This window comes from Kitasatospora sp. NPDC001683 (genome assembly GCF_053596495.1).
The window spans coordinates 57,468-99,137 of record NZ_JBSFGK010000026.1 but is presented as its reverse complement, the minus strand read 5'-3'; the positions used below and the strand labels follow the sequence as shown (position 1 = coordinate 99,137).

General features: G+C 71.2%; 34 protein-coding genes and 1 pseudogene (1 of these 35 cut by a window edge). 15 read left to right on the top strand and 20 right to left on the bottom strand.

Features of this window, described 5'->3' with window-relative positions:
• The 5 genes from ACWCYO_RS16720 to ACWCYO_RS16700 all read right to left on the bottom strand — a co-directional run.
• A partial coding sequence (locus ACWCYO_RS16720) for an FAD-dependent oxidoreductase (protein ID WP_449784628.1) occupies positions 1-622 on the bottom strand: 622 nt, incomplete at its 3' end.
• A 197-nt stretch (positions 623-819) separates the two neighbouring features.
• Positions 820-2,604, bottom strand: coding sequence for a phosphatidylglycerol lysyltransferase domain-containing protein (locus ACWCYO_RS16715; RefSeq protein ID WP_449784627.1), 1,785 nt, complete (start codon positions 2,602-2,604; stop codon positions 820-822).
• Positions 2,605-2,839: 235 nt separating this feature from the next.
• Positions 2,840-3,169, bottom strand: coding sequence for a hypothetical protein (locus ACWCYO_RS16710; protein ID WP_449784626.1), 330 nt, complete (start codon positions 3,167-3,169; stop codon positions 2,840-2,842).
• A gap of 349 nt (positions 3,170-3,518) precedes the next feature.
• The gene (locus ACWCYO_RS16705; protein WP_449784625.1) at positions 3,519-3,890 is read right to left on the bottom strand and encodes a peptidoglycan-binding domain-containing protein; all 372 of its coding nucleotides are present in this window, start codon (positions 3,888-3,890) and stop codon (positions 3,519-3,521) included.
• Positions 3,891-4,358: 468 nt separating this feature from the next.
• Positions 4,359-4,730 carry a peptidoglycan-binding domain-containing protein gene (locus tag ACWCYO_RS16700; protein WP_449784624.1) on the bottom strand — a complete coding sequence of 124 codons (372 nt, stop codon included), beginning with the start codon at positions 4,728-4,730 and terminating at the stop codon, positions 4,359-4,361.
• Positions 4,731-5,025: 295 nt separating this feature from the next.
• On the opposite strand from ACWCYO_RS16700, the gene ACWCYO_RS16695 reads away from it, so the two are divergent.
• From ACWCYO_RS16695 to ACWCYO_RS16680, 4 genes are all read left to right on the top strand, one after another.
• Entirely contained in the window at positions 5,026-7,923 is a 2,898-nt protein-coding gene (locus tag ACWCYO_RS16695; RefSeq protein WP_449784623.1) for an AfsR/SARP family transcriptional regulator, read from the top strand.
• A 300-nt stretch (positions 7,924-8,223) separates the two neighbouring features.
• Positions 8,224-8,775: a MarR family transcriptional regulator gene (locus ACWCYO_RS16690; protein WP_449784622.1), complete on the top strand. Its 552-nt coding sequence runs from the start codon at positions 8,224-8,226 to the stop codon at positions 8,773-8,775.
• A 154-nt stretch (positions 8,776-8,929) separates the two neighbouring features.
• The gene (locus ACWCYO_RS16685; protein WP_449784621.1) at positions 8,930-9,352 is read left to right on the top strand and encodes a peptidoglycan-binding domain-containing protein; all 423 of its coding nucleotides are present in this window, start codon (positions 8,930-8,932) and stop codon (positions 9,350-9,352) included.
• Positions 9,353-9,915: 563 nt separating this feature from the next.
• Positions 9,916-11,016, top strand: coding sequence for an NlpC/P60 family protein (locus ACWCYO_RS16680; protein WP_449784620.1), 1,101 nt, complete (start codon positions 9,916-9,918; stop codon positions 11,014-11,016).
• Between the two features lie 598 nt (positions 11,017-11,614).
• On the opposite strand, the gene ACWCYO_RS16675 is transcribed toward ACWCYO_RS16680, so the two are convergent.
• The 7 genes from ACWCYO_RS16675 to ACWCYO_RS16645 all read right to left on the bottom strand — a co-directional run bounded on the left by ACWCYO_RS16675 (position 11,615) and on the right by ACWCYO_RS16645 (position 20,214).
• A complete protein-coding gene (locus tag ACWCYO_RS16675; protein ID WP_449784619.1) occupies positions 11,615-11,821 on the bottom strand; it encodes a hypothetical protein in 207 nt (68 codons plus the stop codon).
• Positions 11,818-11,946, bottom strand: a complete 129-nt coding sequence (locus ACWCYO_RS16670; RefSeq protein WP_449784618.1) for a hypothetical protein — start codon at positions 11,944-11,946, stop codon at positions 11,818-11,820. The genes ACWCYO_RS16675 and ACWCYO_RS16670 overlap by 4 nt, the downstream gene beginning before the upstream one ends.
• Positions 11,943-12,278 carry a hypothetical protein gene (locus ACWCYO_RS16665; RefSeq protein ID WP_449784617.1) on the bottom strand — a complete coding sequence of 112 codons (336 nt, stop codon included), beginning with the start codon at positions 12,276-12,278 and terminating at the stop codon, positions 11,943-11,945. Before ACWCYO_RS16665 ends, ACWCYO_RS16670 begins: the two co-directional genes overlap by 4 nt.
• A gap of 104 nt (positions 12,279-12,382) precedes the next feature.
• Positions 12,383-12,634 (bottom strand): winged helix-turn-helix transcriptional regulator, encoded by a 252-nt coding sequence (locus tag ACWCYO_RS16660; RefSeq protein ID WP_449784616.1) that lies wholly within the window; start codon positions 12,632-12,634, stop codon positions 12,383-12,385.
• 311 nt (positions 12,635-12,945) lie between these two features.
• Complete coding sequence (locus ACWCYO_RS16655; RefSeq protein WP_449784615.1) at positions 12,946-15,777, bottom strand: RICIN domain-containing protein; 2,832 nt, start codon at positions 15,775-15,777, stop codon at positions 12,946-12,948.
• Positions 15,778-16,160: 383 nt separating this feature from the next.
• On the bottom strand, positions 16,161-18,779 hold the full coding sequence (locus ACWCYO_RS16650) for an RICIN domain-containing protein (protein ID WP_449784614.1): 2,619 nt from the start codon (positions 18,777-18,779) through the stop codon (positions 16,161-16,163).
• Positions 18,780-18,975: 196 nt separating this feature from the next.
• Positions 18,976-20,214 carry an ROK family transcriptional regulator gene (locus ACWCYO_RS16645; RefSeq protein ID WP_270142848.1) on the bottom strand — a complete coding sequence of 413 codons (1,239 nt, stop codon included), beginning with the start codon at positions 20,212-20,214 and terminating at the stop codon, positions 18,976-18,978.
• A gap of 214 nt (positions 20,215-20,428) precedes the next feature.
• Here ACWCYO_RS16645 and ACWCYO_RS16640 point away from each other — a divergent pair, with 214 nt between their 5' ends.
• The 5 genes from ACWCYO_RS16640 (at position 20,429) to ACWCYO_RS16620 (ending at position 26,302) form a co-directional block, all read left to right on the top strand.
• On the top strand, positions 20,429-21,736 hold the full coding sequence (locus tag ACWCYO_RS16640; protein WP_449784613.1) for an extracellular solute-binding protein: 1,308 nt from the start codon (positions 20,429-20,431) through the stop codon (positions 21,734-21,736).
• A gap of 183 nt (positions 21,737-21,919) precedes the next feature.
• Positions 21,920-22,873 (top strand): carbohydrate ABC transporter permease, encoded by a 954-nt coding sequence (locus ACWCYO_RS16635; RefSeq protein WP_449784612.1) that lies wholly within the window; start codon positions 21,920-21,922, stop codon positions 22,871-22,873.
• Positions 22,870-23,784: a carbohydrate ABC transporter permease gene (locus ACWCYO_RS16630; protein WP_449784611.1), complete on the top strand. Its 915-nt coding sequence runs from the start codon at positions 22,870-22,872 to the stop codon at positions 23,782-23,784. The genes ACWCYO_RS16635 and ACWCYO_RS16630 overlap by 4 nt, the downstream gene beginning before the upstream one ends.
• A gap of 11 nt (positions 23,785-23,795) precedes the next feature.
• A complete protein-coding gene (locus tag ACWCYO_RS16625; protein ID WP_449784610.1) occupies positions 23,796-25,856 on the top strand; it encodes a hypothetical protein in 2,061 nt (686 codons plus the stop codon).
• A 44-nt stretch (positions 25,857-25,900) separates the two neighbouring features.
• Positions 25,901-26,302 carry a hypothetical protein gene (locus ACWCYO_RS16620; RefSeq protein ID WP_449784609.1) on the top strand — a complete coding sequence of 134 codons (402 nt, stop codon included), beginning with the start codon at positions 25,901-25,903 and terminating at the stop codon, positions 26,300-26,302.
• A gap of 198 nt (positions 26,303-26,500) precedes the next feature.
• Here the strand turns inward: ACWCYO_RS16620 and ACWCYO_RS16615 are convergent, their stop codons facing one another.
• The 3 genes from ACWCYO_RS16615 to ACWCYO_RS16605 form a co-directional block, all read right to left on the bottom strand.
• The gene (locus ACWCYO_RS16615; RefSeq protein ID WP_449784608.1) at positions 26,501-27,340 is read right to left on the bottom strand and encodes an oxidoreductase; all 840 of its coding nucleotides are present in this window, start codon (positions 27,338-27,340) and stop codon (positions 26,501-26,503) included.
• 45 nt (positions 27,341-27,385) lie between these two features.
• The gene (locus ACWCYO_RS16610) at positions 27,386-27,643 is read right to left on the bottom strand and encodes a hypothetical protein (RefSeq protein WP_449784607.1); all 258 of its coding nucleotides are present in this window, start codon (positions 27,641-27,643) and stop codon (positions 27,386-27,388) included.
• Between the two features lie 383 nt (positions 27,644-28,026).
• Positions 28,027-29,070: a hypothetical protein gene (locus tag ACWCYO_RS16605; RefSeq protein ID WP_270142837.1), complete on the bottom strand. Its 1,044-nt coding sequence runs from the start codon at positions 29,068-29,070 to the stop codon at positions 28,027-28,029.
• 501 nt (positions 29,071-29,571) lie between these two features.
• Here ACWCYO_RS16605 and ACWCYO_RS16600 point away from each other — a divergent pair.
• The 4 genes from ACWCYO_RS16600 to ACWCYO_RS16585 all read left to right on the top strand — a co-directional run bounded on the left by ACWCYO_RS16600 (position 29,572) and on the right by ACWCYO_RS16585 (position 35,137).
• Positions 29,572-30,054, top strand: coding sequence for a Dps family protein (locus tag ACWCYO_RS16600; RefSeq protein WP_449784606.1), 483 nt, complete (start codon positions 29,572-29,574; stop codon positions 30,052-30,054).
• A gap of 55 nt (positions 30,055-30,109) precedes the next feature.
• Positions 30,110-30,469 carry a hypothetical protein gene (locus ACWCYO_RS16595; RefSeq protein ID WP_449784605.1) on the top strand — a complete coding sequence of 120 codons (360 nt, stop codon included), beginning with the start codon at positions 30,110-30,112 and terminating at the stop codon, positions 30,467-30,469.
• A 434-nt stretch (positions 30,470-30,903) separates the two neighbouring features.
• A complete protein-coding gene (locus tag ACWCYO_RS16590) occupies positions 30,904-32,259 on the top strand; it encodes an alpha/beta fold hydrolase (RefSeq protein WP_270142832.1) in 1,356 nt (451 codons plus the stop codon).
• Between the two features lie 157 nt (positions 32,260-32,416).
• Positions 32,417-35,137 carry an ATP-binding protein gene (locus ACWCYO_RS16585; protein WP_449784604.1) on the top strand — a complete coding sequence of 907 codons (2,721 nt, stop codon included), beginning with the start codon at positions 32,417-32,419 and terminating at the stop codon, positions 35,135-35,137.
• A 45-nt stretch (positions 35,138-35,182) separates the two neighbouring features.
• Here ACWCYO_RS16585 and ACWCYO_RS16580 read toward each other — a convergent pair.
• Positions 35,183-35,317 (bottom strand): annotated as a pseudogene (locus ACWCYO_RS16580) (helix-turn-helix domain-containing protein); the annotation flags it as partial.
• 134 nt (positions 35,318-35,451) lie between these two features.
• Between ACWCYO_RS16580 and ACWCYO_RS16575 the strand changes: the two are divergent.
• Complete coding sequence (locus ACWCYO_RS16575) at positions 35,452-35,784, top strand: tannase/feruloyl esterase family alpha/beta hydrolase (RefSeq protein WP_449784603.1); 333 nt, start codon at positions 35,452-35,454, stop codon at positions 35,782-35,784.
• Positions 35,785-36,049: 265 nt separating this feature from the next.
• Here the strand turns inward: ACWCYO_RS16575 and ACWCYO_RS16570 are convergent, their stop codons facing one another.
• Both ACWCYO_RS16570 and ACWCYO_RS16565 read right to left on the bottom strand, forming a co-directional pair.
• Positions 36,050-36,250 carry a hypothetical protein gene (locus tag ACWCYO_RS16570; RefSeq protein WP_270142828.1) on the bottom strand — a complete coding sequence of 67 codons (201 nt, stop codon included), beginning with the start codon at positions 36,248-36,250 and terminating at the stop codon, positions 36,050-36,052.
• 34 nt (positions 36,251-36,284) lie between these two features.
• Positions 36,285-37,352 (bottom strand): alpha/beta fold hydrolase, encoded by a 1,068-nt coding sequence (locus ACWCYO_RS16565; protein ID WP_270142826.1) that lies wholly within the window; start codon positions 37,350-37,352, stop codon positions 36,285-36,287.
• Positions 37,353-37,583: 231 nt separating this feature from the next.
• Between ACWCYO_RS16565 and ACWCYO_RS16560 the strand changes: the two genes are divergently transcribed.
• Positions 37,584-38,399, top strand: a complete 816-nt coding sequence (locus ACWCYO_RS16560) for an alpha/beta hydrolase (protein WP_449784602.1) — start codon at positions 37,584-37,586, stop codon at positions 38,397-38,399.
• Positions 38,400-38,408: 9 nt separating this feature from the next.
• Here ACWCYO_RS16560 and ACWCYO_RS16555 read toward each other — a convergent pair whose 3' ends face one another.
• Both ACWCYO_RS16555 and ACWCYO_RS16550 read right to left on the bottom strand, forming a co-directional pair.
• Positions 38,409-41,228: a helix-turn-helix transcriptional regulator gene (locus ACWCYO_RS16555; protein WP_449784601.1), complete on the bottom strand. Its 2,820-nt coding sequence runs from the start codon at positions 41,226-41,228 to the stop codon at positions 38,409-38,411.
• A gap of 6 nt (positions 41,229-41,234) precedes the next feature.
• A protein-coding gene (locus ACWCYO_RS16550; protein WP_449784600.1) for an AAA family ATPase crosses the window boundary here: on the bottom strand, positions 41,235-41,670 show its 3' portion. 356 nt of this gene lie beyond the right edge of the window; the window shows 436 of its 792 coding nt (coding positions 357-792); its start codon lies beyond the right edge, outside the window — the gene reads right to left on this strand; it ends in the stop codon at positions 41,235-41,237.

Sequence of the window (41,670 nt, the reverse complement as noted above, 5' to 3'; positions counted from 1 at the left end):
GGCCGAGCAGCATGATGATGCCGGGGCCGTGGACGATCGTGCCGAAGCCCGGTACGAGGGCGGCGAACCGCTCGGTGAGGGGGGTGCGTCCGAGGACGGCGTTGCCGGGGAGGGTGACCACCTCGGCCTCGGGTAGCAGTTGGCGGCGTATCATCGATCCGATGCCGTCCGCGCCCACGAGCAGGTCGCCGGTCGCGGTGGTGCCGTCGCCGAAGCGGGCCTCGACCGTGCCGTCCGCGCGTTCGACGTAGCTGGTCACGGCCTTGCCGAACTCGACGCGGCCGCTCAGCCCGGTCAGCAGCAGTTGGCGCAGCACGTGCCGGTCGGTGGCCGTCCCGCCGTCCACCGGGCCGAGCCGGCGGATCTCGTGGAGTTGCCGGTCGAGGACCCGCCGCTCGCCTGCCATCGGTCCGGTGACGGCCGCCAGCAGGTTGTGCAGCCGCTGTGGCAGGCACTCGTGCAGGGCGGCGAGACCGTGCTCGTTCAGACCGACCCTGAAGCCCTGGTAGCGGCTGTGCGCCGACCTCTCCCGCTCGTAGACCCGCACGTCCACTCCGGCTCGGAGCAGCCCGTGGGCGAGGCAGAGGCCGCCGATTCCGGCTCCGGCCACCATGACCTTCATGTCTGTTGTCCTTGTCCGTCCGGTCCGGTGAGGGGCGTCAGTGACGCGGGGTGAGGAGGACGACCACGGCCGAGTACGGGGCGAGCGAGGTCGGCGTCGGCTCGCGGTGGATGGTGGGGGCCGTGTCGCCCTGGGCCCAGGCGAGGGTGCGCTGCACGCGATAGGGACCGGGCAGGTCGAGGTGGAACTGCTGGGTTTCAGCGGTTGCCGCGCAGCCGGGCCAGGGGCGCCGGTGTGGTGACGAACCCCTCGGCGCGGGCGCTGGCCAGGCCGATGCGCACCAGGTGGGCGCTCTTCTCGAACATCAGGAAGCGGGGTTCCCAGATCGGGCGGTACTTGGCGTTGGCTCGGTAGAGCGACTCCAGCTGCCACCAGCGGGAGAAGAACAGCAGCGCCGAGCGCCACATCCGCAGAACCGGTCCCGCGCCCAGCCGTGCGCCCTCCTCGAAGACCGACCGGAACACCGCGAAGTTCAGCGAGAGCCGCTCCACTCCCATGGTCTTCGCGCGCTCGATCAGATCGAGGACCATGAATTCCATCAGGCCGTTGTCCGATGCCTGGTCCCGACGCATCAGGTCCAGCGAGAGTCCTTTCGGCCCCCACGGGACGAAGCTCAGCAGGGCGCGTCGTCGGCCCTCTGCGTCGAAGCACTCCAGCATCACGCACTGTCCGTCGGCCGGGTCGCCGAGGCGGCCCAGCGCAGTGGAGAAGCCGCGCTCGGTCTGCCCGTCGCGCCAGCGGTCCGCCGCCTCGATCAGTTCGGTCATCTCCTGCGGCGGGATGTCCGCGTGCTGCCGGATCCGGGTGGTGTAGCCGGCCCGTTTGACGCGGTTGTACGCCTGGCGCACGCCGCGCATCGCGCGGCCTTCCAGGGTGAATTCGGCGGGCTCCACGATGGCCTCGTCGCCCAGTTCCAGGGCGTCCAGGCCGTGCCGGGCGTAGACGTTGCCGGCCTCCTCGCCGGCGCCCAGCACGGCGGGGATCCAGGCGTGTCCGCGGGCTTCGGCCAGCCAGGCGTCGATCGCGCCGGGCCATGCCTCGACGTCGCCGAGCGGGTCCCCGGAGGCCAGTGACACCCCGCCGACGACCCGGTAGGTGACGGCCGCCTTGCCGGACGGCGAGAAGATCACCGACTTGTCGCGGCGCAGGGCGAAGTAGGCCAGCGAGTCCCGCGCGCCGTGCCTGTCCACCAGCGCCCGCAGTCGCTCCTCGTCCTCCTGGCCCAGCAGTTCGCGGCCGCGCGGCGAGCGGAAGAGTGCGTAGAGCACGGTCAGGAAGAGCACCAGACCGGTGAGGTTGATGCCCACGCTTGCCCAGCGGGAGACGTGCAGCGTGCTGAAGTCCGCGTCCCGGCTGAGGGTGGCCAGCCGCATCACCACGTACCACACCCGGTCCCCGACGCCGGCCCCGTCGGGCCCGGCGGCGGTCACCAGCGTGGTACCCACCAGCACCGAGATCAGCGCGCCTGCGCCCAGCACCGCGAGCGCCAGCTGAAGGTTGGTCGGGTCGCCCTTGGCGTAGAACTCCCGGCGTCCCAGCACCGCGCAGGCCATCACCACCAGCGTGACCGCCAGCGACACCCAGTTGAACGGGTGCCGCCCGTACACGCTCAAGGCGAGCCCCGACACCGACAGCGCGGCGTACCCGCCGCACAGCAGCACGAAGACAGTCCACGCGACCCGCTTGCGGCGGCTCAGCATCATCGCCATGAACAGCGCCGCGGCCGCCGAACTGAAGCCCGCGAAGAGCATAAACGGGGTGAACAGCTCACCGCTGTTGTGCTCCTGCACCTTCTCCCGCAAGGCCAGCGATACCGCGGACAGCAGGTTCACCGCCCCGACCAACCGCAGGTACCAGACCAGTACGGCCGCGCTGCGTCGGGACAGCGGTGTCCCCTGGCCCGGCCGCCGTGGCTGCCGCCTGCCGGTTCCCGCGGCGGTGCCGCTGTCGACACGTAACGGGGTCTTGACGGCATTGCTCATTGACGATGCCTCTCGGAGTTCTGTTCCGGTCTGGTGGAGATGGATGCGGACCCGGTCGATCCGGGCGCCACCACGCTCGGCGCAGCTGCCTGGCGCCGGTAGGGCCCTGCTGCCCGGAGGCGGGGTGCCGGTCCTGATGGCCGAGGTGGACCGCTCCACGCTGGACCCGGCCGGGTCGCCGCGAAGTTCACCGCCTTCCTTGATCCGCGGTGATGCCCGGTTGTCCGGTGACGGGTCAGCAGCCGTTGAGGATGTCGATCGCGACGATCGGCGCGTGCAGGGTCCATCCCTGTCCGGGGTAGATCTTGTCGATGTAGCCGTCGGAGTACTTCAGCTGGGCGCAGTCGTCGTTGCGGGCATCGGTGACGTAGGAGGCGGACTGGCTCAGTGAACTGGTGTTCTGCCAACCCTGGTCCTTGTACATGGTGAGGATGTTGCCGTTCCCGTCCTCGAAGCACACGTACGGCCAGGGACACGAGTCCGCAGCGGATGCCGTCGGCGCGAGCGCGATCGTGGACGCAACGAGCGTTCCGGCGAGGCCGAGAGCGGCCGTGATCTTCTTCATCGGTTCTTCCTCATGGATTGATACGGCTGGCCGCCGACGCTGATGGCGCCGACTGCCGGGGCGAGTAAGGCGACTGCCGGGGTGTCGCCAATCGGGGCTGTGCGCCGGAAGACGTTGGTGGGGGACCAGATGTTTTCCCCTGCGTAACCGCCGCAGTCGTACAGAGGCGCCTCCGTCCCCTGATACAGGCCGCCCCAGGAGTCCAGGCAGTTGTTGAGCGCCACCTTCGGCTGGAGGTGGACTTGATCAGATCGGTTGGCCGAGGCCGGACTGCGAGCGCGGGTCGTCCGAGGACGGCGGAGCACCCGCAGCAGGCCTGGGTGCTGATCGTCGGCCTCCCGGCCTGGTGTCAGGACCAGGTGGGCATGTCGCCCCAGCAGTTGCCGAAGTAGTTGCTGAAGCCCGGCTGGTTGTACATGCTCGTGCCGGTGTCCTTGCCCACGATGCCGTCGGCGGAAAGGTTGTTGGCGGACTGGTAGTTCTGCACCGCCTGGAACGTCAGCTGCCCGAAGCTGCCATCGACGTTCAGCGAAGTGCCGGATCCGGCGGCCCAGTAGTTCAGCGCCCGCTGCACGCACTTGACGCCGGCGGTGTTGTCGGAGCCGGGTCCGATGCTGGCAACGCCAGGGTCGGCGAACGCCGTTCCGGTGGCCGCGCCAATGGAGAGTGCAACAGAAGCACCCACAACGGCGACCTTGGCGCCGATACTCTTGAACGACACGTCAATTCCTCTCTAATTCTCAAGCATGGGCGACCGACCTCGGGCAACCGTCCGACCGATGGCGGTGTACGCGTCCGGCCGGTCGCAGCCGCCGGAGGGAGGGATTGGCCCGAACCAGCGGGTCGAGTGCAGTGATCCGGCGAACCACAGGTGCCGCAGTGAGACGAGCTCGGGTCGCGCAACGACGAGGACTATTCCGCCACAGAACGTTCGCGGGTCACGGCGGCCGCGGCGCCTCTCCGTCCCCGTCCCCGCGCTGTTTCTGGCGCCTGTCGACCGTCGCTGATTCCCCCAGCTGATCAGCGACATCGCCTCATCCCGACGGGTACCCGTCTTCGGGAACCGTGTCCCCTGAGCTCACCCGACGCGCCAGCCGGGCCCTCACCATGTCCATAGGAGAGCAACATCGGCCCGGACGAGCAAAACGGTCCGCCGGCCAAGCGCCGAAGCCGGTATGCAAGATCGAGGCTAACAGGGCCAGCTGGTCCGCGTGCTCCAGTTGTCCAGCTGCGACCAGGTGTTCGGGCCGACGATGCCGTCCGGGCGAAGGCCTACGCAGCGCTGAAAGTCGATCACTGCATTCTGGGTCTGCGGGCCGAAGTCGCCGTCAACGCCCAGGCTGCCCGCATAGTTGGGGTCGGCGCGGTTCAGCTCGCACTGGAGGGCCTTTACGGCATCACCCGAGCTGCCGTAGCTCAGCTCCGGCTCGGAGGTGCTGTACTGGGAACAGGGGTATCCGGCAGTCGCGGCAGAGGCGGTAGTCGCGGTTGCGATGCCGGATGCCAGGACCACACCGGCGACAGCGACGCCGGTGATGAATCGCCTACGGATGTCGGCCATGGTCAGATGCCTTTCGGGATAAAGCTGTTGGGTGGGTAGATCGCGCTATCGCGATTCTCTTCAGGGGCGTTGCAGTCCCGGGCTGGGCAGTTGGAACCCAGCCTCGCCCTTGCGCAGCCGCCAGTTCGGCCGTGACCAGTCACGTGACCTGCGCCGTCTACCTCGTCAGATCGATCTTGTCTGCCGCCGACAATCAACCGATAACGTGTAGGTAATCGATCTTTGTTGGCGGCCCGGCGAGATCCCGGAGAGATCCGCATGAAGCCGCCCGGGAGCACGCGGGGGCGGTTCGTACATGCGGTTCGGTCTGTTGGGAAACCTCACGATTCAGGATGACTCGGGCGCCGCCCTGACGCTGCGCCCACCCAAATGTCGAGCCCTGCTCGCCGCACTGCTGCTCTCGCCGAACCGACCAGTGGCCCGTGACCGCCTGATAGGCGCCCTGTGGGGCGAGAGGCCGCCAGCGACCGCCACGAACGCGTTGAACAACCAGGTAGCCCGACTGCGTCGCTTCCTCGGACCGGACGGTGATGACCGCGTTCGCACCGTGCCACCGGGATATCTACTACGGGTCGACGAGAGCGAGCTGGACACAGCCGTCTTCAGCAACCGGCTTGCTGCTGCCGCCACCTCACGCGGACAGGGCGACTGGCTTAAGGTCAGTGAGCACACCGCGGCTGCCCTTGCCACCTGGCGCGGCTCCCCGCTCGGTGACCTGCCGACGCTCGCCGAGCAGGAGCTCCCCTACATCCATTCCCTGCAGGAGGACCAGCTCCAAGCTGCTGAGTGGTACTTCGAGGCGGCGCTTCACCTCGGGCGGCACCAGAGCGCGATATCCGAGCTCACCCGCTGGGTGGCCGAGTATCCGCTGCACGAGGAGTTCCACGTCCGGTTGATCACCGCGTTCTACCGGAGCGGACGCCAGGCGGACGCCCTGGCCGTCTTCGAGGACGTCCGCGCCCGGCTGAGGGAAGAACTCGGAGTCGACCCCGGGCCAGCTCTACGCGCCGTGCACCACCAGGTGCTGGTCTGCGACCCCGCGCTGCTCTGGCAACCCGAACCCGTCGCTGCTGTTGTCGCTGAGACGGTGAACAGCACCGTTGACAACCGCGCCGAGTCACCGATCCTGTCGGCACCGCCGACCACGACGGAAGTCGCTCCCGCGCAGCTTCCCGCCGACACGAGCGACTTCACCGGCCGCGAAAACGAGCTGAAAGACCTGACCGACCAACTGGCGGCAGCCACGAGCCACGGCCATCCCTCCGTCGTGGTCGTCTCGGGCATGGGCGGCATCGGCAAGACCACCCTCGCCGTCCACGCCGCTCAGCAGGTGCGGCACCTGTTCCCCGACGGACAGCTGTATGTGGATCTGCGCGGCTTCGGACCCGGCGAGCCCCGCGAGCCGCGCGACATATTGGCCGGCTTCCTCACAGACCTCAGCCGTACCGACGACACCGAGGCCGGGCGGCGACCGATTCCCGAACACACCGACGATCGCGCCGCCCTGCTGCGCACCGTCCTGGCCGACCGCCGGGTACTGCTGTTCCTCGACAACGCACGTGACGCCGCGCAGGTGCTTCCGCTGCTGCCTGGCAGCGGACCGTGTGCGGTGGTCGTCACCAGCCGCACGATGCTCGCCGATCTGCCCGGCGCGGTCCAGACCACCCTGGAGCCCCTGGACGTCGAGGAGCAGCGCGCACTGCTGTCCGTGCTGTGCGGGTCCGGCCGGGTGCGGGAGGATCCGGACGGCGCGCTGCGGGTGCTGGCCGCCTGTGCGGGGCTGCCGCTGGCACTGCGGATCACCGGTGCCCGTCTCGCGGCGAGGCCGGCCTGGTCCCTGAGCACACTTGCGCAGCGGCTGGATGCGGGTGACGGGCGGCTGCGGGCGCTGTCGGCGGGGCATCTGCGCGTGCGGGCGACGTTCGCCTCCAGCTATCTCGCCCTCGGGGACGAGCCGTTGGAGCGCGAGGCAGTCCGGGCGTTCCGGCTGTTGGGGTTGTGGCCGGGTTTCGTCTTCAGCGTCGAGTCGGCCGCCGCCCTCATCGGTCGTTCCGCCGACACCACCGCCGACCTGCTCGAATTGCTGGTCGACGTCCACCTGCTGCAGAGCCCCGGCCCGTTGCTGTACCGGTTCCACGACCTGCTGGGCGAGTTCGCCGCCGAACGCGCCGACGAGGAGGAGACCTCCGAGGACCGCGACACGGCCAGGGTCCGTCTGATGATCTGGTACGCGGCGGCGCTGCACAGCGCCTGCATCAAAATCGACTCCGGTATCCATTACCTTTCATTCGCAGACGAGACTCCGCTGGCCCCGCTGCCCGTTTTCACGAGCGGAGAGCATGCTCTTCGATGGTGCGTCCAGGAGCTGGCGCACATCAAAGAGGCAATCAGGCAGGCCGCGCACTGCAGCCGCCCGGACCTCGCCTGGCGGATCGCCTACGGGTTGCTGGGATACGCGAAACGGTACTGGTGGACCGGCGAAACAGAGGACTGCCTGCACCTGGCCCTGCAGATCGCCGAGGAGAACGGCGACCTGCTCGGTCAGGCCTGGATGCTCCGACGGATCGCCATCCACCACGGCATGGCCTTCCGCACCGAGCAGGCAATCGAAGCTCTGCACGCCTCGTTGGCCCTGTTTGAAGAGCTCGGGCATGAAAGCGCCATCGCGTTCCTATTGACCGACCTCGCCGTCGGCTACAACCAGCTGGGGCAAGGCGAGCAAGCCCTCGGCTACGCCCGGCAGGCCCTGGAGCAGCAGCGCGCGAACGGACACAATCGCGGTGAGGGCCTCATTCTGAGTGTCATGGGCAACGCACTCCTCACGGTCGGCGACTTCCCGGCTGCCGAGACCCACCTGCGTGAGTCGCTCGAGTTGTGGCGCAAGCACGAGAACCTCCCGAACACCGCCATCACCCTGGCCAACCTCGGCGACACCCTTCGCGGCCTCAACCGCCGCAAGGAGGCCTTCGCCGCACTCGACGAAGCCCTCGAAATCCAGCAACGACTCGGACACATCGGTTATATCGCGGACTGCCTGGTCATCACCGGCCGCACACACCTCCACTTCGCCCAGTGGAACGACGCGAGGACCTGTTTCGAGCGCGCCCTGGAACTCGCCCACCAACACGACCTACCGGCCTGGATCGAGATGGCCACCAAGGGGCTCGACGACCTGGAACACGCAATGCCGTGAGCACGGGAAGTCGCGTGGCGCCCAGACGGGACAGCCTGCCAATGAGCGCCCCTGTTCCCACGAAGGGCCTGAACTCGTCACACGGATCGACCCAAAACGTCACTCCGGAGACGACCAACCGGCCAAACTGGCCGGACGGGCGGGAGGCGGCGTCGGCCGCTGGCTGAGCGGCGGGCACGGAAAGCCGGACCATGCTCCACCAGACCGGCCAGGGCGCCGACCGCGCCCTGGCCGCAGCGTAGGAAGCGGCACCGACACGCTCGGCCGCCTCAACCGCCACAAAGGGGGTGCCGACAAGGAGTGCTTCTGCTCAACCACCTCACCGAAAGCGCCGCAGCCGCGCCTTCTTCCGCCAACGCCCTGCCCGGCTTCGAGCTCACCCTCCACCTACCGCTCGCCTTTCGGTCGATCATCGACGAGCTGCACGACCGCATCGCTCGCGAAGGCCACCACCCCGGCCTGCGCCCCGTGCACGGCTTCGTCTTTCAGGCGATTTGGCCCGCCGAGCACCACCGCCATCGAACTCCGCTGCGGCTCGGCGTCTCCAAGCAAGCGACGGGCAAGACCATCGAGAACCTGGAACAGCTCGGCTACGTCGAACACGGCAGCGACCCCGCCAACGCCCGCCGCGAGGTCATCCGGCTCACCGACCGCGCGGTGGACTGCCTGGCCCACTCGGCCCGGATCTTCGACGAGCCGCGCGCCCCCTGGTCGGCCGCTCCCCAGCCGCCGTCAACTGGAAGACAGCCTGCGGCAACTGGCCGCCCCACGTCTTCCGAGGCGGGCTTCATACGGCTCCCTCAGGGATCCCGCCAGGCCGACCAACCAAGATCCATTATCCACACGTTATAGGTCGGTTGAACCTGGCAGACACCATAGATCTGACGAGGTCGGTGCCAGCTCGGAGGCCTGTCCATGGCGCGCACGGCATGGACATCCCGACGAGAACCGCCGCTGCTGTCTGAATCCCGCTCATCCAACACCAGACCAAAGGAACCCATACACGATGGTCAACCGTAAGCGCATAGCCAGGATCGCCGCCGTCGCCGCAGCGCCGCTGCTTGCCGCCACCCTCGGCACTGGCACCGCCAACGCCAGCCCGAGCGCCGGATACATCGGCGCCGGCTACACCAACAACACCCACGGCGTCTGGTGTGCCCAGCACAACATCTCCTACTGGTTCCGCACCTCTGGCTCCGACCACCGCGAGCCCGCCGAGGACGGCACCTTCGGTCCCGAGACCGAGCAGGCCATCAAGGACTTCCAGGAGGAGATGGGTCTCCCGCAGGACGGCGTCCTCGGCCCCCAGACCGGCAACGCCCTCATGGCCCACGGCGACCCGGCCTACACCGGCTCGGACATGCCCTACCGCGCGGGCGGCGGCACCAGCACCTCCTACTGCTACACGTACCTGCCCACCACCTGGTAACCACCCGGCACGGCACGGACACCGCCGCCCCCGCCCTCCACACACACGGGGGCGGCGGACCGCCGACCCGACCCGCCCCATGGGCTGGACAACGCCGAGCCGGTCGCACAGCTCGTTGTAGGCCGTTGGTGTATTCCCCAGGTTCAACCGGTCGTTGCAACAACGCCGTCCTGTCAGAACCGCCCCTGCTGCTTTCCCTGGACAGCATCGTCGGCCCGACGTCGTGATCGCAGCTGGACAACTGGAGCTCGCCGAGCAGCCGGCACTCCTGTGCGGCGCGTCGTGAACCGGCCTGCCGGGGCCGCCTCGTGGTATGCGAGTGGACCGAAAACGGCAAGATTTTGATGCAGAATCAGCCGATGGTCCGACGACAGCTCATCGGTTGACAGCGGCCCGTCGGCTGCTCGCCGACCGGAATCCTCTCGCTCCCGACCCCATTGCCGTCCCACCCGTCCACCCGTCCCACAGTGCGGGGAGACGGTGTTGATCGATCGTCGGTTCTGCCCAGATGGGCTGATCCATAGTCCATCCGCCGTCCGTCGGCGGATCTCCCTGGAGGCACCTTGCGTTCTCCCGTCATCTCACGTACCCGGCACCGGGCACCGGCGCGGTTCCGCCGCGCGGTCGCGCTGCTCCTCGTCTCCGCCGCCCTCGGCCTCGGCTCGGCGACCGGAGCCGCCGCGGACACCACCCCGCCGCCCGCACTCAACCTCAACTACCCCTCGTGCCCCTCGGTCCTGTCCGCCGGCGAGTCCGACGGCTGCGTCACCGAGCTGCAGCACCAGCTCAACCTGCGCGGTGCGAACCTGACCGTCGACGGCTCCTTCGGCCCGGCCACCACCACCGCGGTGCAGAACTTCCAGACCTCCGCCCGGCTGACCGTAGACGGCCAGGTCGGGCCGGCCACCAAGAGCGCGCTGTATGCGGTCTCGCTGACGCCGGTCGCGCTGACCTCGCTCCGGTGCCCGGTGACCATCCACGCGGGCCAGCAGGACGGCTGCGTGACCGAACTGCAGAACCTGCTCAACGCGCACGGCGCGAACCTGACCGTCGACGGCTCCTTCGGCCCGGCCACCACCACGGCCGTGCAGAACTACCAGGCCTCCGCCGGACTCACCGCCGACGGCTACGCCGGCCCCGCGACCAAGGCCTCGCTGTACAACCTCCCCGCCCCGGTGACCCCGCCCTCCCAGGGCACGGGCCTGTACGCGGCGGCCGTCAGCCTCGCCCAGGACGCCACCCGGCAGTACATCCCCTACGCCTGGGACGGCGGCAAGGACTCGATTCCCGGGCCCACGTACGGCAGCTGCGCCCTCTACCGCGGCGCGATCAACCCGTGCCCGGCCGGCAACACCGTAGGCCTGGACTGCTCGGGATTCACCCGCTGGATCTACTGGCAGGCCGGCGCCGGCGACATCGGCCTGGCGACGGAGAACCAGATCGCCAACCCCCGGTTCCACGCGGTCGACCAGTCCCAGGCCATCCCCGGTGACCTGGTGTTCTTCGGCGCCAACGCGAGCTCCCCGGAGCACGTCGGCATCTACACCGGGAGTGTCAACGGGGTACCGATGATGATCAACGCGCCCTTCACCGGTGCCTACACCCGCTCGGATCCGGTCAGCATGGCGTCCAACCTGATCGGCTACTACCACTACGCGCTCTGACGGTGGGACAGGAGTGGCCAGCGCATAACGGCCCCCACGCCGCCGAGTACCGAAGCAACTTTCTTGCGCTATTCCAACAGTGCGCCTACCTCGTCGCGATGGGGAACGCGCTCTGACCCGAATCCGCGGGTGGTGGCGGAGGCTGTCAGCTGATACGACGACAGGTGCGCTTTCGGTTTGAGATGATCGGGGTTCCTGCACCGTGACCAGCTCAAACGTGAAAGTGCACCTGTCGAGTGAAGACGATATCGCGTCGCCGTGCCGCCTCCCGCATGCCCGGAGGCCGGTGGAGCCGGTTGCGTGCGCGGGTGGGCAAGGCGGACGGGTCGCTGACGGAGAACGACGGCCTGTTGCTGGTGGCCGAGCTGGACCGGGCGCTGGGTGTCACGGCCGCGCTGGACGCGGCGGTCGGTCCGGTCAAGGAGCGTGACCCGGGCCTGTCCGGGGGTGGGTTCGCGCTGGCCATGGCGGCGGTGCAGCTGACCGGTGAGGACCACCTGGTCGGTTGCTCTCCGGCCGACTCGGGGCGGCCTCCGAAGTCGTTTCGGAGCCCGCCCCACGTCTACTGGATCAGCTCATCCTCTCGCTCTGGCCCGCACTACGGGGTGCGTTCGGGCTGTAGGGTCCAGCGGACGTTGTCCTGGAGGTCGGGGCAGTCCCAGATGTCGAGGCGGGTGCCTTGTGCCGCGGCCCAGCCGTGGAGTTCGATGCAGCGGCCGGTGTTGGGGTCGCCGGTGGTGATGGTGGCGTTGTTGACGATGCGGCCGTCCGGGCAGACGGCCGGTCCCGTCGTTGCCGTAGTCACGGGCGCCGGGCGCGGCCCGCGGCCGGGGCGGCCAGCGAGGTTGACGGGTCGGCGTCGCCGCCGATGACCCGCAGGTCGCCGGTCTTGTCGGTGAGGACGATGTCCGGCTTCTGGTCGTTGTTCACGTCGCCGAACACCGGCTGGGTGCCGGGCTTCCAGGGCGCGCGTAGAAGTTGTAGACCGCGGCCTGGCTGTAGTTGCCCGCGACGTCCATCGCCCAGGCGTACAGGGTGTTGGTGCCCCAGTTGCGCGGCGTGTAGGTGTGCGGCTGGCCGGGCTTGATGGTGTCGGAGCGGTTGCAGCCCCAGCCGACGACCGGCGTCGGGTCGGTGGTGACGCGGATGCAGGCGACGCCTGAGGCCCACAGGTTCGGGCCGGGGGCCGGGTCGTCGGCGTTGATGGTGAAGGTCGCCGAGTCGCCGACGTACTTGGCCGGGATCGGTGTGGTCGGAGACATGCCGTTGACTGTCGGCTGCCCCATGAACCGTGGGCGTCTGATTCACCGGTACAGCCGGGAGGCCTTCGGGCCAAAGCAGCCGGTGCCCAGCACGCGACTCTGGTTTACCGCTCCGGGTTCTCCTGGGCCTGAGTCTGCTTCTCGTCGTAACGCCGCCGTGCGGCTGCGACCCGTGGCGAGAACTCGGTGATCGTGGACAGCAGCTCACCGAGCGAGTCGACGACCACCTCGCCCGTCGGGGTGAGGCTGTACTCGACGTGAGACGGAATGGAACGCACCAGCTTCCGATCCACCACCCCGTCACGCTCGAGCGTCTTCAGTGTCTGCGACAGCCTGCGCTCGCTGACTCCACCCACAGTGGTTCGCCCAGGGCCATGGCGGCACCCTGTCCGCTCAAGAGGAGCGGGACGGTGCAGGCCACGATGTGGTGCGGACGGACCCGGCCTCGTGGCAGCGGCGCAGGCCGGTGGGTCGGCCTGCGCCGCGGCGGGTCAGCGGGCTCGTCGGCCGGCGAGGTGGTGCGAACGCGTTAGCCGCGCCAAGGTAGGCCGGGCGGAGCAGCCTGGCTGATCGCCAAGCCGGGCCGAGTGCCGGTCACGCGAGAGCGCGGTCCCAGCTGTTGCGCACGGCGCAGTCGCTCGAGGAGGCCTGCTCCGTCCCCTGACGCTCATGCCGTGCTCCAGTGCTGGTTGGCGGCGGCGGTGCAGTTCCACAGCTCGAGCGGGGTGCCGTTGCCGGTGGCGCCGGCGGTCACGTCCAGGCACAGGCCGGACCGGACGCCGCGGATGGTGCCGTCCGTGGCGAAGGCCCACTGCTGGTTGGCCGAGCCTTGGCAGGGCCAGAGGATGACGGCCGTGCCGGGGGAGGTGCCGCCGCCGCTGGCGTCCAGGCACAGGCCCTCGGTGGTGAGCGCCTGGCCGGAGGTGTAGGTCCAGTTCTGGTTGGCGCCCCCGCCGCAGTCCCAGATGTCGACGCGGGTGCCGGGGCTGGTGCTGCCCCCCGGGTCGTCCAGGCATCGGCTGGAGGCTGCGCTGACCAGGGGCTGGTCGTTCGGCGCGGCCGTGGCGGGCAGGCCGATCGACACCGGGCCGAGCGTGCGCGCGGCGGTGGGGGGCATGCCGGTCACCGCCGCCACCGGCAGGGCGCTGACGGGCGCGGAGGGTCGCTGGACGAGGTAGGAGCGCCCGGCCACGACGGGGATGGAGATCTGCGTGGCGGCGGTGGGAGCGACGACGAGCGTGGTCTCGTCGCGTCCGTCGACGACCTCGACCGGCTGGCCGGGCCAGGGGTTGCGCAGCTTGAGCGTCCCGGTGGAGCCCGCGTTGACGCCGACGGTGGTCACGGTTCCGCCGTGCACCTGGACCGAGACCTTGCTGCCGCCCTGGACGAACACCGTCCCGTCGGCGTCCCAGCCCGCCGGCAGGGCGGGGGCGATGCGGATCAGCCCGTCGTAGTCCTGGACCAGGGCTTCGTCGAGCGCCGCGGCCACGACACCCTGCTGTTCGACGTATGGCTCGTCACCGACGAACGTCGCCAGGCCAGACGGCAGGTGCTGGTACCGCTCGGTCAGGCCGGTGAGGGTGGCGGCGACCTCGCTGCCCAGGCCCAGCCGGGCCGCCTGGATCGGGTCGTCGCTCCAGTCGTTGACCTCCTGGTTGGGCCGGTCGGCGTAGGTGCGCTCGGCGAGGTCGGACAGGCTCCCGGAGTCACCGATGAGCCCGTAGGGCCACACCGGTTCCAGGCCGATGTTCTCGGAGTTCATCTTCGACGCGGACGGGTCGTAGGACGGCGCGATCACGTCGGTGCCGGCGGCGTCGGCGGCGGGGGTCAGCAGCTGGGACTGGGTGGCGGCGTCGGTGCGCGCGAACGGGCGGAGCTCCGGGATCGCGGCGTCGAGCTGGGTGACCAGGTCCGGGTCCCGGCCCAGGAGCCGGGCGGCCTGGACCGTGGCGGGGAAGAGGGCCTGCATGGCCGCGAGGTCGGTCGTGGGGTCGTGGACGTCCCACTGGGTCTCGTGCGCGTTGGACGGATAGGTGTGCAGGTAGCCGTCGGGCCCGGTGGTCGCGTAGGCGAGCAGGAACCGGGAGGCCTGGGCCATCAGCGGGTAGTTGGCGGCGAGGAACGAGGTTTGACGTGTCATCAGATACTGCCGCCACACCCACAGCCCGACCTCGGCACCGGTCGAGATGGTGCGCGCGTTGTAGTACGGCCCGGAGGCGGCGTCGCAGTTGAGGCCGGGGGAGGAGAGCCAGGTTTCGTACTCGTAGCCCTGGCCGTTGAAGCGCATCGTCTCCGGCACGCAGCTGCCCGGGCGCTGTCCCATGTGGGCCTGGGTCCAGGACTGGATGTTCGTCAGGTTGTCGCGGTAGAGGTTGAAGTAGGGGGTGTTGAGATCGAAGGCACCCGCCGACAGGTTCGCCTGGACCTGCATGCGCATGTTCCACTGCCAGTAGGAGCCCGGGTCCCACTTGTGGTCGTCCTGGTAGGGCGAGAACAGGTCGGCGACCCCGGCCTGGGAGCCGGGGTAGGTGTCGCGGCTCTCCGCGGCCGCGTCGTACAGGTCGAGCGTGCGCAGGTTCTCCAGGTAGTCGGCACTCCCGTCCGCGGCGGAGAACCTGACCAGCCCGATCCGCCCCCAGTAGGAGTGCCACCAGGCCAGGTGGGCTGCTTCCAGCGCGGCGGACGCGGCGCTCGCGTCCGTGCCGAGCAGCCGCGTCGCGGTGGCCTGTGCGTCGCCGCCGGTCCAGTGCGGAGCGGCGGCGACGACGCGGAACGAGCCGTCCGGGTGGGGGCTGAAGGAGACCTTGACGGTCTCAGGATCGACGACGGCCGCGCTGACGTTCTGGCCGCCCGCCGTGACGGCGCCGAGGGAGCCGAAGACCGCACCGCTCGCACCGGGCTGGGTGTTGTCGACCCAGGTCTCGGCCAGCGTGCCGAGCGCTCCGGACGCGAGGGCCTGCGGGGAGCGGCCCGACCAGAGTGAGAGCTGCGCGCTCTGCTGGGAGTTCGGGTCGGCGCCGGTGACGTCGACGACGAGTTCGTCCTTGTCGGCCCGCACGGAGGCGGTGGCGGTCATGCCGCCGCCGGACTCGGTGAACGTGCCGTCGTAGAGGTCAAGATGGGCGCTGTAGTCGGTCGCGCCGGTGAGCTTGGCCAGGCCGGGGATGGTCAGCCAGCCCGGCGACTTGCGGTCGGGGTAGGTGTCGGAGCGGTTCAGCTGAGCGGTGAAGCCGCCGGCGGCCCACACGGCGGCGCCGAGGGTGCCGTTGCCCAGCGGCATGAACTGCGACTGCGCGGCGTTGGGACGCCCCAGCACCACGTTGGAACGCCGGACCAGGTTCGGGGTGTCCACGGTGAACTGCCCGTCCTGCCAGGCCGTGGTCGCGGTCGCGGCATGGGCGCGTGGCGGGGCCGGTGGCGCGAGCGACAGCGCGGCGGCCAGCGCGACGGCGGCGGTCAGGCCGAGTGCTCGCGCGCGTCGACGTATTCCAGACGGCACGTGGCTTCTCCGATCTGTTCGGTGTCGTGAACGACGTGCTGGACAGGTGCGGCCGGCGGGCGGGCCGGTGTTGTGCCTCGGTCGTCGCCGTGGGCCGTGGCACGGTCCGGGTCGCGCACCGCGGAGTTGGGTCCGTGCTCGACGTTCCCGAGGTCGGTCCCACCCGGTCGAGGTGCAGCGGGGGCGGGCGGCGACCGGGGGCAGTGTCGGCGCTTGCGGTGGGCAGGTGCCATGGATCGCGCCGGAACTGGCGTGAGGATTCGCGGGGAGGCCGGGCGGGGGAGCGCGCCCGCCCGGCGGGGGCGGGGGCGGACGTGGCTCGCCGCGGGAGTCCGTGCGGGGACTCCCGCGACAGTGGTGCCACGACCGGTATGTTCAGATGGTCAGTCGATCTTCCACTGCTGCAACGGTGTGCTGCCGTCCGGCTGTTGGGTCAGCAGGGCGCCGTCGGCGGTGTCGGCTGTGGTCAGCAGGAGCCCGGTGTGGACGTTGGTGAGGGTGTAGCCGCCGGACGGGAGCCGGTTGACCGTCCAGTGCTGGTTGTCGTTGCCGGTGCAGCTCCACTGGATCACGGCGGTGCCGGGCGTGGTGGAGCCGCCCTGGTCGTCCGCGCACAGCTGGGAGTAGGCGTTGGTGAGGGTGTAGGAGCCGTCGGGCTGCCGGGTGAAGGTCCAGCCCTGGTTCTGGCCGCCGTTGGTGGTCCAGGTGTCGAGCTGGGTGCCGGCGGTGGTCGACCAGTTGGGGTCGTCCAGGGCCTTGCCGGAGACCGACAGGACGTGGGTGCCGTTGAGGCTCGGGGTGCCGGTGGCCGCGGTGAAGGTGAGCGTCTGTGCGGAGACCGGGCGGGTGTCGCCGCCGCTGCTCGTGTTGTTCCAAGTGCGCTGCGGGGAGGTGGTCACGGCCTGGGGGCCGCCGGTGAGGCTGAGCGCCAGGTCGCTGTAGCGGTTGACCAGGCGGTAGCCACCGGTGGGGGTGGACGGGCCGCTGCTCGCCGGGCTCTGCACGATGGTCTGGATGGACCACTGCTGGCCGACCGTGGGACTGGTGCCGTGGCCCTGGAGGGTCGGGGCGGCGCCCCAGGCACGTCCGGCGTCGGTGGTGGAGTCGACGGCGAGCAGCTGGCCGGTGGCGGCGTTGGCGATGGTGTAGAAGCCGTCGCTGGTGGGGGTGAAGGTCCACTGCTGGGCGGCGGCGCCGGCGGTGGCGGAGGTGGTGAGGGTGCCACCGCTCTGGGCCAGGTACCGGCCGTTGCCCGCCGCGAGCTGGTACGGTACGCCGCCACTGACCGGCGCGGTCGGCAGGGCCGCGGCGGAGGTGGGGGCGATCGTGACGTCGGAGTACTCACCGTCCCCAGTGGAGCAGCTGATCCAGCAGTACGAGCGGAAGGTCCGGCCGAGGACGGTGGTGCCGGTCTTGCTGCCGGAGTCCACCAGCCAGCGGTACCAGGAGCTCTGCGGGCCGCCGGCGGTGCCGATGTCGGTCCACTGTTGGGTCGCGAGGTCGTCGGTGACGTAGTAGTGCTGGGGCTGGTTGGAGCCGGCCTCGTTCTCGGGGGTGCCGATGTACTTGCCCAGGTAGGCGTCCCAGGCGATGTTCAGCACGGACAGCTGGGAGGGGGCCGGGATGGTGCCGGCGGCGATCTGGGCGCTGATGCTGCCGGTGTTGTCGGGGGAGTAGCCGTCGCCGGGGGCGAGGTAGCCGGTGCCGACGCCCTGGGCGGGGACGATGTCGCTCTCGGCGCCGCCGATGCCGGGGGTGGACCAGGAGCCGTCCTCCCACTTGGTCCACGAGGAGCGGGCCATCTTCTGGGAGATCGGCGCGCGGGCGACGTGCTCCTCGAAGCCGCCCCAGCCGCCGTTCTCGTCGACGGCGCGGGACATGTAGAAGACGTAGAAGTAGCCGGAGCGGTAGTCGACGAACAGGCGTGGGTCGCCGTCGCCGTAGTAGTAGGTGGAGTTGGGGAACGTGGCGTTGTCGCCGCGCACGGTGCTGTAGGGGGTGGTGATGGCGTGGTCGACGATGGTCCAGGTCTTGCCCTGGTCCTTGGAGACGGTGTAGTCGATGGCGTCGTAGTGCAGGCCGTCGCCGAAGGGCTGCGGGGTGAACTCGTTGTGCACCAGGCCGTACCACCAGCCGGTGTCGGGGTCGACCCAGACCCCGACCAGGTCGCAGTAGTTGCGCTGGGCGTAGCCGGAGCCGGCCGGTGCGTAGGTCGCGCTCAGGCCGGTGGGGCTGTTGTTGCAGCGCCAGGTGGTGTCGGAGTTGCTGTCCTGGGGGTTGGCGGGGTTCACCGCGCTGCTGATCGGTGCGCGGGTGGCGGTGTCGAAGTTCGAGCCGCTGTAGAACTGCCAGCTGCGGCCGTCGGTCGCGCCGTACAGCGAGTGTGCCGACTGGTAGTAGAACCGGCCGTTGCTGTCGGTGTAGCCGGCGGCCGGGGTGTCGTCGGCGTTGCCGAACGGGACGGGCTTGCCCGCCGAGAGGGTGTACGGCGCGGGCGGGGCCGAGGTGCCGCCCCAGACCTCGGTCGACGCGGGGGTGCACGGGGCGAGGCCGACGCGGGCGTTGGCCGTGATCGAGGTGCCCTGCACGGCCAGGCACTTGGCGGACTTGGCGCTGTAGATGGTGCCGTCCGGGAGCCAGCCGAACTTCTGGTTGGGCTGGGAGTTGCAGCCGTAGAGCTGGATCAGGGCGCCGGTGGCGTTGGAGGCGTCGGTGACGTCGAGGCACTTGCCGAACGCGGTGACGCTGCCGTCGGTGTGCCAGGTCCACTGCTGCTCGGTCGAGCCGTTGCAGCCGAGCAGTTGGATGGTGTTGCCGTCGGCGGTGCCGGCGTTCGCGTCGTCCAGGCACTCGCCGCCGATGGTGACCGTGCCGGCGGTGGCGGTGGCGGTGGCGGAGGCGGAGGCGCTTGGCGCGGAGGCGAGGGGGAGGCAGGTTGCCGCTGCCAGGGTCAGGACCGGCACGAGCGAGGCCCGTGACAGCCGGGACGTCGTCCGTCTCATGGGGGAATCCTTCCGGTTGCGCGCTGCCCGCAGGAGGGGGTGGCAGCGCGGCCGATTATTAGTTCCGCCAGAATCCGAACTTATCGGCAGGGATGTCAACCCCCGTGCATGAGAACCGGCTGCATGGTGATCTGATGATGATCAGGGCGGGCCGTCGCCCCGGAGTTGGAGGCGGACGGCCCGCGGCTGGCGGGAGTCAGCGCTGGGCTGGCGTCATGGCGCTGGTCGGGTCCTGGTAGACGGCGTCGAGGGCGAGCAGCGCGCCGCCGCGGGCGGTGCCGGTCAGGCCGGTGGTGGACAGGACGATCTCGCAGCCGCCGGCGTTCGGGGCCATCACGCGCTCGCGGACCTGGGCGGTCACGCTGTCGATCAGGTACTCGCCGAAGAAGGCGAAGTGGCCGCCGAGGACGATGAGCCGCGGGTTGAGGATGTCGGCCAGCAAGGCCAGTCCGGGGGCCAGGTTGTCGGCGATCCGCTGCAGCGCCTCCAGCGTGCGGGCGTCCCCGGCGCTCGCACGGTCGCGCAGCTCGGCGAGGCGCCGTTCCAGGTCCACCATGGGGTCCCAGACCAGGTCGCCGGGGTCGGCGGCGTAGCGCAGCAGGGCGCCGCGGCCGATGGTGGTCTCCCAGCAGCCGCGCCGGCCGCAGGCGCACAGCTGATCGGAGGGCACCAGCTGGAGGTGGCCGACCTCGCCCGCGTAGCCGCCGGCGCCGCGCAGCAGCTGCCCGCCGGCGATGATGCCGACCCCGACGCCGGTCTGGCCGGTGACGTAGACGAGGTCGCGGACGTTGTCGGCGGAGGCGGTCACGTACTCGGCCAGCGCGCCGAGCTTCGCGTCGTTCTCCAGGTGCAGCTCCGGGGCGCCCGGCCCCAGGCGCTCGCGCAGGCCGGCGATGGCCGGCACGTCGCGCCAGCCGATGTTGGACGCGAAGCCGACCGTGCCCGTGTTCATGTCGGTGGCACCGGGCGTGGCCAGGGTGACCCCGGCGACGCGTCCGCCGTCACGGCGCAGTGTCTCGATGCCCCGGGCGACCAGCTGCGCGGTGGTGTCCAGGGTGGCGTCGGGCCCGGCGGCCCGCACGTCGAAGGGGATCCGCTGCTCGGCGGTGATCTGGCCCTTGAGGTTGAGGGCGAGCAGGCTGACGTAGTCCACGTTGATCTCGGCGCCGATGCCGTGGACGCCGCTGCCGTCGATCTCCACGGCCTGTCCGGGGCGGCCGACCGTGCCGCGGTCGCGCTCGGCCTGGCCCTCGCGGATCAGACCGCCCTCCAGCAGTTCCGCGGTCAGGTTGGAGACCGTGGCCTTGGGCAGGCCGGTGTCGTCGGAGATGCGCGCGCGCGAGCGGGGGCCCTCGTCGCGCAGCAGTCGCAGCACCATGCCGAGGTTGGCCCGGCGGGACGAGGAGCGGTCCCGGGCGACGGCGGGTCCCGCCATGGCCAGACTTCGCACGCCCGACCCCTGAAGCGCTGCCTTCACCAACCACTCCTCTCGCGCGTTCACCCCCGAGACCGCCGGGCGGGGCTTGGTGGCCTGTGCTCACGGCCGTCGACGGTCTCCTGTCGCTGCTCTTGACTTTAACAGGTTTGGTTCAAACAATAACCGAACGAATTGTGATTTCGGCTCTCCATCCGGGCACGAGGAGATACACGTGAAGGCAAGACCTGTTTCGATGGCCGCCGCGCTCACGGTCGTGATGGCGGCGGCCCTCGTCGCCGGCTGTTCGTCCAGCGGCAACAGCGGCTCGGGCTCCGCGTCGGGCCCGGTCAAGCTCGACTTCTGGGGCTGGGCCCCGGGCTACGACCAGTCCGTCGCCCTGTTCAACAAGACCCACCCGGACATCCAGGTCACCATCGACAAGACCGCCTCCGGTGGCAAGGGCGGTTACACCAAGATGCTCACCGCCGCCAAGGCCGGCAACGCCCCGTGCCTGGCCCAGGTCGGCTACGAGACGCTGCCCAGCTTCGCCGCCGCCGGCGCGCTGGACGACATCACGAAGTACGCGGACGACGCCAAGTCCCAGTTCGCCGGCTGGACCTGGAACCAGGTCACCGTCGAGGCCCGCACCTACGGCATCCCGGTCGACACCGCGCCGATGGCGCTGATGTACCGCAAGGACCTGTTCGCCAAGTACGGCATCACCACCCCGCCGGCCACCTGGGAAGAGTACGCCGCCGACGCCGCCAAGGTGCATGCCGCCGACCCGTCCGTCTATCTCGGCGACTTCGGCAACGACGCCTACAACTACGCCGGGCTGGCCTGGCAGGCCGGCGCGGGCTGGTTCGGCACCGGAGGCGACCAGTGGCAGGTGTCCCTGAACAACGCCGCCAATCAGAAGGTCGCCTCCTACTGGCAGGACCTGCTGGACAAGAAGCTGCTGAAGACCGATCCCAGCTACGACCCCTCGCTCTACAACGACATGACGGGCGGCAAGATCCTCTCCGACGTCAACGCGGTCTGGGACGCCCCGATCATCGCCAGCAGCGTCAAGGGCGGCGCCGGGCAGTGGGCGGTTGCCCCGATGCCGGTGTGGGACGCCGCCAACCCCGCGTACGGCAACGACGGCGGCTCGGCCACCGTGGTCCTCAAGGGCTGCGCCCACGCCAAGGAGGCCACCGAATTCGCCACCTGGATGAGCACCGACGCCGACAGCGTCAGCAACCTGATCAAGGTCACCGGCATCTACCCCGCCGCCACCTCGGGCCTGGCCAACCCCGCGCTCTCCGCGCCGGACCCGTTCTACGGCGGCCAGACCATCTACGACGTCTTCAAGGCCGAGACCGCCCACATCGCCACCACCTGGCAGTGGGGCCCCACCATGACGCAGACCGCCACCGACCTCGGCGACGGCCTCGGCAAGGCCGGCACCGGCAGCACCACCCTGCCCACCATGCTCACCGACGTGCAGGGCAAGACGGTGGCCGGCATGAAGCAGCAGGGCCTGACCGTCGCCGGCTGAAGCCCCGTCGACCGGTTCCGCACCACCCCCAACCGTGTGGGACCACCCACTGACCGGCCCTGCTCCGTCTGACCCCGATCGGGGTGGGGCCGCCCACCGGCCGGCCCCACACCGCCCGCTGCTCAGCGGCAAGGGACCGGTCGGGCGGGGGCGCCCCGGCCCGATCAAGGAGAGGCAACACCCATGACCACCGCCCTCGCCGGGCGGACAGCACGGCAGGCCCCGGCCGGCCGGCCGGCTCGGCCCACCCGGCGCGCACGCCGCCAGGCCCGGACCGTCGCGCTGTTCCTGGCTCCGTTCCTACTGCTGTTCACGGCCCTGTACCTGGCGCCGATCGGCTACACCGTCTACCAGAGCCTGTACCGGATGCACCGCTCCGGCCTCGGCCTGTCCGCGCCCACCCAGACCTTCTCCGGCCTCGCCAACTACGCCACCGCGCTGGGCGATCCGGACTTCCGTGGCTCACTGCTGCGGGTGCTGCTGATCGGTGCGGTCCAGGTGCCGCTGATGCTGCTGCTCGCCCTGGTGCTCGCACTGCTGCTGGACGCGAGGTCGACCATGTTCAAGCGCTTCTTCCGGCTGGCCTTCTTCCTGCCCTACGCCCTGCCCGGCGTGGTGGGCGCCATCATGTGGTCCTACCTGGTCGCCCCGGGCCTCAGCCCGATCACCGCCGCCGCCCACCACCTGGGCCTGCACCTGAACCTGACCTCCGACAGCATGCTCGGTCCCACCATCGGCAACATGCTGACCTGGGGCTGGACCGGCTACAACATGCTGATCATCTACTCCGCGCTGCAGGCCATCCCCGCCGAGCTCAGCGAGGCGGCCACCATGGACGGCTGCTCGGCCGTCGCCATCGCCTGGCGGATCAAGGTGCCCATGGTGCGTCCGGCCCTGGTGCTCACCACCGTGTTCTCCATCATCGGCACCGCCCAGCTCTACAACGAGCCGGCCATCCTGCACAACGTGGCACCCAACCTGTCCAGCACCTACACCCCCGTCTACGCCGCCTACGACGCCGTGAACGCGAACAACTTCAACGCCGCCGCCACCGAGTCGGTGATCCTCGCGCTGCTGGCCTTCGTGCTCTCCTTCGGCTTCCTCAAGCTCGTCCAGCGCCGCGGAGGTGCCCTGTGAGCACCAACACCCCCGTGCGGTCCGCCGCACCCGCCACCCGGTCCGCCGCGTCCGGCGCCCCGCGCGCGAAGCGGCAGCCGGCCTCGCGCTGGCTGGTGCTCGGCGTGCTGTCGCTCGCCTCGGTCTACTTCCTGGCGCCGGTGTGGTGGCTGCTGGTCTCCTCCACCAAGACCAGCGGCGACCTGTTCAGCGGAAACGGCTTCTGGTTCGGCCACTTCGCGCTCTTCGCCAACCTGCGCGAGGTGTTCACCCACCAGGGCGGCATCTACTGGCAGTGGCTGGCCAACAGCGCGCTCTACGCCGTCGGCGGCGCCGGCGTCAGCACCCTGATCTCCGCCATGGCGGGCTACGCACTGGCCAAGTACGCCTACCGCGGAAGGGAGTTCACCTTCAACACGGTGCTCGCGGCGGTGCTCGTCCCGCAGCCGCTGCTGGCCGTGCCGCTCTACCTGCTCTTCTCCCAGCTGCACCTGGTCAACACCTACTGGGCGGTGCTGCTGCCCAGCATGGTCAGCCCGTTCGGCGTCTACCTGGCCCGCATCTACGCAGCCTCCTCCGTCCCCGACGAGATCATCGAGGCCGGCCGCATCGACGGCGCCGGCGAGCTGCGCATCTTCATGACGATCGCGTTGCGGGTGATGACCCCGGCGCTGGTGACCATCTTCCTGTTCCAGTTCGTGTCGATCTGGACCAACTACCTGCTGCCCGTGCTGATGCTCGCCACCGACAAGCTGCAGCCGGTCACCGTCGGAGTGGTCGGCTGGCAGGCCCAGCGCGCCATCGGCCCGACGGCCGTCCCGTTCAACATCGTGATCACCGCCGCCATGGTCTCCGCCATCCCGCTGGTCGTCCTGTTCCTGTCCCTGCAACGCTTCTGGCGCTCCGGCCTGACCGCCGGCAGCGTCAAATGAGGAGGCCCGGCGTGCCCGCCAGGTACCACCTGCGGTTCCAGCTCCACCCCACCCCGGACGCCGCCGAACGCGCCGCCGAACTCGCCTCGTTCTGCCGGGAGGCGGGCGTCGACGAGGTCGTCCTGCTGCTGGGGGCCGAGGAGTGGTACGCCGGCCACCCCGGTGGCGAGGCCGAGGACCGCCTGTACGACACCGCGGCGACGGCCGCCAAGGTGCTGCGGGAAGCAGGACTCGACGTCAGCCTCAACCCGTGGGTCACCGCCGGGCACGCCGACCGGGGCCGGGGCGACCGGCTCGGCTTCGCTCCGATGGTCGGCCCGGACGGGACGGTTGCCGCCAGCCAGGCGTCCTTCGCCTGCCCGCGCTGGCGGTCCTGGCTCACCGCCCACTACGCCCGCTACGCCGGCCTGGGCTTGCGGGTGCTGTGGCTGGAGGACGACTTCCGCTACCACAACCACGCGCCACTGGCCTGGGGCGGCGGCTTCGAACCCCTGATGCTGGACCGGCTCGCCCGGCTGGTCGGCCGGCAGGTCACCCGTGCGGAGGCGGTGGCCGCCGTGACCGCCCCTGGCCCCCCGCACCCGTGGCGCGAGCAGCTGCAACAGGTCTGGCGGACCGCGCAGTTGGAGGTGGCAGCCGAGGTGGCGGCGGCGGTCGCGAAGGCATCCGGCGGGCGCTCGCAGCTCGGCCTGATGAGTTCCGAGCCCGGCGTGCACTCGGCCGAGGGCCGCGACTGGCCGGCCCTGTTCGACGCGCTCGCCATCGAGCGGCAGGTCTCCCACCGCCCGCACTTCACCCGCTACGGCGATGCGCCCGGGCGCGAACTCAGCTTCTCCATCTGGATGCTGGAGTACCAGCGGGCGCTGCGACCACGGCACGTGCGCAGCGAGCCGGAGATCGAGAACTGGCCGCACACCGCCTGGTCCAAGTCCGACACCCAGACCTGGTCAGAACTGGTCACCGCCCAACTCTTGGGCTCGGACGCCATGTTCCTCAACGTCCACCCGATGCAGTCCGGCCGCGCCCAGCGCTTCCCACGGGTGGCCGAACTGTTGCGCCGCTCCCGCCCTGCGCTCGACTGGCTCGCCGAACGCACCCCGCGCGAACTGCGCACCCACGGCGTCGGCCTGCCCGTGCGCCAGGACGCCGCCGCCCACGTGCGCACCACCCGCGGCGGCGACCTCGGCGAACTGGCCGTCGACCCCGGCCCCGCCGCGGACTTCCTGCTGCGCTACGGCGTCCCGGTCACCGCCGAGGACGCTCCCGTGCGGGTGCTGTTCGGGCAGCTCGCCTGGGCCTTCGACGACGACGAGATCCTCCGGATGCTCGCCGGCGGCTTGCTGCTCGACGGCACCGCCGCCCGCGTGCTCGCCGAGCGCGGGTTCGGCGACCTGCTCGGCGTCACCGTCGTCGAGCTCGCCGGTCGCGAGGAGCCGTCCGCAGCCGGGCCGTACGCGCTGGAACGCGTGCTGCGGGTGTTCGACGCGGTCGGCAGTTATCAGGAAGGCTTCCCGAGCATTGACGACCGGGGTGCAGCCTTCCCGCGTGCCAGTGATCAGGGGCCCTTCCTGAGCGTTAACGTCCAGCCCGCGCTGGCCCGGCTCCAGCCGGCCGCCGGCGCCGAGGTCTGGACCGAGATCCTCACACCGGAGCAGCAGGTCTGGGGCGCCGGCCGCTGCGTGTTCACCAACGCGCTCGGCGGCCGGGTGGGCGTGCTGGCCGCCACCGCCGTCGAACTGCTGCCGTTCGACGACGACGGTCAGCGCCTGCTGCACGCGATGGTCCGCTACCTGGAAGGCGACACGTCGACCCTGCCGCTGGTCACCGGTGGCCCGCACCTGATCCCGCAGCTGACCCGCACCGAGGACGGCTGGCGGCTCGCCGTCGCGAACGGCAGCGCCGACCCGGCGCGCCCGCGGGTGCACGTGCCCGGTGGAACGGCCGGTGCCGAGGCCACCCTGCTCGCCCCGCTCGCCGAGCCCGCCACCGCCCGCACCACTGCCGACGGCGCGACGCTGGCACTCGACCAGGACCTGCCGCACCGCGGCTGGCTGATCGTCGACCGGCAGTGAGAGCGGGCGGCCGCCAGAGATTTGGCCCATGGTTCGGAGAGGTGGTGGCCGAGGTAGAAGTCCCGTTCGAGAGCGGCGTCCCGGCCTGCGGAGAACACCCGGATGTCCCCGCTGCGCCGGTATTCCTCGCAGTTGACGTCGATCAGGAGTTCATAGCTCAGGTGGGGATCCAGGGCGGGGAACCCGGCGCACTGGGCGGATATCAGCTCGGCCAGGGCCCGGGGTGCGGCCTGCGGCCCTGCGGGCGCGTAGCCGCTGAGCAGGAAGAGCAGATCGAGCTGGAGGAGACGCGCGGTCCGCTCGTCGTCCTCGGAGAGGCACTGCGGAGTGAGTCTCCGGAGCATCTGCTCGTGGGTGTGAGCGAATTGATGATACGTCAGACGTTCTGCCGAGAGGTCGCCGAGGGCGGCGGGAAGGCTGTGCAGGACGTAGTCGCGCAGCGGTGAGCCCGAGCGACCGGGGGGCGGGAGAGGTGTGCTGCCGGGGGTGTGCGACACCCTCGACGAGCTGGTTGCTGTTCACGTCTGCTCCTTGCCGACCGCCTCGACGGGCCGTGACGGCACTGGGGGTTGGTGCTGCTCGGAGGCCCGGCTGCCGGCCGGGGCCCGTTCCGGCGGCGCCGAGGCCGCGCGGGCTCCGGTGGCTCACTGCCCCGCTGGGAAGTCGGCGACGGCGCTCGCCCCGGCCCACTGCCGCGTCTCCTCCGAGCGCGCCTCACCGGCGGCCAGGGCCGCGGTCACTGCCTGGGCGCCGAGCAGCAGCCGGCGCGGCGGGGCGGCGTGGCCGACGACGTCGATGATCACCTGGGCGGCGCGGGCCGGGTCGCCGGGCTGCGTGCCGTTGTTCTCCCGCCGGTACCGGTTCATGGCGCCGACGGTCTCCTCGTAGTCGGGCCCCACCGGGTGCAGCTCCATGGACGAGCCCTGCCAGTCCGTCCGGAAGGCGCCGGGCTCGACGATGACCACCTTCACCCCGAACGGGGCGACCTCGCTGGCCAGGACTTCGGAGAAGCCCTCGACGGCGAATTTCGCGCTTTGGTAGGCACCCATGCCCGGGGTGCCGCCGACCCGGCCGCCCAGGGACGAGAACTGCACGAACACTCCCGACCGCTGCTCGCGCAGCACCGGCAGCGCGGCCCGGGTGACGTTGACGACCCCGAAGAAGTTCGCCTCGAACTGCTCGCGGAAGTCCTTGTCCGCCATCTCCTCGATCGGGCCGCTGTTGGCGTATCCGGCGTTGTTCACCACCACGTCCAGCCGCCCGAACGCCGTGACCGCACTGTCCACCGCGGCACGGGCCGCAGCCGCGTCGGTCACATCCAAGGCCGTGGTGCGAACCCGCGCCCCGTAGCGGGAGACCAGGTCCGCCAGCTGCTCCGGCCGCCGAGCCGTCGCCAGGACCTGCTCTCCGCTCTCCAGGACCGCTTCGGTCAGGCGTCGACCGAAGCCCCGGGACGCGCCGGTGATCAACCACGTGCGAGTCATGTCAAGCCCCTTGTGTTCTGTCGTGAGATCCATTGGTCATCACTGTCACGTGCGGTGCATCCGTCGCACATCAGTCATATGACGCTGAGTCCGCGACAACGGCCAGGCCGAGGGATGGGTCAGCGCCGCCCTGGCGAGGTCGTGGCCGACCACCACCCAGCCCGGCAGGCCGGGTTGGAACTCGGCCGGGTGGATCGGGCCGAGCTTCCGCAGCCGGGCGTACCGGGCGGGGGCAGCCGCCTTGAACGCGGCGTCGATGACCACCTTGGCCGGTCTGTCGGAGGGTTGAGCGTGCGGGTCCATGGGGCGACTCCTCGTCGAGGTGAGACGGTGCTGGTACCAGCCGCTCAGGCGTCGACCCCGGCCCGGCTGCTCCGTTTCCCGGTGGCCGTGTGCCGGCTGTGGCTCCCCTCCCCTCCTTCGCCTGTCGGTGGATTCCCGGATCAGTCATCTAATGGTCGGAGCCAGCGGGGACGCGGTGGGCACGGTGTCGAAAGGAGATGAGAACCGCATGGCGAAGGGGGCGGCAGCTGGTGCCGCCGGCCGCTGGGGAGGGTCCCAGGCGGTTTCGTCCCCGCGGGGTGGCGGTCAGGTGCGAGCCGGCCGGCGGGGGTCTGGTGGGCCAACCGCCGTGCCCCCTCGGGTCGCTGGACCCGAGGGGGCGGTGAAGTGGCTTCGAGGGAGGTTCAGTTGTAGTAGTTGTAGATGTAGTAGATGACGTTGTCGCGGAAGTAGTGGCCCTGGACGTCGTAGAATCTGCCGCCTCGGATGGTCAGGTCGACACCGTTGGGCCCGGAGCTGACGCGCGGGGCCGACGGACTGGCGACGTTGTTGCCGCGGGGCACACCCTGTGGGGCCGTCGCCTCGGCGGCGTACGTCAGGCTCTCGGAGGTCAGGATCTGGCCGGTGCCGGCGTCGCGCCAGGCCTCGACCATCAGACCGTCATGGCCGTTGTAGGCGATCGACGGGGCGGCGTTGGTGTTGGTGTTCCGCATCTGCTGCCAGTTGTGGTCCCACTGCCAGTTGCGGAGGTTCAGGCCCTGGCGGTAGATGCGGTTGTCGGTGCCGCGGTGGAGGACGGTCAGGCGGCCGTCGGGCGAGGTCGAGGCACCGGCTGCGGACTCCGTGCGGGCGCCGCCCGGCATTTCGGACCAGGAGCTGAAGTTCCGGTTGACGTCCATGAAGCCGTGGTAGATGCGCTCGTTGGCGCCGACGACGATGAAGTGCAGGTGGTCCGGGGAGGCCGCGACGGCCGGGCCCAGGGTCGGGCGGACGGCCGAACCGGAGCCGCCGATGTTCTGCGTGCGGTACTGGATGGGCGAGTTCCAGTACCAGCGCCGGTGGTTGGGTTCGTTGGGGTTGGCGAGGCTCTGGCCCCACACGTCGCCGTTCTGCCCGGTGTGCCAGATCCAGAGCTGGCCGTTGAACGACGTGATCGTGGGCGCGGCGTACGTGACGCCGCCGATGTGGTTGAACGGGCCGCCGTCGACGTTGAACCAGAGCGCGTTGTCCTGGCCGCGGATGACCTCGATGTGGCTTCCCAGGTAGTACGCCATCGCCGGGGAATCCGGGGTGCTGGCGTTGTGGTCCGCCTCCTGCCAGGGCGTGGTCGCGCCGGCCGGGGCGGTGGTCGCGAAGACGGCGGCCAGCGCGGTGAGGAGGACGGCCACCATGGTGGCGAGCCTGGAGGACCTGCGGCGGTGCAGTGGGGTGTGGGGTGGTGCGGTCATGTCTGTTGCCCTTCTCGTCCGTGAGCCCGAGTACGTGGGTGGCTCCGTAGCGATGACGTGGTGTGGCTCGGATCCGACGACGCACCCGCTCGGGGCGTGGGCCCCGGCGGGTGCGGAGCCGCTCGATGGAGAGGTTGTCAGCGGAGCCGGCCGCGGCGCATCAGTCATCTGACTTTCAGCTCGCTCTCCGGCGCATGCGTGTGCTTCGCCCCCACACGCTGGAAGTCGACCGACCCTACTTTCCGGTGCGTCGAGCAGGGCACCGGGTCCAGGTCGTGGCGACCGTGTGCACCGCCGACTCCTCCCGTCAGTTCCGGCTCGGTGGCGACGGCGGCCTGGACCCGGCCGCCGCGCCCGTGGGTCGGGTGACTGCTCTCCGCGCCACTCTCACCCGCCCGGATCCCGGCCCAGACGAAAAGGAGGTGCCGTCAAATGACTGATGTCGAACGGTGGTGCGGAACCAATGATGGAGAACGCACGCCCGCCCCGAAGGGACACTCCATGTCTGGACCTCCCGTCATCAGCAGCCCGCTGTCCGACAGCGCCCGAGCAGTCGCCGGCAGTGCCCTCCAGGCGACCCTGGTCGACCTCCTCGATCTCGCCCTGGTGGCCGAGCAGGCGCACTGGAACCTGTACGGTCCGCGTTTCCGCTCCCTGCACGTGCAACTCGACGAAGTGGCCACCACGGCCCGGAACTTCTCGGACACCGTCGCCGAACGCGCCGCCGCGCTGGGTGTCGCTCCGGACGGGCGGGCCGCGACCATCGCCGCCACCAGCGCCCTTCCCTCCATCCCGCAGGGATGGCTGGAGGACAGGGTCGTGGTGAACGCCCTGGTGGAGACGTTCGCCACCGTCATCCGCCGACTGCGCGAGCGCATCGGCGCGACCGGCGAGGCGGACGCCGTCACCGAGGACCTGCTGATCGGGCTGATCGCCGAGTTGGAGAAGCAGAGCTGGATGTTCCAGGCGGAGAACCGGGCCTGACTCCTCCAGCAGCACCCTCCAGCAACACCATCACGTACACGGAAAGGTGGTTCACATGTTCACACCCAAGGCCATGCTCCGCGGCTCGGCCGCCACGGCGACGGTCGTCGCGGTCGTGATGGGCCTCGGTGCCGGATCGGCACACGCCGCCGGCTGGCCTCCGTTGCAGCCGGGCGCCCACCTCTACTCGGGCACCGGCGGGAGCGGCGCGGTGACCGCGGTCGACCTCGACGACTTCGGCACGTGCCACACGCTGTCGGCGCCCGCCCGATCGGTCCAGGTCGCCTCCGGCTCCGCGTCCGTGGTGCTGTACTCCGGCGCGGGCTGCACCGGCGCCAACCCGTGGGCCACCGGTTCGCTGGCCCAGTCCGACCTGCCGTGGCCGGTGCTGAGCTACCGCGTGGTCCCGGCCTGACGTCACCCGGACCAGGGCAGTACGGCCTTCGGTGACTTCCCCACACGGAGGTCTCGAAGCCCCTGTCATGAGGGGTGCCGGGTAGGCGGGTGATGCCCCGGGGCGGCGCGAGCAGGCCGCCGTCCGCTGCCGGCCCCGAGACGTACACCGGGCTCGTCCGTCACCCGGCACTCCCTTGCCCGCTGTCCGGCACGGACCGCAGTGAGCCGACCGCCTGGTGTTCGGCGGACGGCCGGACGGTCACCCAACGCGTCAACGCGGGCCGAGTCTCCCGCCGTTTCGCTCCGGTTGCCCCTGGCGCGCACCCGGATGCCCCGCGCCGTCAGCGGTGTCCACCTGCCAGGACGGCTGACCGGCGAGCCGTGCCGTCAGTGCCTCCGGCGCGACGGCGGGCGGAACACCTCACATCCCGTATTCGACACAAGGAGTCCTCGATGGCAGCGCACGACAACATGAACCGGCCCACCAGCGGTCGACGCCGTTTCCTCGGTCTCGCGGCGGCCGGTGTCGTCGCCGGGCAGGTCGGCCTGTCCGCGCCGGCACAGGCGGCCACCGGCCGAGGGACGGCATCGGCAGACGCCGGGACGGCGCCGGGCGGGGCGCCGGGGTCGGGAGCGGGGATCCGCCCGTTCCGTATCAAGGTGGCGCAGCGAGACCTCGACGACCTGCGACGGCGCATCCGGGCGACCCGGTGGCCCGACCGGGAGACGGTCGACGATCGCAGCCAGGGCGCGCAGTTGGCGAAGGTGCGGCCGCTGATGGAGTACTGGGGCACCGGGTACGACTGGCGCAAGCTGGAGCGGCGCCTCAACGACCTGCCGCAGTACATCACGGAGATCGACGGACTGGACATCCAGTTCGCCCACATCCGCTCCCCGCACGCCGGAGCCATGCCGATGCTGATGACCCACGGCTGGCCCGGGTCGATCGTCGAACTGCTGAAGGTCATCGACCCGTTGACCAACCCCACCGCGCACGGCGGCCGCGCCGGGGACGCCTTCCACCTGGTGCTGCCGACCCTGCCCGGCTACGGCTTCTCGGGCAGCCCGACCAGGCCCGGGTGGAACTTCGCCCGCATCGCGCCCGCCTTCCACGAGCTGATGACGCGCCTCGGGTACCCGGAGTACGTCTCGCAGGGCGGCGACCACGGCGCGATCCTCTCCGAGGTGCTCGCCGTCCAGCAGCCGAAGGGGCTGCTCGGCATCCACGTCAACATGCCGGGGACCGTCCCGGACGACGTCCTGCGCCGTGTGCGCAACTTCGATCCGGCCCCGGCGAACCTGTCGGCCGAGGAGAAGCGGGCGTACGACCGGCTGCTGCACTTCTACCGCGACGGCTTCGGCTACGCGGCGATGATGAACCAGACCCCGCAGACGATCGCCTATTCCCTCACCGACTCCCCGGTCGGCATGGCGTCCTACTACTACGACAAGTTCGCGGAGTGGACGGACTCCGGTGGCGAGCCGGAGAAGGTCCTCACGTACGACGAGATGCTCGACGCGATCTCGATGTACTGGCTGACCCGCACCGGCGCGTCGTCGTCCCGACTGTACTGGGAGGGCGCCAGGGCCGGCGGCGGACCGTTCAACGCGGTGTCCATTCCGAAGACGCCGGTCGCGGTGACGGTCTTCCCCGCCGAGATCTACCCCGCGCCGCGCAGCTGGGGCGAACGGACCTTCGGCAACATCATCCACTGGAACGAGGTCGACCGGGGCGGCCACTTCGCCGCCTGGGAGCAGCCGCAGCTGCTGGCCGAAGAACTCCGCACCGCCTTCCGGTCGCTGAGGTAGCACGGACCTCCCGCAACCCTCCGGGACCCCGGACGCGGACCACCCGTGCCACCGGCCCGGGGACGGCCGGGGGTGACCGGATCCGTGCGGCTCAGCCGGCCCCGCTCTTCGTAGGATGGGTGTAGCTCCTCCGGGAGGAACTCGTCCCGGAGGAGCCATGCCGCAGCGCGCGAAACACCAGCTGCTCGGGCGCGCCCGGGAGGTGGAGGTGCTGGACCGTCTGCTGCGCGAGGTGGGCGACGGGCGCAGCCGGGTGCTGGTGCTGCGGGGTGAGGCCGGCGTCGGCAAGTCGGCGCTGCTCGACCATCTGGCCGGGCAGGCGGGGCAGTGGCAGGTCGTGCGCGCGGCCGGCGTCGAGGCCGAGGCCGAGTTCGCGTACTCGGCTCTGCAACGGCTGTGCGCCCCGCTGTTGTCGCACCTCGACCGGCTGCCGGAGGTGCAGCAGGACGCGCTGCGGGTCGCGTTCGGCCTGAGCGCGGGGAACCCTCCCGAGATGCTGTTGGTCGGGATGGCGGTCCTCGGCCTGTTCGCCGAGGCGGCGGCCCGGTCTCCGCTGGTGTGCCTGGTCGACGACGCGCAGTGGCTGGACCTGATGTCCCAGCGGATCCTGGCGTTCGTCGGGCGTCGGCTGGACGCGGAATCGGTGGCGTTGGTGTTCGCCGAGCGAATCACCGACGGGAAGAAGGAAGAGGACTTTTCCGGTCTGCCGGACCTTCCTCTGGGCGGGCTGGCCGACGCGGACGCCCGGGCGCTGCTCGACAGGGTGCTGACGGCGCCGGTGGACGCCCGGGTGCGGGACCGGATCGTCGCCGAGACCGGCGGGAATCCGCTCGCCCTGCTGGAGTTGCCCCGAGGCCTGTCACCAGCGGAGTTGGCGTTCGGCTTCGGCGGGCCCGGCGCCGGCCCGCTGGCGACCCGGCTCGAGGACGGCTTCCGTCGGCGCGTCGACGCGCTGCCGGCCGACACCCGCGCCCTGCTGCTGGTCGCGGCGGTCGAACCGGTCGGCGACGGGCCGCTGTTGTGGCGTGCTCTGCGCCTGCTGGGCATCGGCCCGGAGGCAGCGGCGGCGGCCGAGGCCGCGGACCTGATCACGCTGGGAGCCCCGGTGCGGTTCCGGCACCCGCTGGTGCGCTCCGCCGTCTGGCGGGGCGCGGATGCCGCAGTGCTGCGTGCGGCGCACCGAGCCCTGGCCGAGGCCACCGACGCCGAGCGCGACCCCGACCGGCGGGCCTGGCACCGGGCCCACGCCGCGGTCGGGCCGGACGAGCAGGTCGCCGCCGCACTGGAGGGCTCCGCCGACCGGGCCCTGGCGCGCGGTGGTCGGGCGGCCGCCGCCTCCTTCCTGGAACGGGCCGCCGCGCTCACCCCCGACCCGAAGGATCGGGCGCGGCGCGCACTGGCGGCCGCAGCGGCCAACGTCGCAGCGGGCTTGCCGACCCGGGTGCCCGACCTGCTCGCCGCCGCGGAGCTGGGGCCGCTGGACCGGTTGCAGCAGGCCCATGCCGGCCGGCTGCGGGCCAAGGCGTCGTCCATGACCGACTCGGGGAAGGGCGCGGTGCAGCCGCTGCTCGACGCGGCGCGCCAGTTCAGGGACCTCGACCCGGCCGTCGCGCGGGAGACCTGCCTCGCGGCGTTCGACGCGGCCATCTGGGCCTGGCCGCACGACGAAGGCGGACTACGGCGAGCGGCCGAGGTCGCCCGTGGCCTGATACCCGGCGACGAGCCGGCCGGAGTCTTCCTCCGTGCCCGGGTCGCAGGGACCGTGGACGGGCAGGTCGCCGCCTTCCCGCTACTGGCGCGGGCGCTGCGCTCCTTCGCCGACGAGGAGGAGCCGTCCGTCCTGTGGGCGGCCGCGAACGCCGCCGCGGAGCTGGGCGATCTCCAGGCCTGGCTGGACGTCACCGATCGGGCGGTCCGCTTCGCCCGGACGACGGGCACGCCGTCGGTCCTCTCGACGGCGTTGCCCTACCGGGCGGCCGCGCTGGGCCATGCGGGGCGTCTCTCCGAAGCCGAGGACCTGTTGGCCGAGGCCGCAGCCATGGAGAAGGCCACCGGCGTGGTGACGCGCACGGCCACGGCGGCCATGATCGCCGCGTACCGGGGACGGGAGCGACCGGCCCTGGAACTGCTGGAGGCGATGGAACGGGACGGCGAGCAGCGTGGCCTGGGCCGGCTCACCCGCATGGCCGCGTGCGAGCGGGCCGTACTCCACAACGGCCTGGGCAACTATCCGCTCGCCATGGAAGCGGCGCTGCGCGGCAGCGTGCACAAGGACCTCGTGGTGCACTTCTGGACGTGCAGCGAGCTGGTCGAGGCCGCGACCAGGGCCGGCGAGCCGGACGTGGCGGCCGGGGCGCGCGAGCGGCTCGCCGACTGGAGCCGGGCAGGCACCCCCTGGGCCCTGGGAGCGCATGCGGTCGCCGACGCCCTGACCGGGGCACCGGAGAAGGCCGAGGACCGTTACCGCGAGGCCGTCGACCACTTCGGCCGCGGCGGGCTCGGCGTGTTCGAGACCCGGGCCCGGCTGCTGTACGGGGAATGGCTGCGCCGCCGGAACCGGCGCGCGCAGGCCCGTACCGAGCTGCGGGCGGCGTACGAGGCGGCCGCGCGCATGGGCATGGAGGCGTTCGCCGAGCGGGCCCGGCGTGAGCTGCTCGCCACCGGTGAGACGGTTCGCAAGCGGACCGTCGGCGCGCCGGTCCTGACCCCGCAGGAGGCGCAGATCGCCCGCCTCGCGGCCGCAGGGCACCCGAACGCGGAGATCGGCGCACACCTGTTCCTCAGCCCTCGTACGGTCGAGTGGCACCTGCGCAAGGTCTTCGCCAAGCTGGGGATCTCCTCCCGTCGAGAGATCGACGGCGCCTTGTCGGAGCGGTGATCGCTGTGCGGTGGCGGCTACGGAAGCACGGCGCAACTCCCGCCGTGAGCTGATGCCGAGTTTGGTGAACACCTTGCGCAGGTGCCACTCGACCGTACGGGCACTGAGGAAGAGCTCGGCTCCGATCTCCGCGTTCGAACGGCCGTCCCGTGCGCGCCTGGCGATCCGGCTCTCCTGCACCGTCAGCCCGACCGTTCGTTGCGTGGCAGGTGGCGACACCGAGACCCCGCACTCGGCGAGTTCACGGCGGGTGCGTCCGGCGAAGGCTTCGGCGCCGATCCCCGTGAACAGCTCGTGCGCGGCGCTTACGCGCCGTGCTCCAGGACGACGGTCGGCTTCGGGGCCCGGTCGGTGGCCGAGTCCTGGGTCGCGGCGTTCGCGGTGCCGACGACGGCGAACGCGCCGACGACGGCGGCGGCGCCGGCGATGAAGCGGCGCAGGCGGCCGTTCCGGATGCTGAACAGTGCCCCGGCGTCGCGGATCCGGCAAGGACCCAAGGGACGCGGAAGGTCGATGGCTTCTACCGGCTGTTCCTGGCCCCGGGCGTCGACCACTGCGGCCTGGACGGCGGCAAGGTCGACGACCTGGCGGCGCTGACCGCCTGGGTCGAGCAGGGCAAGGCGCCGGCGGTGCTGCACGCCCCCTGACCACCGCCACCGGCGCGACCGTCGCCCGCGACCTGTGCCGCTACCCGATGGTCTCCCGCTACACCGGCCACGGAGACCCGAGCGTCGCGAGCAGCTTCCGCCGCGTCCGTGCCTCGCGCGACTGACCCCCCGCAGGGCCGAACACGGATTGCTGAAGAGCACGACCCGGCTGAGGCCGGGGCACAGCAGGCTCGGGTCCGTCCCCAGTGGGGGGCGGACCCGAACGCCTTGTTGCCGGTGCCGCGTCATGCCTGACCCGCTGTGCTCAGAGGCCCAGATCCGCCGCCAGGCAGGAGAACCTGACCGCCAGCGCGTCGGGGTCGTAGGCGTCCACCGCCTGATACGCCGGCAGCACCGCCTTCTCCTCGACCATGTCCTCGAAGGGGACACGTTCCGGGAGCGCGCCGAATCGGGCCTTGCGGATTTCCGCCGCCTGTTCGTGCGCGCCGGGACTGGGATCACTCACGTTCGTACCTCCATGTGGTCGACACGCTTGCGGGTCACAGATGGTCCGCGTCCACCACGGCCTGGGCGAACGCCGTCGGCGCCTCCTGCGGCGCGTTGTGGCCGACGCCCGTGAGGACGCGGTGCTCGTAGGGGCCGGTGAAGAACCGCCGGTACCCGCTGCCGTCGGTCGTGGGCAGGAACGGGTCGAGGGCAGGGTCCACGGCGATGGTCGGGACCGTGACGGGCGGTCGGGCCGCGAGCAGCTGCTCGTAGCGGTCGTAGCGGCGCTCGCCGTCGGCCAGGCCCAGGCGCCAGCGGTAGTTGTGGATCACGATGGCGGCGTAGTCGGGGTTCTCGAACGCCGTGGCCGTGCGCTCGAAGGTGGCGTCGTCGAAATTCCAGGTCGGGGAGGTCTCCTCCCACACCAGCCGGCACAGGTCGTGCCGGTTCTGCCTGGTCTCCATGGCGACGCGGCCGCGGTCGGTGGCGAAGTAGTACTGGTACCACCAGGTGTGCTCGGCCTTCGGCGGCAACGGGTTCTTCTGCGACGGGATGTTGACGATGAGGTAACCACTCACCGCCACCAGGGCCTTGACCCGCTCCGGCCACAGCGCCGCGACGGTTCCGGCGGCCCGCGAGCCCCAGTCGAAGCCGGCCAGCACCGCCTTGTGGATCTTCAGGGCATCCATCAGGGCGATCACGTCGAGGGCGATCGCGGCCTGCTGCCCGGTGCGGACGGTGTTCGGGGACAGGAAGTTCGTGGTGCCGTGGCCTCGCAGGTACGGCACGATCACCCGGTAGCCGGCGTCCGCCAGCAGCGGCGCCACGTCGACGTAGCTGTGGATGTCGAAGGGCCAGCCGTGCAGGCAGATGACCACGGGCCCGTGCTTGGGCCCGGCCTCGGCGTAGCCGATGTCGAGCACGCCGGCCCGGACCTGCTTCAGGTCGGTGAACGTGGTGTGGGTGCCCGGGGCGATGTTCGGGATGACCGGGGCCGGGCGGCCGGGCCGGTCGGTACCGGCCGCGACGGCGGCGGGCGCGTTCGATGCCGCGCCGAGCGATGCGGCCGTGGCGCCCACGCCGAGACCGACCGCTTTGGTGAAGGTACGCCTGTTGATCATGTCTGATCCTTCCTGGAGACCCGCTGATGCCTCCACTGTTCTTCGGCCAGCGGCCCGACGCATCGGTCACATGACGTCGAGACGCACGAGGACGCTTGCAGACCTACCAAGGGTCTGCCGGGCCGCCGGATTCAGTCATTCGACTGTTTCCGCCGTCCTACCGCTCGGTGATCCTCGAAGGAGCGCCGCGATGCCGGCGGGTCGTCGTGTGTGCAACCGGAAGGTCTGGCCGTGAAGCAAACCCCCGTCGTCCTCATCCACGGTGCGTGGTTCCACATGTCCTCCTGGGAGGGCTGGGCCGAACGGTTCACGGCGCACGGTTACGCGGTGTGCGTCCCGGGCTGGCCCGGCGAAGCCCCCACCGCCGACCAGGCCCGCCGCGACCCCGGCCCGCTGCGCGACCTCGGGCTCGCCGCGCTCACCGCCCACTACGAGACGATCGTGCGCACCTTCGACAACCCGCCGGTCCTCATCGGGCATTCGGCCGGCGGCCTCATCGCCCAGCACCTCCTCGGAGCCGACCTCGGCCGCGCCGCCGTCGCCCTCGCGCCGTTGCCGCCCGGCGGTGTGCCGCTGGACGACGGCCGGCCCCGGCCGCGGTCGCCGATGTCGGCCGGCACGACCCGGCACCCGGGGTTCGAGGTGCTGCCGCGCGCCCGGTTCCGACACCTCGTCGCCAACGCGGTCGGAGAGGAGGAGGCCACGAAGCTCTTCGACCGGTACGCCGTCCCGGCCCCGCTCCGGCTGCTCGCGGACCTCGGACTCGACCGCACCGCCGCCGGGCCGGCCGACACCGTCGTGGACACGGCCAATTCGGCGCGCGGACCGCTCCTGCTCGTGTCCGGCCAGGAGGACCGGATGGTCCCGGACGCCGTGACCCGCTCGGCCTACAAGCGCTACGGCGACTCCTCCGCCGTGACGGATCTGAAGCAGTTCGCCGACCGAGGGCACTCCCTGGTGTTCGACAGCGGCTGGCGTTCGGTCGCCGACCACGTCCTCGTCTGGCTGGCCGCCAACGGCGTCGAGGCCGTGGCCGCAGGGGGCTGAGCGCGGGCATCAGACCTGCGCCGCGTCGGTCCGGCCCAGCGCGTCGCGCAGCGCCGCACGGGCCGTGATGCCCAGCTTGGGGAAGACGCGGTACAGGTGCGAGCTGACGGTACGCGGCGACAGGTGCATCCGCTCGCCGATCTCCTTGTTCGTCAGGCCGCTGGCGGCCAGCTCGGCGATGCGGCGTTCCTGCCAGGTCAGCGAGGCCAGGTTCAGCGTCGAGACGCGGGGTGGGGCCCCGGTGGCGCGCAGTTCGGCCCGGGCCCGTTCGGTCCAGCCGGCCGCACCCAGCCGCTCGAACGCCTCGGCCGCCGGGACCACGTACGGCCGCGCCGCCGCCGGACCCTGGACGTGGCGCACCCGGATGCCGTGCGCCAGCCGGATCCGGGCCAGCTCGAACGGGAAGCCGGCGGCGTCCGGGTGGGATTCGGCCCGCGTGAACATCTCGGCGGCCTCCCGCTCGTCCTCGGCGGTCATCGCCAGCGCGCCGTAGGTGATCAGTCCCAGGCGGGGCGACACGTCCGGCAGACCGGCGTCGCGGGCGGCGAGGGCGTGCGCCCGGGCCTGCTCGACGCGTCCGGTGTGCCGGGCGGCCTCGACGAGATCGAGCAGGGTGCGCGAGGCCTGGTACGCGTAGGGCCGGAACGCGCCCGGCTGTGTGATGCCGATGGCGTAGAGGTACGCGCTCTCGTAGTCGCCGGAGCTCAGCGCGGCGGTCGCGCCGGCGGCGTCGGCGACCTGGGTCAGGAACCCCAGACCGCGCGGGCGGGCCCAGGCGTCCACCTCGGCCTGGAGGTCCCGCGCCCGCCCGACCTGCCCGCGCAGCGCCGCCAGCTGGGCCAGGTACGCGCGGCTCTGGGCGGCGAACAGGTGGTGGCCGTGCTCGGTGGCCAGGTCCAGGCCGCGCTGCCCGGTCTCCTCGGCCTCGGCCCACTCGCCGGCCGTCATCTGGTCGAGCATGATCTGGTGCAGCATGACCATGCCGGTGGCCACGGCTCCGGTCTCCAGCTCGCGGTCCACGACGCGCTGCAGGTGGGGGCGGTAGTGGCTCAGGACGTCGAGGTGGTACGCGGCCGCGCCGAGCCGCGTGACGGCCCAGGGTTCCAGATCCGACAGGTTCGCGGCGGCCTGTCGCACCGGCCCGGCCCAGCCTGCTCCGTGCCTGGTCACATCGCTCCACGTGTCGCGGTAGAGGCGCGCGTGTTCGGTGACGAGGTCGCCCAGGGAGGCGAGGAGTTCGCGCGTGCTCTCCCAGACCGCGCGGTCCCCGCTGAACTGACTGATCGCCAGGAGAACGATCACCAGCCGGGTGAGGACCTCGTCAGGTTCGGCTTTGCCGACCGTCGACGCAGCGGCGGCCTCGCCCGCGATGGCTGTCCCTGCGTCCCGGAGCTTCTCGATCGCGGCCGAGACCTGGCGGTGCGTGGAGCGGACGTCCCCGTCCTGGTAGAGCGCTCGGTAGGCGGCCGCCAGCACGGAGGCCGGCGACTCCGTCGAGCCGGGCGCGAGGTCTGCTTGGACCAGCCGGTGCGCCTGGCCGAGGCGGGCGGCGTGACCGGCGACGAAGGCCGCGTCGGTCAGCCGCCGGGAGCGGTCGGCGTGGTTCTCGCTGAGCTCGGCGGCCCGGGTCAGCCAGGCCACGGCCGCCAGCGCGCCGCCGCGCCGGGTCGCCGACTCGGCCGCCGCCTCCAGGATGTCGGCGACGTCCTCGTCCGGATCGACCGTTGCCGCTGCCAGGTGCGTCGCCCGGCGTTCGAGGTTCTCCCGATGCACCTGTGCCAGCGCCAGGTGCGCGGCGCGGCGCTGGTTGGGAGTGGCCATCCGCACGACGGCGGACCGCACGAGTGGGTGCCGGAAGACGAAATCGCCGGTGACCACGTCGATGTCCAGCAGCCCGGCGGCCACTGCCGCGTCGGCGTCACGCATGCCGTAGCGAGTACCGGGGACGGCGTCGGTGCCGCTCGGGGTTCCGGCGCCGTCGAGCGCGCCCATCAGCAGCTCGGTCCGCACCCGCTCGTCGAGGGCGGCGATGCGGGTGCCGAACAGCCGTTGCAGCCGCCGGGGCAACGGCACGCCGTGCTGACCGATCAGGTCTTCGACCGGGAGGTCGCTCGACCGGCCGGCGAAGTGGGCGGGCAGCTCCACCAAGGCCAGCGGGTTGCCCTGGGCCTGCTCCAGGACGATTCGACGGACCCGTCGGCTCAGCTCCGGGTACCGGTGGTCCAGCAGGCGGGCCGCGTCCTCGTCGGTGAGGGCGGTGATCGGCAGTTCGGGCAGTGCGGCGGTGTCGAAGCGGGACGTGAGGTCGGAGCGGACCGCGACCAGCATCTTCGCCGGGCCGCCGGCCAGGCGTCGGCCCACGAACCCGCAGACGTCGGCGCTGGAGTCGTCCAGCCACTGCGCGTCGTCGAGGACCAGCAGCAGCGGCCGCTGTGCGGAGGAAAGCGACAGCAGGCTGAGCACGGCGATGCCGAGCGCCATGACCGACGGCGGATCGCCCTGCACTCCGCCGAACACGGCGTCGAACACCGTCCGGGTCCCGTCGTCCAGCCGCGCGACGTCGGCGAGCAGTGGATGGAGGAACTGGTGCAGCCCGGCATAGGGCAGCTCGGACTCCGCCTCGACACCGGCGGCCCGGATGACGACGTGGCCCTCCTGCTCCGCCAGCGCGGCGGCGTGGCTCAACAAGGAACTCTTGCCGACCCCCGTCTCCCCCCGCAGGACGAGCGCCTGGCCCGTGGCGGACTTCACGAACGCCACGAGCTCCGCCTGCTCGTCCTCGCGGCCCACCATCGCCGTGGTGACGCCCCATCGCTGCAACCCGGTCATGTCCCCCTACCCCTTCCTGATTTCGCTCTCACCGCGCGGCAGCTCCATCAGCGCCAGCGGGTTGCCGCGTGCTTCGGCGACGATCGCGTCCCGCACGCGGGGGTGCACCGGACCGGGCAGCACCGAGTCGAGCAACGCCCGGGCGTCGTCGTCGCGGAGCCCGTCGACCTGTAGTTCCGGCAGGCCGGTAAGGAGTCCGGCGCTGGTCGGCGTGCGGACCGACGCCGAGGTGGACACGGCGAAGACCAGGGCCACGGACTCGGCGTCCAGCCGACGGGCGACGAACGCGAGGACGGCCGCGGAGATCCCGTCGATCCACTGCGCGTCGTCCACGACACAGACCAGCGGCTCGACAGCGGCGGCCTCGGCGAACAGGCCCAGCACGGCCAGTCCGGTCAGCAGACCGCCAGGCGATCCGCCATCGCTCGGTCCGAGCCCCGAC

What these genes read in the sequence shown, in the direction of transcription:
- ACWCYO_RS16715 (WP_449784627.1), bottom strand. Translation starts at nt 2,604, where the DNA reads ATGAGCAATGCCGTCAAGACCCCGTTACGTGTCGACAGCGGCACCGCC.
- ACWCYO_RS16710 (WP_449784626.1), bottom strand. Translation starts at nt 3,169, where the DNA reads ATGAAGAAGATCACGGCCGCTCTCGGCCTCGCCGGAACGCTCGTTGCG.
- ACWCYO_RS16700 (WP_449784624.1), bottom strand. Translation starts at nt 4,730, where the DNA reads ATGGCCGACATCCGTAGGCGATTCATCACCGGCGTCGCTGTCGCCGGT.
- ACWCYO_RS16695 (WP_449784623.1), top strand. Translation starts at nt 5,026, where the DNA reads ATGCGGTTCGGTCTGTTGGGAAACCTCACGATTCAGGATGACTCGGGC.
- ACWCYO_RS16685 (WP_449784621.1), top strand. Translation starts at nt 8,930, where the DNA reads ATGGTCAACCGTAAGCGCATAGCCAGGATCGCCGCCGTCGCCGCAGCG.
- ACWCYO_RS16665 (WP_449784617.1), bottom strand. Translation starts at nt 12,278, where the DNA reads ATGTCTCCGACCACACCGATCCCGGCCAAGTACGTCGGCGACTCGGCG.
- ACWCYO_RS16650 (WP_449784614.1), bottom strand. Translation starts at nt 18,779, where the DNA reads ATGAGACGGACGACGTCCCGGCTGTCACGGGCCTCGCTCGTGCCGGTC.
- ACWCYO_RS16645 (WP_270142848.1), bottom strand. Translation starts at nt 20,214, where the DNA reads ATGGCGGGACCCGCCGTCGCCCGGGACCGCTCCTCGTCCCGCCGGGCC.
- ACWCYO_RS16635 (WP_449784612.1), top strand. Translation starts at nt 21,920, where the DNA reads ATGACCACCGCCCTCGCCGGGCGGACAGCACGGCAGGCCCCGGCCGGC.
- ACWCYO_RS16615 (WP_449784608.1), bottom strand. Translation starts at nt 27,340, where the DNA reads ATGACTCGCACGTGGTTGATCACCGGCGCGTCCCGGGGCTTCGGTCGA.
- ACWCYO_RS16610 (WP_449784607.1), bottom strand. Translation starts at nt 27,643, where the DNA reads ATGGACCCGCACGCTCAACCCTCCGACAGACCGGCCAAGGTGGTCATC.
- ACWCYO_RS16605 (WP_270142837.1), bottom strand. Translation starts at nt 29,070, where the DNA reads ATGACCGCACCACCCCACACCCCACTGCACCGCCGCAGGTCCTCCAGG.
- ACWCYO_RS16600 (WP_449784606.1), top strand. Translation starts at nt 29,572, where the DNA reads ATGTCTGGACCTCCCGTCATCAGCAGCCCGCTGTCCGACAGCGCCCGA.
- ACWCYO_RS16595 (WP_449784605.1), top strand. Translation starts at nt 30,110, where the DNA reads ATGTTCACACCCAAGGCCATGCTCCGCGGCTCGGCCGCCACGGCGACG.
- ACWCYO_RS16590 (WP_270142832.1), top strand. Translation starts at nt 30,904, where the DNA reads ATGGCAGCGCACGACAACATGAACCGGCCCACCAGCGGTCGACGCCGT.
- ACWCYO_RS16585 (WP_449784604.1), top strand. Translation starts at nt 32,417, where the DNA reads ATGCCGCAGCGCGCGAAACACCAGCTGCTCGGGCGCGCCCGGGAGGTG.
- ACWCYO_RS16565 (WP_270142826.1), bottom strand. Translation starts at nt 37,352, where the DNA reads ATGATCAACAGGCGTACCTTCACCAAAGCGGTCGGTCTCGGCGTGGGC.
- ACWCYO_RS16555 (WP_449784601.1), bottom strand. Translation starts at nt 41,228, where the DNA reads ATGACCGGGTTGCAGCGATGGGGCGTCACCACGGCGATGGTGGGCCGC.